Source organism: Streptomyces luteosporeus (assembly GCF_039532865.1).
GTDB lineage: Bacteria > Actinomycetota > Actinomycetes > Streptomycetales > Streptomycetaceae > Streptomyces > Streptomyces luteosporeus.
This window is the reverse complement of the sequence record NZ_BAAASL010000002.1, coordinates 226,789-283,709: the sequence shown is the minus strand read 5'-3', so window position 1 is coordinate 283,709 and position 56,921 is coordinate 226,789. Positions and strand designations below refer to the sequence as shown.

Here is a 56,921-nt window from a genome sequence, read left to right as displayed (position 1 = left end):
GCGCATCGCCGACGGTGACATCCCCTACCTGCGCGGCGTGATCCGCCACCTGAACGCCATGCTCCGCCGCCAGGCCGTCGCCCACGACGCCCTCTACGTCAACACCAACGCCACCACGGCGGACCACGACGCCTGCCGCCCCTTCGAGGACCGCTACGTGGAAGGCCTCTACACCCGCCCCGAACGCCCCGCCATCCCCGTCCACCCCAACGCCGACGGCGAACGCGCGATGGCCCTGGCAGTCGTCAAAACCCTGATCCTCGGCTCCTGACCCACCCCCGTCCCGGGCGGCTCCTGCGGCTCGGGACGCCCGGGACGGGGGCCGCCGCGGTCACTCGACAGCGACGTCCTCACACACGATCGTGACCGTCTCGATCGCGGCCTCGGTGCCGGCAGCGTCCAGTTCCGGCCCGGTCCAGCTCTTGGCCCAGGCGTTCGTCAGATTGAGGCGCCTCACAGGCTCCTTCCTCGCATCGAAGTACGTGATCGCAACGTCCTGTCGCGCGCCGTCGAGGTCGCCCTTGTCCTGCGACGCCTTCACCCAGTCGACGAACGCCTCGCTCTGGTCCATCGGCCGGGACAGCGTGATCTCCTGCGCCCGCCCGGGGCCGGGCTGCTCCTGCAAGACCGGTTTCGTCTCGACCGCATCCGCGCCCAGCACCAGACCCTCGACGCTCTGAAAGGTAGCCACCTGGAACTTGCCCAGAGCAACGGCGAAGTGGTTCACCGTAAAGGTGTCACCCAGCACGAATCCGATCCCCTCTCGTGAGCCTCCGGTCGCCGGAGCATCCCCGCGGGGCCCCGGGACCATGCCCCACCCCGCACACGGCAACACGAACGGGTCTGCGAGCGCGGGACGACTAGGGCATGTCCGGGCGCAGCACGGCACTCCGTCCGCGGGCGCGTCGTGGCTTGTCGCGCAGTTCCCCGCGCCCCTTACGGGGCGCCGTGGTGCCGGCCGGAGCGGCCTTTGCCTTGCGCTCGTTGGTCATGGCCGTGAAGACGGCCACCGCGGTCAGCACCGGCGCACTGGCGGCCAGGAGGCCGCCGGCGGCCGAGCCGCCGCAGGGCGTCACACCGGGCAGCGCAACGGTCGCAGCTCCTGCGAACAGCACGACTCCGAGAGCGCCTACGGCCTTACCGTTCCGCATGGATTCCCCTCACAGCAACTGCGTGCAGCTCACGCCGGCGGCCAGGGCCAGGGCGACCACGGCCAAGAGCCAGAAGTACCACCGTGGAAGATCGCCCCTCGACTTCCTGAGCACCATTCCGGCCACCGGTATCAGGATCGCCAGAATCGCGAGTGCGGTAACGAGGGCGCGCATCACATTCCGTTCGGAGAGGTCCGGTGCGGCAGGTACCAACGCGAAAGGGGCGCCCCGGCCGGGCGCCCCTTCTGGTTGCGGAGGCTGAGGGATTTGAACCCTCGGTGACATCGCTGCCACGACGGTTTTCAAGACCGTTCCCTTAGGCCGCTCGGGCAAGCCTCCCCGCGTCGGCCGGCCTGCGGCGACGCGGGAGTAGCCTACCGGGTGCCGGTCAGTTGTCGCCGCGGCGTTCGCCGAGGACGATCTCGGTCGTGGCCGTCTTGCCGTCGCGGACGTAGGTGACGGTGACCTTGTCGCCGGGCTTGTGGGTCCAGATCTCGCTGATCAGCGTGGGGCCGCTGTCGATCAGGGTGTCGTCCAGCTTCGTGATCACGTCGCCCGGCTTGAGGCCGGCCTTGTCGGCCGGGCCGCCCGGGGTGACGGAGGGGGCGCCGCCGCCGGCGCTGGGGGCGATGCGGGCGCCGCCGCCGGAGTCCTTCATGTTCACGGTCGCCGAGATGACCGGGTAGATCGGGGTGCGCTCCTTGATGAGCTGCTCGGCGACGCCCTTGGCCTGGTTGATCGGGATGGCGAAGCCGAGGCCGATGCTGCCGGCCTGGCCCTGGCCGCCGAAGCCGCCGGTGCCCGCGGACTGGATGGCGGAGTTGATGCCGATGACGGCGCCCTGGGCGTTGAGCAGGGGGCCGCCGGAGTTGCCGGGGTTGATGGAGGCGTCGGTCTGCAGGGCGCTCATGTACGAGGCCTGGCCGCTGCCGCCGCCGTCGCTGGAGGCCACGGGGCGCTTCTTGGCGCTGACGATGCCCGTGGTGACCGTGCCGGAGAGCCCGAAGGGGGCGCCGATGGCGACGGTGGCGTCGCCGACGGCGGTCTTGTCGGAGTCGCCGAGCGGGAGGGGGTTGAGCTTGGCGCCGGAGGGGTTCTTCAGCTTGATGACGGCGACGTCGTAGCCCTGGGCGCGGCCGAGCACCTCGGCGTCGTAGGACTTGCCGTCGGAGAAGGTCACCGACAGCTTGCCGCTGTCGGCGGCCGAGGCGACGACGTGGTTGTTGGTGAGGATGTGGCCCTGCTTGTCGTAGACGAAGCCGGTGCCGGTGCCGCCCTCGCCGTTGTTGCCCTGCGCCTCGATGGTGACGACGCTGGGCAGGGCCTTGCTCGCGATGTCGGCCACGGAGCCGGGCGTACGGCTCTCGGTCTTGGGGTCGCCGGAGGCGGAGACGGTGGTGGAGTTGTCGCCGCTGTGCTGCGCCGCCCAGTAGCCGATGCCGCCGCCGATGCCGCCCGCGACGAGGGCCGCGGCGAGCACGGCGGCCACGAGGCCGCCGGCGCGGCCGCGCCTGGGCGGCGGGACGGGGGCGCCCCAGGGGGCGGCCGCCTGGTACGGGGGCGGCGCGTCGGCACCGCCGTACCAGGCGCCGCCGGCGGCCGGGGCGCCGAGGGGGACGCCGGTGGCGGTGTGCGTGGCGGCGGCGTCCGGTTCGCCGGCGGCGCTCGGGTTCGGGGCCGGGGCCGGGGCCGGGGTCGGGGGCGTCTGCGGTACCGGCGGGAGCTCGGTCGTACCGTCGCCGGCGGGCGGGGCGGCCGGGGGCGGGGACGTCGGAGACTCCGGTCGCGGCTCGGCCGCGGGCGGAACGGCGGCGCCCTCGTTCTCGGTGCTCACAGTCGTCTCCTCCATCGGTGATCGTCGGACGGACCGCCGGATGGCCCTACCCATCAGGTGCACGTCATTACAGCGTGTCCGGTAACAGCCTTTCCCATCGCACGTCAGACCGCCGTAAGCGGAGCCTGTGACGTCCGTGGAGGTCCTTACTTGCCGACAAATGGGACCCCATGCGCGATTGTGCCAGGCAGTGGCACCATAACGCGGTGACCCCTGCGCGCCACTCCCTCGACGTCGTCGCCCACCGCGGAGCGTCCGACGACGCGCCGGAACACACGCTCGCCGCCTACCGCAAGGCCATCGAGGACGGCGCGGACGCCCTGGAGTGCGACGTACGCCTGACGGCCGACGGACACCTGGTGTGCGTGCACGACCGCCGGGTCAACCGCACCTCCAACGGCCGCGGCGCCGTCTCGACGCTGGAACTGGCCGACCTCGCCGCCCTGGACTTCGGCTCCTGGAAGGCGCCGGCCGGCGAGACCGAGGCGCCCGACCGCGACATGGAGGACGCGGCCGACCCCGACCGCACCTCCGTGCTCACCCTGGAACGGCTGCTGGAGCTGGTCGTCGACTCGGGCCGCCGCATCGAGCTGGCCATCGAGACCAAGCACCCCACGCGCTGGGCGGGCCGGGTGGAGGAGTCGCTCCTGGCCCTGCTCACCCGCTTCGGCCTGACCGAGCCGCCGCCGGACGAGCCCTCGGCGGTGCGGGTGATGAGCTTCTCGGCCCGCTCCCTGCACCGGGTGCAGGCGGCGGCACCGCTGCTGCCCACCGTCTACCTGATGCAGTTCCTCTCGCCGCGCGTGCGCGACGGGCGGCTGCCGCAGGGCGTGCGCATCGCCGGGCCGAGCATCCGGATCGTCCGCAACCACCCCGAGTACGTCGCCCGGCTGCACCGCGCGGGCAACGCGGTCCACGTGTGGACGGTCAACGAGCCCGAGGACGTCGAGCTGTGCGCGCGCCTGGGCGTGGAGGCCGTCATCACCAACCGGCCCCGCGCCGTACTGACCCAGCTGGGCCGACGCTAGGCATTACGGGGTGTGCACCGGCGCGTTCGGTGCGTAAGAAGGCCGCGCGAGTGCTCCCTTCGGCCGGAGGTTGGCCGGTTTCCGGTCCAGTCCATTGGGGCATTCATCCCCTGACGTGGGGCAAAGGAGGTCTCGGGGGTGGCGTTGGTGGTGGCACAGGAGGTGCCCACGTCGTCGATCATGGCCGTACCCCATGGTCCAGCCGGTGTGGGTCGAGCGAGACACCGGATGCGCAGCGAGCTGCGCACCAGCGGGGTACCGGAGACGGTCATCGACGACGCGGTACTGATCCTTTCCGAGCTGCTCAGCAACGCGTACCGGCACGGGCGCCCGCTGAGCCGGGTGAACGGCTCCGAGGAGGCGGACGGCGGTGTCCTCGCCGCCTGGCGCATCGACGCCCGCGGCCGGCTCACCGTCGAGGTGACCGACGGCGGCGGCCCGACCCGCCCCTTTCCGGCCACGCCCTCGGTGACCGCGCGCGGCGGCCGGGGCCTGAACATCATCAGCGCCCTCTCCCAGGACTGGGGCGTGCGCGACGCCCTCGGCGAGGTGACGGTGTGGGCCGCGCTCTCCGCACAGGCGGCACTGTCCTCGCATCCAGGTCGTGCTACGCGCGTCGACCACGCGCCACCGGTCCCTTTCGCCGACTCGCTGGCCGGCTCCCTGAGCGGCTCCCTCACCGATTCGCTCACCGACTCCCTCGTCGACGCCTACGCCGATCTGGACGAGCCGGCCTGACGCCCGGCGCCCGCTGCCCCTACCCGCCCGGCACGCCGCCCCTCCCGCGCGTGCCCGGCGGCCGTGGCCACGCCTGGCGCTAGGCTCGCGCCGCAAGGTGGAAACGCCGCGGGGCGCGACGACGCCCCGGGGCGCGACCGCACCGCGCGCCCACGCCGGACGCACCGATCGGGAGACACGCACGCATGGCCAAGAAGCGCCGCCCCCAGACCCAGGCCGCCCAGCCTCGGACCGGCAACACCCCGGTCCCCGTCGTCGGCGCCCGCGAGCCCTGCCCCTGCGGCTCGGGCCGGCGCTACAAGGCCTGCCACGGCCGCGAGGCCTCGCACGCCGCCGTCGAGCTGGTGCAGCGGCCGTTCGAGGGACTGCCGGGCGAGGCCGACTGGGTGGCCCTGCGCGAGCTGGTCCCGGCCGCGACCGTGGAGCTCCACCTGAAGGGCGGACTGCCCGAGGGCGTGCCGTCGGTGACGCTGGCCACCGTGCTGCCGATGGCCTGGCCCGCGCTGCGCCGCGACAACGGCGCCGTGCTGCTGGGCCTGCAGAACGACACCGCCACCGGTGACCTCAGCCGCGACCTCGCCGACACCCTGCAGCGGGCGCTGACGGCCGAGCCGGGCACGCCGGTCGCCGCCGGCCGGGCCGCCGCCGACGGGCCGCGCCTGCAGGACCTGCTGGATGCCGAGGCCCCGTTCGAGCCGCAGGTGCACACGGGCTTCGAGTTCTGGGTCGAGAACGCCGAGAACGCCACCGGCGAGGTCGCCGCCTCCCTGGAGCGGGCCAACGCCGCCGCGATCCCCACCGTCCGCCTCGCCGGCCTGGACGCGGCGTACTGGTGCGAGACGCCGGCGAAGAACCACCTGCGCTGGGTCATGACCGTGCCCGAGGAGAAGCTGCTGGACGCCCTGGCCCGGCTGCACGCCGCGGGCACGAGCTCGCTGGGCGAGGGCACCCGCCTGGTCGGCTCGTTCCGGGCGCACGGGCTGACCGTGCCGGTGTGGGACCTGCCGAGCTCGATGGGTGCGGCGGAGACCGAGAAGCCGGCGGCGGCCCTCGCCGAGCGGCTCGCCGCCGCGCTCGCCGACGACAGCCCGCTGACGGCCGACGAGCGCCGGGCCCGCGGTGGTCTCACGAGCCGTCAGGTCACGCTCAACTGATCATGGATCAAGATCCGCGGTGGTCGATCACCCGACCGGTGACGGACGATCAAGAGGCCGCGCCCTGACCGCCGATCATGGAATCCGGCCCTCCGGACGGCCGTGCGGGTGATCACCCGGAGGGCCGTCCGGAGGCATTCGGACACCTGCCGGCCCCCTGCCGACCCCCTGCCGACCACCGGCCGCGCCGCCGAAGACGGGCGGATGGGGCGCTTTCCGGCGCCCGGAGCAGGCAATTCCGCGGCCGGAACGCGTGACTCCTGTCACAACTCCCGCCGCTGACCGGCAAATCGGCGTCCGGAAATCCACGATCGAATTTGCGAACCGCGGATCTCTTGTTACCGTTCTAGGAGCCCGGTCGCTGGTGCATCCCCCGTCGCCAGCGACCGGGCGTTTCCATGCCCGGCGCCGGTTCGGCGCCTTCGGGCACCGGCCGGGGCGGCTCCGCCCGCCGGCCGGCCACGGTGCCGGCGCCCTGGACATCCGTTCCCCGCCCGGCCCGGCCGCCGACGGACGCGGCCTCCGCGCCCCCACCCCCACCGCCCGGCGCATCATGCCGACGAAGCCCCAGGTCATGCGCGTGGGCCCGGCTCCGGGGGCGGCGCCGCCGGCGGCGCGTACGGCCGGCCCCACGCCCCCGGCGCGGGCCCCGCGAGGGGGCGCGGACTCGCCGGAACAGCACCGACGGTGCCTCCGCGCGCCCCTCCCCACGGCCCGCCGGACCGCCCGGTGATCAACCCGCGTCGTCCTCCGGAGAGTTGCTGCCGGAGCGGAGCAGGAGCTTCCCCTCCGTCGAGGCGATCTCCGCAACCGCTGCATACGAGCCATGTCCCCGCACGGTCGCCCGGTGGGGGGTCTCGCACATGTCCGGATCATCGGTTGCGGCCAGACGGCAGTTCACCTGCATGGTCCGGCCGTCGGGGGACATCAGGCTGAGCACGCCCGTCAGCGGGGCGCCGGTGGCGTTGCGGTAGTACGTGCGTCCCCATGTCTCCCGGTCCTGCCCGAGGACGCAGGTCTGCGCCTCCACCCCCTCCGGGGAGGTGAGTTCGGGGCCGCACCGCGACACCCCGCCGGCGCCGGCCGCCGGGCCCGTGAGGCCGGGCATCGCGGACAGGCCGAGGGCCGGGCCGTCCCAGCCGTCCGCGTCGCCGGGGTGTTCCGCGCCCGCGCCCCGCGCCCCGCCCATCGGCCGCAGGGCGGCCGCGCGGGCCGCCGGGCCGGTGCCGGAGCCGGAGCGGCCCTGCGGAGCCCGCCCGGCGCGCTCCTTCGCCCGTCCCGCCGGCCCGGCCGTGGCGACTGCCAGCGGCAGCACCACGGCCAGTACGACCGCGCTCGCCAGCGCGATCATCCGGAAATTCGCCGCGCGCTGCCCGGAGGGGCCGGGAAGGCTGGAGGCACGCACCATGGGGATCACCTGCAACTCGCCGCGGGGCACGCGCTCGCGCGCCACCGCGGGGAACGGAAACGTAAGGAGGGGTGGGGGCCGAGCGGCCCCGCCGGCCCGGCGGCGCCCTCGCTGTCGCGGCGCCCGGATCCGGTCCGGAACCCCGAACATACGGGCAGGAAGGGGCGCTTCGCCGCGCCGCGCGCCCGTTTTCCGCGTTTCTCCGGGTGGCTTACACCCAAAAGAGTGAGCGCCGGTTCGCGGCCCGTCCCGGGTGGGCGTGGCAGCGCGTGCGTCTCCCGTCCGTACGCGCTCCCCGCTCCGCCCGCGCCGGGCACGCTCCGCCCGCGCCGGGCAGCGGCCCGGCGCCCGTCAGTGGGCGAGCCGGGTGCTGTCCCCGCCGGTGCCGGCGCACTGCTCGACCAGCACGTCGACGAGCGTGGCCACGTCGGGCAGCCAGGGCCGGGCCGGTTCCGCCGGGCGGCTCCGCCCGCCGCCGCGGCCCGCCCGGGCCGGGGCCGGCGCCGCCGGACGCGGGGCGCGCTCCCAGCGGACCTGGCCCGCGCCCGTCGGCGAGGGCGGCAGCACGGTGTAGCCGCCCTCGCCGTGGAAGCGCAGCGAGCCGGGCACCCAGTCCTGGCGGTGCAGCAGCTCGCCGAGCGCCTCCAGGGAGTACGGGGCGACCAGCAGCGTCCAGCGGGTGGGGGTGGCGACGACCGGGCCGACCCGTACGCCCGCCCGGTCCAGGGCGGCCAGCGCCCGGGCGCCGGCGACGGCCGGCAGGCTCACCGCGCAGGGGGCCCGGCCCCCGGTGGCCAGCACCACGGGGGCCTCGGGGCGGTTGGTCCACCACCAGCGGACCATCCGGGCGTCGGTGGTCGCCGCCAGCAGCCCGGGGTCGAAGGGGTGGGCGCCGGGGTGGGCGCACTCGGGGTCGGGGCAGCCGCACTCGCGCAGGCGGCCGGGCCGCAGCCCGACGCCGGGCACCACCGGCCACTGCCACTCCGTGGCATAGGTCAGGGCCGCGGTCAGCACCGCGGACCGGCCGGCCCGGCGCAGGGAGAGCTTGCGTCGCCTTCCGAGGATCTCGCGCATGAGCGCTCGTTCCTTTCCGTGAACGTCCGTGAACGCCGAAGGTCGGTCCGCGGCCGGGGCACGGCCGGGACCGTGGGGCACATGCACGTCCACCCGAGTGAACGACATGCACCGCAGGGACTGCAGGAATCGCAAGACTGCAAAGGCACTGCGTGAACTGCGGGGAACTGCAACAGACTGCGTGGGACTGCAACAACTTCCTGGGACTGCTATAGCCCCCTGGAGCCCATGGGGACTACATATGGCACTACGGGCACTGCTCGGCGCGGTACTCAACGCGCCGCGACCCCTCGGCCGGCACACCACGTGGATCACGGGTCACTGCGTACAACGCAGCGCATCACGCCGCGGGCCAAGCGGGAAACCTGGCGGGGGGTGGCGCGCGCATGGCGCTTCGTGCTGAGCCGGTGCGCCCCTCGCCCTCGGCGCGGGTCGCCCCGTGCCGCCCGGGGACGGGCGTGGCCGTCGACCGATAAGACGCTCGGGCCCGCCACCGGGTTGCGGGGCGGTCCCGACTGCCGCTTGCCCTTCTTTCGAGTACGTACCCACCGGGGTGGGTGCGACGCGCCGTCGGAGCGGGATCAGTCGACAGCAATGGGCGGGCCCCGGCCACATTTTCCGGCCAAACTCGCTGTGTCCCCGACCGGCCGCGAAACCTCATCAGACACCACCAATCCCACTGGTCCAATGCTGGACATGCCCTTGCCCGGGCGTGTACATGTGGAGCACCCACAGCGCGCGACACGTCAGGGGGTGTGCGGTGCCGTTGCCCCGAAAGCACAGGCCAACCCGCTGGTCGAGCGGGGTCGCCGGGGTGCCCGCGAGCCCCGCGCGGGCCGGGGGCCGAGCGGGCCCCCGGCGGCCGGGCCGAGGCGGGCCGCCATGACCACGCCCCACCCGCCGAAAGTGGCCGGAATCAATCCACCGGCCCCTGCCCCCGCGCACACTTCGTCCCCCGCGGTGCCCGGTCCCCCCGCCTCCCCCGAGCCGGGCGCGCCGCCCGCCCAGGGGCCTGCGGCGGACGCCCCCGCCACCCCTTCGCCCGCCCGCGCGGTCCAGGACCGCCTCGCCGGCTGGGTCTCCGACCTGACCACGCTGCAGGAGCTGACCGAACGCCTGAGCCGCACGGCCGGCGTCGAGGACGCCCTCGGCGAACTGCTGCGCGCGGGCGCCTCGCTCGTCGGCGCCGGCCGCGGCCTGGTCACCCTCCACCCCGCCGCCGCCCACGGCCGTCCGGTCACCGTCGGTCTCGGGCTCGGCCACGCCGACCTCGGCCACATCGAGACCCTCCCCGCCGGCGGACCGCTGGGCTCCGGCGGACCGTACGCCGGCCTCCTCGACGACCTGCCGCCCGCCGGCGACCGGAGCGGCACCGCCCACCCCGACATCCCGCACGACAGCGGGCTCGACCCCCGCCACCGCGAGGTCGCGGCCCGGCTCGGCTACGCCGCCAGCTACGCCCTGCCGCTGGAGTCCGCCGCGAGCCGTACCGGGCCCGCGGCCCCCGCCGCCGGCCGCATCGGCGGCGCCGTGTGGCTGTACGACGAGCCGGCCGAGCCCGACGAGCGCCAGCGGCACCTGGCCGGTCTGTACTGCGGCTACGCCACCGAGCACCTGGCCCGGCTCATCGAGCTCGACCACGCCCGGCGGACCCTGGCCACCCTGCGCGAGGAGCTGCTCCCGCGCCGGCTGCCGCGGGTGCCCGGCGTCCGGCTCGCCGTCCGGCACCACCCCGGGGCCGACGGCGGCGGCGCCTGGTACGACGCGCTGCCGCTGCCCGAGGGCGCGCTGGGCCTGGCCATCGGCGCGGTCACCGACTCCGGGCCCGGCGCGATCGCCGCGATGGGCCGGCTGCGGGCCTCCCTGCGCGCGTACGCCGTCATGGAGGGCGAGGACCCGGTCGCCGTGCTCTCCGACCTCGAACTGCTGCTGCGGCTGACCGAGCCGCACCGCACGGCCACGGCCCTGTTCGCGTACTGCGAGCCCGCCGAGCGCAAGGTCGTGGTCGCCGGGGCCGGGCACTGCGCCCCGCTGGTCGTCGGCGACGGGCGGGTGGAGTACGTGGACACCACGCTGTCGGCGCCGCTGGGCATGCTCGCCTGCTGGGAGGCGCCCAGCGTGGAGATCGAACCGGCGCCCGGAGAAACGCTCCTCTTCTACAGCGACGGACTGCTGCGCCGCGCCGGCGGCAGCGCCGACCGGGCCTTCGCCCGGCTGCACCGGGCGGCCGCGAGCGTGCCCCGCGCGGCCCGGCACGACCCGGAGGCCGTGGCCGACCACGTGCTGCGGGCGGTGCTGCCGAAGGACGCGGCCGGCCCTGCGGACGGCGCCGTGGCCGACGACACGGTCCTGCTGGTGGCCCACTTCGACTGAGCGGAGCCGGACGGCAGCGCTGCGTACCGGGCCGTCGGTCCCTTCTCCGGCACATTCCTGCGCACATACGATGTGAACGGTCGAGGTGAGCGCCCCGCCGAGGAGGAATTGCAGTGACCGAGCAGCCCGCGCCCGAGAACCCCGAGGGCGATGAGCAGCCCATCAAGCAGCGGAAGAACGGCCTCTACCCGGCCGTCTCCGACGAGCTTGCCGCCAACATGACGTCCGGCTGGGCCGACACCGAGCTGCACGACCTGCAGCCGGTCCCCCAGGCCGCCGAGACCGCCCGCCGCCGCGCGGAGCTGTCGGCCCGCTTCCCGGGCGAGCGCCTGGTGATCCCGGCCGGCAACCTGCGGACCCGCTCGAACGACACCGAGTACCCGTTCCGCGCCGCGACGGAGTACGTGTACCTCACCGGTGACCAGACCCACGACGGCGTCCTCGTCCTGGAGCCGGCCGGTGAGCAGGGCCACACCGCCACCGTCTACCTGCTGCCCCGCTCCGACCGCGGCAACGGCGAGTTCTGGCTGGACGGCCGCGACGGCGAGCTGTGGGTCGGCCGCCGCCACAGCCTCACCGAGGCCGAGCGGCTGCTGGGCCTGCCCGCCGCCGACGTGCGCGAGCTGCCCGACGCCCTGCGCGCCGGCAGCGGCCCGGTCCGCGTCGTGCGCGGCCACGACGCCGGCATCGAGGCGGCCCTCGACGGCCTGGCCGACGCCGGGCGCGACGAGGAGCTGCGCGTCTTCATCAGCGAGCAGCGCCTGGTGAAGGACGCCTTCGAGATCGGCGAGCTGCAGAAGGCCGTCGACTCCACCGTCCGCGGCTTCGAGGACGTCGTGAAGGTGCTCGACAAGGCCGAGGCGACCAGCGAGCGCTACATCGAGGGAACGTTCTTCCTGCGCGCCCGCGTCGAGGGCAACGACGTCGGCTACGGCTCCATATGCGCCGCCGGCCCGCACGCGACCACCCTGCACTGGGTGCGCAACGACGGCCCCGTCCGCTCCGGCGACCTGCTCCTGCTCGACGCCGGCGTGGAGACCCACACCCTCTACACCGCCGACGTCACCCGCACGCTCCCGATCAGCGGCACCTACACCGAGCTGCAGCGGAAGATCTACGACGCGGTGTACGAGGCCCAGGAGGCCGGCATCGCGGCGGTCAAGCCCGGCGCGAAGTACCGCGACTTCCACGACACCGCCCAGCACGTCCTCGCGACGAAGCTCGTCGAGTGGGGCCTGGTCGAGGGCCCGGTCGAGCGCGTCCTGGAGCTCGGCCTGCAGCGCCGCTGGACCCTGCACGGCACCGGCCACATGCTCGGCCTGGACGTCCACGACTGCGCGGTCGCCCGCACCGAGACCTACGTCGACGGCGTGCTGGAGCCCGGCATGGTGCTCACCGTCGAGCCCGGCCTGTACTTCCAGGCCGACGACCTGAGCGTGCCCGAGGAGTACCGCGGCATCGGCGTGCGCATCGAGGACGACATCCTGGTCACCGAGGATGGGAACCGGAACCTCTCCGCCGCCCTGCCGCGCACCTCCGCCGACATCGAGGCGTGGATGGCCGCCCTCAAGGGCTGACCCGGCACACGGCCGCGACCTGCGGCGAGAACCCGGCGGACCAGGGGACCCACCGAGCGGTGGCCCCTGGTCCGCGGCGTTCGGCGGATGCTGCAATTCCGAAGGAATCGTTGCATGTTGATTGCCAAGCAAATCGCACGACCGTACCGTTAATCGAAAGCTCGGGGGGAATGGGGGCTGTCATTCTGCGCGGATCCACGGCACAGTTCGCCCCACTCACTCGCTTCCTCCCTCGAAGCACCGCACGGCCACGCCCCGCGTGACCGGCGCGGCGGGCCCGGTCGAACCCGCCCCTTCTCCCGCGCGTTCAACCCGTACGGCACGACTGCGACTTCCGCTCCTAGGGGGGACGATGCCGATCCATCGGAATGGGACGACAGCCACCACCAACCGCCACCGGCCCGGCGGAACCGGAACCTTCGGGGAGCAGCTGCGCTGGTACCGGGGGCGCGCCGGGCTCACCCAGCGCGAACTCGCCGAGAAGTCCGGCCTGAGCGTGCGGGCCCTGCGCGACATCGAACAGGGCCGGGTGCAGCAACCGCAGACCAGGACCCTGCAGCGCCTGATGGAATGCCTCGGCCTCGACCCGGAGGAGGCCCGGCGGGCGGGCACGGGCACCGCCCCCGAGGCGGACGCGGACCCCGACGCCCACCCGCCGGACGACCGGCTCCGCATCGGCATCCTCGGCCCGCTCAGCATCCGCCTCGGCGGCACCGAACTGGACGTCCGCGCCGCCAAACCCCGGCGATTACTCGCACTGCTGGCCCTGCACCACCCGCAACCGGTCGGCCTCGGCGAGATCACCCGGGCCCTGTGGCCCACCGACCCGCCCCCCTCCTACCACGGCCTGATCCACACCTACGTCGGCCAGGTGCGCCGGCTCCTGTCGCCGCCCGGCGCCGGGCCCGCCGCCCCGGCCGCCTCGTACCTGGCGCGCACCCACACCGGCTACGTGCTGTGCGTCGAGCGGGACCAGGTCGACCTCAGCCGCTTCGAGGACCTCTCCGCCAGGGCCCGGCAGGCCCGCGCCGCCGGCGACACCGCGGCCGCCCACGACCTGGCCGGCCGCGCCTACCGCTGCTGGCGCGGACCACTGCTGTCGGACGAGCCCCTGCTGACCCAGGACCCGGCCGCCACGGCCGCCGCCAAGCGGCGCATCGACAGCCTCCTGCTGTACGCCGACCTCGCCATGGAACTGCGGCGCCCCGAACAGGTGGTGCACCCGCTGCGCCTCGTCGCCGAGCAGGAACCCCTGCACGAAGGGCTGCAGGCCCGCCTCATGGTGGCCCTGGCCAGCTGCGGCGAGCAGTCCGCCGCGCTGAAGGTCTTCACCGAGGTCACCCACCGGCTCGACCGGGAGCTCGGCATCGCCCCCGGCGACGAGATCCGCCGCGCCCACCTGCAAGTGCTGCGCCAGGAACTGCCCTGGCCGCGCGGCGAGTGGCTGGCACGCCTGTCCGGGCGCGGCGAGCGGCCCGCCCCGCCGCAGCCGCGCCACCCTCCCTCGGCCCTGCCGTCCTGCAAACCCTCCCAACTGCCGGGCGAGGCCCGCATCCACGTGGGCCGCGCTGCGGAGACCCGGCAGCTGGACCGGCTGCTGCTCTCCCCCGGCGAGTGGCACGGGCAGGTGCCGGTCGCGCTGCTCACCGGGCTGCCCGGGGTGGGCAAGACGGCGCTGGCCCTGCGCTGGGCCCACCGCGTCCGCGAGCGCTTCCCGGACGGCCAGCTGTACGTCGACCTGCACGGCCACTCCGTCCGGCCCCCGCTGCCGGCCGCCGCGGCCCTGACCCTGTTCCTGCGGGCCCTCGGTGTCGCGGACCACCGCCTGCCCGGCGCCCCCGACGAGGCGGCGAACACCTACCGCACCCTGCTCTCCGGCCGGCGGGTGCTGATCGTCCTCGACAACGCCGGCACGGCCGAGCAGGTACGGCCCCTGATCCCCGGCAACGCCGAGTGCGCCGTCCTCGTCACGAGCCGCAACACCCTCTCCGGGCTCGTGGCCCGCGAGGGGATCCGCCGCATCGGCCTGGACGCGCTCGGCCCGGACGAGGCCCAGGTGCTCCTCACCCGGCTGCTGGGGCGGGCGCGCACCGAGGCCGAGCCTCAGGCCGCCGCGGCGCTCGTGCGGTACTGCGGGGGGCTGCCGCTGGCCCTGCGCATCGTCGCCGCCCACCTCGCCGAGAACCCCGGCGTCGGCCTCGCCGAGTACTGCTCGGAGCTCGGGGACGACGGCCTGGTGCGGGGCCTGCGGGTCGAGGGGGACCGGCTCTCCTCGGTCGAGGCGACCTTCGAACTGTCGTACGCGGCGCTGCCGGAGCCGGTGCGGCGCTTCTTCCGCCTGGTGGGCACGACCGACAGCGGAAACGTCACTGCATACACGATGGCCGAACGGGCGCGGATGACGCCGTGCGAGGCGATCCGCATGCTGCGCGCCCTCGTCGACGCGAGCCTGGTGCAGGAGTACGCCCACGGCCACTTCCGCATGCCCGACCTGCTGCGGCGCTATGCGCGGGCGCTGGCGAAGAGCGACGATGCCGGTCACCTCCGGGTGGTGCGGTCCTCGACCATGTGATCCCGGCAGTACATGTGATCCAGGCAGTAAGGAGATCCCTGGAGTCAGCCGCCGAGCGCCAGGCGCACGGCGAACGTCCCGAAGACGGCGGCGGTGAGCCCATGCGTGAACCGGGTCGCCCGCGGGGAGTGCAGGAAGCGGGCCATCCGGTGCACCAGCCGCATCCACACCAGGAGCCAGCCCAGGCCCATGGCCAGATAGCAGGCGGCCAGCACCGCCACCCCGGCCGCCGGGTCGGCCCCCGCCGGCACGAACTGCGGAAGGAAGGCCATCAGGAAGATGCCCACCTTGGGGTTGGAGCCCGTGCACAACAGCCCCTGCACGAAGGCGACCCGCACCCCCGGGCCCCGCTCGGCGGCCGGCCTGGGCGCCGCCGCCGGCGCGGGCGGGCGCAGCGCCGACCGCAGGGCGAGGACGGCCCAGGCGACCAGCACGAGCGCCCCCGCCCAGCGGAACGCCGTGAACAGCTGCGGCCGCGTGGTCAGCAGCGCGGCCAGGCCGGCCGCGCCCAGGGCCGCCTGGGCGGCCCCCGCCGCGATCATGCCGATCGCGGCGGCGGCCGCCGCCCGGCGGGTGCCGCCCAGCACCAGGCGGGTGATCAGCGCGAGGTCGGGACCCGGCGTCATGATCACCAACAGGGAGCTGGTCACGAAGGCGACCGCGTCGACGGCTCCTCCTCGATGACCAGGCGCTCCTCGAGCGCACGGACGGTGGCGTAGTCCTCCAGCAGCTGCTCCTCCTCGGGGTGGGAGAGGATCACGAAGCCGAAGTTCAGGCTGTCGACAAGATCCTTGGTGAGGGAAACCCGGTCGCCGTCGGAGACGTTGAGCACCGAGAAGTGGTGGCTGGGCAGGGTGCGTATCGCCTCCAGCGGAGCCGTGCTGCGCACCGTTCCGGCCCGGCGGGCCATGTGGAAGACGCACATCTGGTGGGCGCGCAGGGCGTACCCCCGGGGCGGCTCGTCACCGGCCAGCCAGCGCACCGTCCGGTCGATCTGGCTGTCGCCGGTGGCGTTGCGGTTGAACCGGGGCTGACCGCCGCCGTGCGGACGGGCCCCGAGCTCGATGAGCACCGGCCCCTCCGCCGTGCCCATGACCTCCACGTGGGCCGCGCCGACGCGCATGCCCACGGCGTCCAGGACGCCGAAGACGTACTCCGTGAGGCCCGCGACCGCCGCGTCGTCCGGGGGCAGCCAGCGCATCGTGTCGTAGACGGCCATGTGCGGGCCGTTGTCGACTTTGCGATAGGCGCACACGTCGACAAGGGAATGCCGGCCGTCGTGGCTGAAGGTGTCCACGACGTACTCGGTGCCCGTGACGAACTTCTGCACGATCAAACGGTCGTCGACCTCGCCGAACTGATTGACGCGGCCGAGCTGCCGCTCGAAGACCACCCGCCAGTCGGCACCGCCCGGCAGCTTGATCACACCGTCCGTGCTGGCGCTCTTCGGCGGCTTGAGCACCAGATCCGCCCCTTGGAGGCGCTCCTTCTCCAGCCATTCCTGCACCTCGCGGGCGTCGGCGGTGCAGATCTGCGGGATGACCGGCAGCCCGGCCGCGGCGACGGCCTCGGCCATGCGGCTCTTGTCGCGGCGGGCCTCGGCCAGGTGCGGCACGTTGCAGCGGCCCGGCACCAGGAGCGGGGCCAGCCGCTCGGCCAGCTCCACGCCCGATTCGCAGCCCGCGACGACGGCCCGCGGCGCGCGGCCCGCCAACTGCGCGACGACGGCCTCGAGATCGCCCTCGTAGACGACGGTGTCGGGGAAGTCCTGCGGGCGGAAGGAGGAGGCGTAGGCCTCCGGGGGACGCGGGCCGGTGAGCACGGCCACGGCGGGGATCCCGTGCCGGGCGAGGGCCTCGGCGAACAGCGCACCCGAGGAGTAGGGGTCGACGACGACGCAGGGGCCCTGCCCCCACCCCGCGTGGTGATCAGGCGCGGTCACGGCCGGCACCTCCCGCCGCCAGGGCGGCCACGGCCGCGCAGTAGCGGGCGAAGAACTCCCCCGCGGGCCGGCTGACCCGGCGGGCGCGCACCGGGGCGTGCACCATGCCCTCCTCCATCACGTACTCCACGGGCGTGCCGTGCTCGCGCAGCAGGACGGCGTACTTCTCGGCGTCCACGCGCAGCGAATCCATCTCGCAGCCCACGACGTAGGCCGGGGGCAGATCGTGGAACGCGCCGCCCAGCAGCGGGGAGACGTACGGATCCTCGGCCTGGCCGGGCCGCGGGCAGTAGCAGCCGGTGTAGAACTCCATCTCGCCCCCGGACAGCAGCGGCGCGTCCTCGCCGCCCTGCCGCCAGCGGGTGAAGTCGAGCACCGGGCTGATCACCGCCTGGCCGCGCAGGCGCGGGCCGCCGCGGTCGCGGGTCATCATCGACAGCACCACCGCCATGTTCGCCCCGGAGCTCTCCCCGCAGATCACCGCCGCCGTGGGGTCGAGCCCGCCGAGGCCGAGCGCGGGCAGAGCGGCGAGGGTGCCGCACAGCCCCGCGTAGCAGTCCTCGACGGGGCCCGGGAAGGGGTGCTCGGGCGCCGTGCCGAAGTCGAGGGCGACGGTCACCAGGCCGGTGCGGGCGGCCAGTTCGGCGACGAGGCTGTGGTGGCTGTGCAGCGAGCCGATGACGAAGCCGCCGCCGCGTACGTAGAACAGCACGGCGCTGCCCGTGCGTTCGGCCGGCTCGTAGATCCGGATCCGGGCCGTGCGCCCCTCGTGTCCGACGGTCGCATCGCGGTGCCGGACGCCCTCGGGGACGGGGACGGGCAGCACCTCGGTGAGCCCGTCGTACAGCGCCCGCTGCCGCTCCACGGGATAGGTGTAGAAGTCGGGAGGCAGCGCGCGGTCGACCGTCGCCACGAACTCCTCGATGCCCTCTGCGTAGGCCATGCGCCTAGCTCGCTTTCGCGTCGTGACGGCCCGGCTCGGCGCCGGCGTCGGTCTTCTCGTCCGCGCCGGCGCGCGGCCCGGTCATGCCGGTCAGGGTGGCGGCCACGGCCACCGCCGTCAGCGCGCCGCACATCCACCAGGTGGCCGCGGGCGACGCCGACCACACCGCGACGCCCGCCACCGGGCCGATCGCGTAGCCGATCTGGAACGGGAAGGCCGCGGCCGCTATGTACCGGCCGCGCAGGTGCGGCGGGGCGACGTGACCCGGGTAGGCGGAGGCGCTCGGGGTGCCGATCATCTCGCCCACCGTCCACACCACGGTGGCCACGACGAACATCGCCATGCCGGTGCCCGCCACGTAGAGGTTCATCCCGGCGCCGACCAGCCCGATGCCCAGCGCCACCGCGATCCTGGCGGGCAGGTGCTGTACGTACTTGGTGATGAGCAGCTCCAGCGCGATGACCATGATCGCGTTGAGCGACAGCAGCGTCGAGTAGAAGGTCGTGCCGTACCCGTCGGCCTTCAGCTGCAGCGGCAGCGCGGAGGTGTGCTGGATGTACACCAGGGCGTTGAGGAAGAGGGCCAGCAGGAAGAGCATGTACCGCCGGTCGCGCACCACCGCCGCGTACGACCGGACGGGGGCTTCCTCCTCGGCCGTGACGGCCCCGGTGCGGTCACCGGAGCGGGTGAGCACCAGGGCGCACAGGGCGAAGCCGATCTGTGCCGCCGCCTCGATGTAGAAGATGAGGTCGTAGGAGTAGCTGATCAGGAGCGCACCGAGCAACGGACCTATGGTGGTGCCCAGGTTGAACGCCATGCGGTAGATGGCGAACACCATGACGTGGTGCTCCTTGGGCGTGCGCTCCACCAGCAGCGCCGAGGAGGCCGGGCGGTAGGCCTGCGCCACCACGCCGATCAGTGCCGCCACCACGACGATCACCGGCAGGCTGGTGAGGTAGACCAGGCTGAGCGTGAGCGCTCCGGCGAGTGCCATCGAGCTCGCGATCGTCCGGGCGTAGCCGAGCCGGTCGGAGAGCGAGCCGCCCAGCAGGACGCCCACCACCGTGCCGACGCCGTAGGCGCCGAGCGCGAAGGCCGCGTCGGTGGCGGAGATGCCCTTGTCGGTGAGGTAGAGCACCAGGTAGATCTGCAGGAAGTTGCCCAGCCGGTTGATGAGCATGCCGCTGAGCACGAGCCAGATGGGCCCGGGAATGCCCCGCAGCGTCTGCATGACCGAGGGCTTGGCGGCCTTCGGCGCGGGGGCGGGTGGCTGTCCGGTCGTCGTCATCTGGCCGGGCCCTCCAGTGGCCGGCCCGTGAGCTCGACGATCCGCGGCGCGTCGGCGAGCGCGGCCCGCGCCTGCTCCACCGAGTCGGCGAGCGCGACGACGCGGCCGTAGCGGGAGATGTAGCCGCGGGGCGGCAGGCGCAGCACCGCGCCGGCGTCCGCCATTTCTATGGCGCTGTGGATCGACGGGGTGAACCGCTCCTCGTGGACGGTCACCGCCTCCACCTCCACGTCCTGCTCGGGGTAGAGGAAGCGGACGGCCGCCGCCCTGCGGTGCCGGACCGTGGTGTCGGGACGGCGGCCGGCCGCCGTGTCCGCCGCCGCGAGGGCGACGTCGACGCCGGTGGCCAGGTGCCCGAGGTAGGGGATCATGTCGCCGCCGAGGCGGGCATTGACCTCCATCAGCTTCGGCCCGTCGGGCGTCAGGCGGAACTCGGTGTGGCTGACGCCGGTGGTGAGGCCCAGCGCGGCATGGCTGCGCCGCAGGGCGTCGAGGAGCACCGGGTCGGACAGCAGCGGATCGGCGCCGTCCACCTCGTGGCCGATCTCCTCGAAGTAGGGCGCCATGCCGACCTCCTTGTGCGCGACGACGAGCGGGGTGCACTCGCCCTCGAAGCAGACGGAGTCGACGCTGATCTCCGGCCCGTCGACGAACTCCTCGACGAGCACGGAGACGTCGAAGACGGGAACGCCGGGGTAGGAGGCGCCCGCGGCGGCCGCGTAGGCGTCGGCCAGCTCCCCGGCGGTGGCGGCCTTGCGCACGCCCAGGCTTCCCGCGAGGCCGCGCGGCTTGAGCACGACGGGGTAGCCGATCTTCTCCGCGGCGGCCCCGGCCTCGGCCAGGGACCGCACGCCGATCGAGGCCGGCTGGGCCACACCGGCGCGCTCCAGCGCCGTTCTCCCGGCGAGCTTGTCCCGGCAGGCGGTGACGGCCTCGGGGGTGTTGCCGGGCAGCCCCAGCGCCCGCACGATGTGCGCGGCCGGGGCGATCAGGCCCTCGTCGTAGCAGAACATGCCCGCCACCGGGTGCTCGGCGGCCACGCGGCGGGCGGCTTCGACGAGCGGCTCCGGGCGCGTGTTGTCGACGATCGTGCTGCCGACCACGTACGGCCGCTCCCACGTCACCTCCGCGGGCTGCAGGAGCCACAGCGCGTACCGCCGGGCGACCGTCTGCAGAATGAACTCCCTGCTGCGCCGGCCGCTGCTGCCCACCAGCAGCAACAGCGGCTTCTCGCCGTCCCACCCCATGTTGCGCTCCCTCACGTCTCGAATCGCTCCTGCGGCCGGCGCGACCGGAGGAGGTGCCCCCACCCCGCGCATTTCGCGGTCACCGGTTGAAACACCGGACCGGCCGCCGCCGTTGCACGGGCCCCGTCCCGCGGTGCAGCGGGGGTCAAAGGGGGCACCGGGCCGCCAGTTCCGGTGCCAGGGTCCGGTGTTCCCGTCGCACCCCGGCCTCTCCCTCCGCCGCCGGGTCCGTGCCCCGGGCGGCGGGCCGGTCGGGGAAGACGGCGGTCACCGTGCCGCCCACCCGGACGGCGGGGATCTCCGCGCGCAGCCGCGCGACCGACGTCTTCATCTCGTGCCACGGGCACACCAGCCGCACGGCGTCCGCGGTGGGGGCGGCCAGGTGCAGGGGGCCGCCGCGGTGCGGGCACCGGGCCCGCATCACGAACCCCCGGCCCGCCACCGTGGCGTAGACGTACGGGATGCCGGCGACGACGACGCAGTTGTCCCGTCCGGCGACGGGGAAGGTCACGACAGGCACGCGCGGTAGTCCCCCACGGAGTGGATCTCGTAGACGCATTCGTCGGAGATGATGTCGGCGCCGTGCAGCCGGTTGCGCCTGATCACGACGCCCTCGCCCGCCTGCAGGATCAGCGACGAGCCGAGCCCGCTCTCGAAGCGCATGGTGCCGGAGACGATGTGGCACAGCTCGTCGCCGTCGTGGCAGTGGGTGTTGGACAACTCGCCGCGCGGCTCGACCAGATGGGCGACCGGCGCCTCGACCCGGCCCTTCTCGATGCCTTCGAAGACCGGGCCGTGGAGCTTCTTGAGCTCCGGCTGGTCGTCCATCCACCGGATCTGCTCGGCGAAGTCGTGGTCGCCGATCTCCAGCAGCGTGCGGTACTCCTCGATGCCGCGGACGAGCTCCGGGATGATCCCCTCGCCGTGCGCCTCCAGCAGCGGCTTGATGATCTTCTCGCGGGCCATGCGGCCGTGGTGCTGGTCGATGTGGACGTGCTCGGTGAAGTATTCGGTGTCCACCGCGTCGCCGAACACGCCGCGCAGCAGCCGGTCGGCCCGGCGGCAGAAGTCGACCAGCGAGCTCTCCGTGTAGTAGAGGGCGCCCACGTAACGGAAGAAGAGTTCGTGGTTCTTGCCCAGGTAATGGAAGTAATTGTTCAGCAGGAGGCTGCTGTTGAGGTAGTACTGCCAGTACCGGTGGACGTCCGACTCCAGGCCGACCGACTCCAGGGTCCTCTCGTACAGGGTGCTGTGCTTCGTCTCGTGCACCCCGTAGCCGTACTCGTCGATGACGACCTTGAACCACTCCGACTGGGCCCTGCCGTAGTAGCCGAGCACGTTGCGCATCATCGGGGACGCCTCGGAGAGGAAGTCCGGCGCGAACTGCACCAGCCACATCCGCGCGGCGCGCTCCGGGTCGCTGGAGCCGGTGATGGTGCGCTCGAACGGCGACTGCTCCTCCTCGCTCTCCATGACCAGCGAGTCCAGGTAGCTGTCGAGGCTCTCCGTCGTCCAGGTGCCGGAGGTCTCCACCTCGTCGTCGAGGAAGCCGAAGGCGTAGCGCTCCAGGGCGGGGCGGATCCGCTCGCCCAGCGCCCGGTTGCTCGGGCTGTAGAAGGCGCGGAAGTCCTCCTCCTTGCCCTTGAGGCCGGACTTGGGGAAGAAGACGAGATCGGCCTCGTAGATGCTGGTCAGCAGGCGGTTCACGGCCAGGCTGGTGTAGTCGAGGACGTTCGCCCGGCCGGGCACCGCGTCGAAGTCGAGGTGCGGCAGCACCTGCGGGCGCAGCTGGCGGCGGTAGGGGTTGTCGTGGTTCAGCCAGTCCTCGTTGTCGAGGTAGATGGGGTTGGTGGCGTACTGCACCACGGCGTCGCGCAGTTCCTTGCCACTGAGTTCGAACGGTATGTGCTGCGGGACGTGACTCAATTCTCGCTCCCTTGTCCTCGTGTCCTCGGACGTCCTCAGAGGTGCACGCTCAGCTGGAAGTCGCTCCACCGCAGGCGGAAGGGGACCTGCTCCCCCGCCTTGACCGGCACCGGCTTCTCGAACGGGACCCATCCCTGCATCCAGTGCGACGTGGTGTTGCGGGGGGAATTGCTCAGCGTGATGCCGTCGTCCAGGTCGAGCTCGAACCACACCACCAGGGCGTGGACCTCGCCGTCGTCCGTCGCGGTCAGGGACACCGGGCGCTCGCCCGGCTCCAGCGCGTCGCGCACGAGGTCGAACTCCAGGACGCGGCCGGCGTGCGACATCAGCCGGTGCGGCCAGGTGCCCAGCCGTACGGGGAAGTGCCCGCGGGTGGCCAGCGCGTTCATCAGCGAGACGTCGAAGGCGTCGGCCATGGCCACCTGGTTGAGCTTCACGGCCGCCTCGCTGTGCACCAGCTGCCCGATCAGCCGCGCGCTCGTGGGCAGCATGACGGCGCCCGGCGCCATCAGGTGCTCGCGGGCGTGCCGCACGGAGGGCAGCAGGCCCTCGCCGATCAGGCCGCAGTCGACGATCTCGGAGACCAGGACGTCCACCGGGGCGTCGAGGTCCTTGCCGACCTCCAGCTCGTGCGACGGCTTGCCGATCACCGTGATCGTCTCGGAGAGGTCGTGCGCGTCGACGACCTGCCGGGCGACCTCGGCCAGCAGCGGGTTCATCTCGCACGTGACGACCTTGCGGGCGCCGGCCCGGGCCGCGGCCATGGCGAGCAGCCCGCTGCCGGAACCGATGTCCAGCACGCTCGCCCCCGGTGGGATCACCCGCTCCAGGGCGGTGACCAGGGCGTCGTTGCGCTCGGCGTCGTTGAGCATGGGGAAGTGCCAGCGCGGCACCGTCCTGCGGGCGATGCGCGCGAAGGCGTCCGAATCGGTGGACAGCCCGCCGGCCGGGGCCCGCAGGAGCGAGGACGCCTGTTCCGCGATCTCGCTCATCTCCTGGGCCAGCGACTGCAGCGAGGCCACGAGCAGGCGGTGCTGCGGGCTGTTCGGCGAGGCGTTCGCGCCGCCGCCGCCCGGTCCGGCGCCCGCCGCCGTCCAGGACGCCGCGATCTCGCCGATCCCTTCGACCTCTTCGATCTCTCCGACATGTGCCTGTCGCATGTGCACCACTGCTCCTCACGCCTTCTCGCCGGGTCGACCGTGGTGCGAGGCCGGCCTTGTCGACCTTCAAGATCTCGCTTCAAGATCTCGGCGCCCCCGCACTGCGACCGTACGGAGGAAAGGGGGAAGCCGATCTGCAGCGCGCCTTCACCGCAAACGGCAGTTCCCGCCGGGCGGTTGACATGGACACAGTGCGCTGACCTGTGCGGACGCGGGCATGGCGTACCGGCGGTCACAAGGCGGCAGATTCCGCCGCGTCGCGCCGGTTGATTCCGGCGCCGGCGACCGCCGCGCACGGCGCGGCCGGCGGTGTGACGTCGGCCACGTGGGCCTGCGGCCGGCGTGCGGGCCCGGGGTCCGGGCGCAGCACGGCAGTCGCCTGCGGGCGCGTCGTGGCTTGTCGCGCAGTTCCCCGCGCCCCTTACGGGGCGCTACCTGATCGGCACAGTGCCCCATAGGGGCGCGGGGAACTGCGCGATCGGCCACCTACGGCCCGCAGCCGACGTGCCGCCCAGGGCCCGGGCGCAGCACGGCAGTCCACCTGCGGGCGCATCGTGGCTTGGCGCGCAGTTCCTCGCGCCCCTCCGGGGCGCGGGCCTAGGAAGCCTGCAGGAGGGCGGCTGCCGGCGGGGCGCCGTCGCGCCACTTGAGGATCTTGTCGAAGCTCACCACCGCACCGGCTCTGCCGGGCCGGTTGCGCACCCGCACGTGATCCGTGAGGGAGGCGATCAAATAGAGACCCCGGCCGTGTTCCTCGTGAACCCCGGCCGGGGCCTTGGTGTACGCGGCGCGGGCCGTCCGCGCGGCGCGCCTGCGGGGATCGGTGAACCCTGGTCCCGAGTCGGTCACCTCGATGCGACAGGTGTCGCCGTCGATCACAGCGGTGACGCGGTAGCCGGACGACGCGTCACCCCCGTGCTCGACGGCATTCGCACATGCCTCGCTCAGGGCGATGGCCAGGTCGTACGAGGTCTCGGGGTCGACGCCGGCCGTCTCCATGGCACCGATCAGCAGCCGCCTGGCGAGCGGAACGCTCGCGGCCTCGCGCCGCAAGTGGAGTGACCACCAAATGCTCATGCTCAGCCTCCTGGCTGCGGCTCGACATACCGATACCTATAGCCGCACCACGCGCCCGGTAAGCCTGTCGGCCCTGTGAGTCCCCTCATTCGGCCGACGCGCCGAGTGGGTGAAGTCGTGTAAGGGAGTGGTCGTGGAAGCGCGCGGGGCCCGTGCGCGGGCCGGGCACCCTGCTTCTAGATCGCCTGCCGGCGGTGGGATGATGGCGCAGCCATGCCTCAACCCGTCGCGCGCGCCGGCGCCGATCTGCGACTGATCCGGGCCGCGGTGTTCACCGCGGTCTGTGTCGTGCTGTCCGCGGGCGGGCACGTGCTGGCGTCCTGCGCCGGGGTGCCGCTGTGGACCCTGGCCGCGGGATGCGCGCTGGTCTTCGCGGTGGCCGCGCCGCTGGCCGGGCGGGAACGCTCGCTGCCGGGCATCGCGGCCGCACTGGCCGTCGGCCAGCTCGCGCTGCACGCCCTCTTCGGGCTCGGCCAGGCCCGCGCGGGCGCGATGCCGGTCTCCCGGCGGGACGGCCCCGAGGGCCGTCTCATCGACTTCGCCGGCCAGCTGCTGTGCGACCAGCGACCGCTGTCCGCGGCCGAGGCACGGCGCGTCGTGACCGACGCCGGTCTCGACCCCGCGGTGCACCCGGCGATGGCCGCACCCGCCACCGGCGCGGCCGCGCCCGGCGCCGGCCACACCTCGCTCGCGCACGCCCTGCTGCCCTCGCTGCCGATGGTCCTGGGCCACCTGCTGGCCGCCGTCGTCCTGGGCTGGCTGCTGCGGCGCGGCGAAGCGGCTCTGTGGCGCCTGGTGCGCCTGTCCGCCGGCCCCGCCCGCCAGCTGGCCGGGGCCGCGCTGCTCGGTGCCCTGCGCGCCGCCCTCGCGCTGGTGCGCGTACGGCTGCGCGCCCTGCGGGCCCCCGTCGTCGTACGCCGCCGGAGCGCGGCCGACGACGAGCGCCCGGCCCGGGAGCCGGAGCTCCAGCACTTCGTGATCAGGCGGGGACCGCCGGCCTGCGCCCTCGCGGCCTGACCGACGCGACGCACCGCCGCCCGCAGGGCGGGAAAGGGGCCGTTCGCGCCGTCGCCGCACGCGCGCCACCCCTACTTTTCCCTCCTGCCATCGATCGGAGTCCTCCCATGACCGCGTCCCGTCGTCTGCTCGCCACCCGCACCTCCCTCGTCGCCGGCCTGGCCGCCGGCAGCCTGCTGCTGCTCTCCGGCCCCGCCTTCGCCCACGTCAGCGTGCAGCCGGGCACCGCCGAGAAGGGCGGCTACAGCACCATCAACATCAAGGTGCCCAACGAGAAGGACAACGCCTCCACGGTCAAGCTCGAACTCAGCCTCGACCCCAAGCACCCGCTGGCCTCCGTGATGCCGCAGGCCGTGCCGGGCTGGGAGGTGAAGGTGGAGAAGACCAAGCTCGACAAGCCGCTGCAGATGCACGGCAAGACCATCGACGAGGCCGTCAGCAAGGTCACCTGGACCGGCGGCAAGATCGAGCCGGGGCAGTTCCAGCAGTTCCCGCTGTCGGTCGGCCAGCTTCCCACCGACGCCGACGAGCTGGTCTTCAAGGCGCTGCAGACCTACTCCGACGACGACGTCGTGCGCTGGATCGACCCGTCCAAGCCGGGCGGCGAGGAGCCCGAGCACCCGGCCCCCGTCCTCAAGCTCGTGGCCAAGGGCACGGCCGGCGCGGCAGCCGGCCACTCGCACGACGACGACAAGGCCGACAAGAAGGACGACAAGAAGGGCGGCGTCACCGCCGAGGCCGCCGGCAGCGACAAGAGCGACAAGGACGCCAGTGACGGCACCGCCCGCGCCCTGGGCATCGCCGGCATCGTCGTCGGCGCGGCCGGCGTGGCCTTCGGCGTGCTGGCCGGGCGCCGTCGCACCGCCGCCTGACCGAGCAGCACCGACTCCTGGAGAAGCACACCCCATGCGCACCAAGCTCCTGGGCGCGGCCCTCGCCGTGGCGGCCACGCTCACCCTCACCGCCTGCGGCGGCGGATCCGGCGACGGCGGCGACAAGCCCGCCGCGGACGTCTCCGCCGAGCCGCAGAAGACCGGGGCGATCACCCTGGACACGCCGAAGGCCAAGCCCGACCTCGTGCTGACCGACACCTCCGGCAAGAAGTACGAGCTGGTCAAGGAGACCAAGGGCCGCCCGGTCCTGCTCTACTTCGGCTACACCTACTGCCCCGACGTCTGCTCGACGGTGATCTCCGACGTGGCCGCCGCCGAGAAGAAGCTGCCCAAGGCCGAGCAGGACCGGCTGCAGGTCGTCTTCGTCACCACCGATCCCGAGCGCGACACCCCCGAGCGGATGCGCACGTGGCTCGACGCCCAGGGCGGGCAGGACATCGTGGGCCTGACCGGCGACTTCGACACCATCCAGGCGGCGGCCAAGCCGCTGGGCATCCTCGTGGAGAAGCCGAAGAAGGAGAAGGACGGCTCGGTGACCGTCAGCCACGGCGCCGAGGTCGTCGGCTTCTCGCCGAAGGACGACGCCGGCCACTGGATCTACACCACGTCCACCACGTCCGACCAGTACGCCAAGGATCTCCCGAAGATCGTCAAGGGGGAGAACCCGTGATGCGCAAGAGCACCGTCCTGACCGCCGCCGCCCTGCCGCTCGTCGTCGCCGGCGCCCTGCTGATGGTCACCGGCTGCCAGTCGGAGAAGGACGCGCTGTCCTCGGCCAAGCCGGAGCTGTCCGTCAGCGGCGCCTACATGCCGCAACCGGCGATGGACGACATGGCCGCCGCCTACTTCACCGTCGAGAACGACGGCGGCAAGGCCGACACGCTGACCAAGGTCACCAGCCCGCTCTCCTCCGACGTCACCCTGCACACCACCGAGGGCTCGCAGATGAAGCACGCCCAGGAACTGCAGGTGCCCGCCAAGGGCAAGCTCGCGCTCTCGCGCGGCGGCACCCACCTGATGCTCGGCAAGCTCGGCCACAAGCCGCAGGTGGGCGAGAAGGTGGAGTTCACGCTGCACTTCGCGGACTCCGCACCGATCACCGTCAAGGTGCCGGTGCAGAGCGCGTCGTACCGTCCGGCGGGCTGACGCGACGATGAGCAGGACGGGTACGGCCCGGCGGGCCGGGGCGCTGCTCGGCGCCCTGCTCGCCGCGCTGCTGTGCACCCTGACGCTCGGCGCCGGCACCGCCTCGGCGCACGCCGCGCTGACCGCCACCGACCCGGCCGACGGGTCGGTGGCGGCCACCGCGCCGCGCCAGGTCACGCTCACCTTCTCGGAGGGCGTGCTGCTGGGCGCGGACTCGGTACGGGTCCTCGACCCGCGGGGCGGGCGCGTCGACGAAGGAGCGCCCCACCACGCGGACGGCCGCTCCGAGACGGCGGTCGTCGCCCTGCGCGGGCAGCTCGCCGACGGCACGTACACCGTGGCGTGGCAGGCCGTTTCGGCGGACAGCCACCCGGTGGCCGGCGCCTTCACCTTCTCGGTCGGCGCGCCGTCGGCGACCACGGTGTCCGTGGACTCGGTGGCGCAGCACACCGATGCGGCGGTCTCCGCCTTCTACGGCATCGGCCGGTACGCGGCGTACGGCGGCTTCGTCCTGCTCGTGGGCGGCTGCGTGTTCGCGGGACTGTGCGGTGCCTCGCGGGCCGTGCAGCGCGTCGCGGTCGGCGGCTGGGTCGCGCTGTTCGCCTCGACGACGGCGCTGTTGCTGCTGCGGGGCGCGTACACCGGCGGCAAGGGGCTGGGATCGGTCGCCGACCTGTCGCTGCTGACCGGCGTCCTGGCGACGAAACCGGGCGTGGCGCTGCTGTCGCGCCTGCTGCTGCTGAGCGCTGCGGCGGTCTTTCTTGCCGTGCTGTTCGGCAGCTTCGCGCGCGAGGACGGCCCCGTCGAGCGCGGCCGGGCCGTCGCGTACGCGCTGGGCGCCGGCGGTGCCGTCGTGGCCTCGGGTCTCGCGGCGACGTGGGCGCTTGCCGAGCACGCCTCCGCGGGCGTGCAGGCGTGGCTGGCCATGCCGGTCGACGTGGTGCACCTGCTGGGCGTGGCCGTGTGGCTGGGCGGGCTCGCCGCCCTGCTGGCCGCGCTGTGGTCGGGCGCGGCGGTCGGGCGGGCGGCGGTGCTGCGCTTCTCCCGCGCGGCCTTCGTCTCGGTGTGCGTGCTCGTGGCGACCGGCGTCTACCAGTCGTGGCGGCAGCTCGGCTCCTTCGCTGCGCTGACCGGCACCTCCTACGGACGCACACTGCTGGTCAAGGTTGGACTAGTGGTCGTCATGGTGGCCCTGGCCGCCGTGTCGCGCCGCTGGACCGGGCGCCTGACGGACGGCGGCACCAGCGCACGGCGGACGCCGGCGCGAACGGCCGCGGCGGCACCGGCCGCCGATCCGGTACGGGCCGCCGATCCCGTACGGGCCGCCCAGCTCGCCCGGCAGCGGGCGGCGCAGGAGAAGGCCGCCGGGCGGCGGGTGCGCGACGCCGACGCGACGCGCACCGGGCTGCGGCGCGCGGTGCTGGCGGAGGCCGCCGTGGCCGCCGTCCTGCTGGCCGTCACCACGCTCCTGACGAGCACTCAGCCCGGGCGGGCGGAGGCCGAGGCCCGGCAGGTCACGGGCCGGCCGGCACCCGGGCAGGCGGCCGCCGGACCGGCCGAGGTGCGCATCCCCTACGACACCGGCGGCAAGGGCGGCCGGGGCACGGCCGTGGTCACCGTGGACCCGGCCCGCGCCGGGGCCACCACCGTGACCGTCACCCTGACGGACGACTCCGGCCGCCGTGTCGACGTCCCCGAGCTGACACTGTCCTTGACCGAGAAGGCGAAACGGATCGGTCCCCTGCGTGCCACGCTCGAACGTCAGTCCACCGGACAGTGGAGGGCCACCGGATTCCGGGTGCCCATGGCCGGCGACTGGCAGCTGTCCCTGACCGTACGGACCTCGGACATCGACCAGGTCACCGAGATCGAGAACGTGAAGATCACCTGATGGCTGACACGACTGGTACCAAGACCGCCGGCTCCCCCTCCGGTCCGTCCTCCGAGCCCTCCGCCGCCGCACCCGCCGGGGTCTCCCGGCGCCGGCTGCTGGGCACCGCCGGAGCCGTCGGCGCCGGCGCCCTCGTCGTGGGCGCCGGAGCCGGCGCCGCCGGCGCCCAGGCGGTCGGGGGCAGACCCGACCCCCTCACCTCGATCGGGTCGACCAAGTACCCCTTCCACGGCCCCCGCCAGGCCGGCATCGTCCAGCCGGCCCAGGCCCACGCCCACCTGGTCGCCTTCGACCTCGCCCCCGGCAGCGGCCGCAAGGCCGCCGCGGCCCTGCTGCGCCGCTGGTCGGCCACGGCCGCCGACCTGATGTCCGGCGAGACCCCGCGCGACGACGACCTGGGCATCGCCCTGGACGCCGGCCCCTCGGCCCTCACCGTCACCTTCGGCTTCGGCCACAGCTTCTTCGACCGCACCGGGCTGACCGACCGCCGCCCCGCGGCGCTCGAACCGCTGCCGTCCTTCAGCGCCGACGCGCTCGACCCCAAGCGCAGCGACGGCGACCTGTGGATCCAGATCGGCTCCGACGACGCCCTCGTCGCCTTCCACGCACTGCGGCTCCTGCAGCGCAAGGCCGGCGAGACCGCGCGCCTGCGCTGGCAGATGAACGGCTTCAACCGCACACCGGGCGCCACGTCCCACCCCGCCACCGGGCGCAACCTCATGGGACAGATCGACGGCACCAACAACCCCAAGCCGTCGGACGCCGCCTTCGACAAGCACGTCTTCGTGCCGGACGGCCGCGACGCGGCCGCCGGCCCGGCGGAGGCATGGATGGCCGGCGGCTCCTACGCGGTCGTCCGGCGCATCCGGATGCTGCTCGACAGCTGGGACCACCTCTCCCTGGAGCGGCAGGAACGGATCATCGGCCGCCGCAAGTCCGACGGCGCGCCCCTGTCGGGCGGCTCCGAGACGACACCGGTCGACCTCCAGAAGGTCGGACCCGACGGGGCCCTCGCCATCGCCGGCGACGCGCACATCCGCGTGGCCTCGCCCGCCTCGAACCGCGGCGCGGCGATGCTGCGGCGGCCCTTCTCCTACCACGACGGCTTCCGCGACGACGGGGCGCCGGACGCGGGGCTGCTGTTCGTCTGCTGGCAGGCGGACCCGATGAAGGGGTTCGTGCCGGTGCAGCGGAAGCTGGACCGCGGGGACGGGCTGTCCCGCTTCCTCAGCCACGAGGCGAGCGCGCTGTTCGCGGTGCCGGGTGGGTGTGCGGAGGGGGAGTACGTGGGGCAACGGCTGCTGGAGGGCTGAGGCGGGGGCGCGAGCGCCTGCGGCGGGCTTCCCCCACGGGGGCTCCGCCCCGGACCCCCGCACGGGTGCTGCCCGGTGGGCCGGTTTGTGCCCACCCGTGCCGCCCTGCGGCACGATTGCCCACAAACCGGCGGGGCCGGTCCCGGATATCGTGGGCACCCCGAAATTGGGCGCACCCCTCCGGAGGAGAACCGCGTGATGCCGGCCACTCGTTATACGTACCTCGGGCCCGAGGGGACCTTCACCGAGGCCGCTCTGCGCACGCTGCCCGAGGCCGCGACCCGTGAGCTCGTGCCCATGGTCTCCGTACCCGCCGCGCTCGACGCCGTCCGCGGCGGGGACGCGGCCGCCGCGCTCGTGCCGATCGAGAACTCCGTCGAGGGCGGCGTCACCGCCACCCTCGACGAACTCGCCACCGGCGAACCGCTGATGATCTACCGCGAGGTGCTGCTGGAGATCGCCTTCGCGCTGCTGGTGCGCCCCGGCACCCGCATGGAGGACATCAAGACGGTCACCGGTCACCCGGTCGCGCAGCCGCAGGTGCGCAAGTGGCTTGCGGCGCACCTGCCGGACGCGGTGTGGGAGTCCTCCGCGTCCAACGCGGACGGTGCGCGGCTGGTGCGCGAGGGCCGCTACGACGCCGCGTTCGCAGGGGAGTTCGCGGCGGCGACGTACGCGCTGCAGCCGCTGGTCACCGGCATCCACGACGCGCAGAACGCGCAGACCCGCTTCGTGCTGGTGGGCCGCCCGGCGCGGCCGGCGGCGCGGACAGGGGCGGACCGCACGTCGCTGGTGATGTGGCAGCGCGACGACCATCCGGGCGCCCTGCTGGAGTACTTGCAGGAGTTCGCGGTGCGCGGGGTGAACCTCATGCGGATCGAGTCGCGTCCGACGGGCGAGGGCATGGGCCGCTACTGCTTCTCCGTCGACTGCGAGGGCCACATCACCGACCGCCGGGTGGCGGAGGCCCTGATGGGGCTGAAGCGGACGTGCGCGAAGGTACGCTTCCTGGGTTCGTACCCGCGTGCGGGTGTCGACCCGGACGAGCTGTCGGGTGCCGTGGTGCCGCCCCGGGCGGGCACGTCGGACGGTGACTTCGTGGCGGCGGCCGAGTGGCTGGCGCGCTGCCAGGACGGCCGTACCTGAGCCGCCGGGCCCGCCCGGCCCGGACCACGGGCGCGGTTACCCACAGAGTTATCCACAGGCACTTCTCGACCTGGGGATAAGTCGACAGATCGAGAGCCCGGGAAATCCGTACGAAACGGTCACCGCTCGACAAATCACCGCGAGGGGTCACGCCGTCCGTCCACAGCCCCTCTTTCCGGTGATCCCCGGCTCCCGGTCCACCGAAATGCCTCGAACAACCCTTTAGAGGGAGGGAACGCCACCCCAAAGAGTGGCGCACAGAGGTTTACACGAGGAAACCCTGATGAATGACGGAAGAGCCGGAAGGCTTGATTCCGACATCCACAGATTTCCCGCACACCCTGTGGACAATGAAGTGGAGTCACTCGTTCCTGTGGACAACGCCGTGGGCGGCCCACAGCGGGCGCCTTTCCGGGAATTCCGGCGTGTACCGTCACCATGCCGCACACAAGCCACAGGGGTTTTTCCGCCTCCCCCGAATACCGTTCATTCACGTAACGCGATTCGGGCAAATCGCCATCAAAAGGAATATCGCGTCGAGCGGCGGCGGCCCCCGACGGTAGCCTGGAGGGGTGATTGACCTTCGCCTGCTCCGTGAGGACCCCGACCGAGTGCGCGCGTCCCAGCGCGCCCGTGGAGAAGACGTCGACCTCGTCGACGCACTGCTCTCCGCCGACGAGCGGCGCAGGTCGTCCGGCGTCCGCTTCGACGAGCTGCGTTCCGAGCAGAAGGCGCTCGGCAAGCAGATCCCCAAGGCCACCGGCGACGAGAAGGCCGCCCTGCTGCAGAAGGCCGCCGAGCTGTCCGCCGCCGTCAAGGCCGCCGACGCCGAGCAGGACGAGGCCGCGGCCGAGGCCCAGCGCCTGCTGCTGCAGATCGGCAACCTCGTCCACCCCGACGTGCCGCGCGGCGGCGAGGACGACTTCGTCGTCCTCGAGACCGTCGGCACCCCGCGCGACTTCGCCGCCGAGGGCTTCGAGCCCAAGGACCACCTGGAGCTCGGCCAGGCGCTGGGCGCCATCGACGTCGAGCGCGGCGCCAAGGTCTCCGGCTCGCGCTTCTACTACCTGACCGGCGTCGGCGCGCTCCTGGAGCTCGCCCTCGTCAACGCCGCCATCGCGCAGGCCACCGCCGCCGGCTTCACCCCGATGCTCACCCCGGCGCTGGTCAAGCCGCGCGCCATGGAGGGCACGGGCTTCCTGGGCCAGGCCGCGCAGGACGTCTACCACCTGGAGAAGGACGACTTCTACCTGGTCGGCACGTCCGAGGTCCCGCTCGCCGCGTACCACATGGACGAGATCATCGAGGCCGACAAGCTGCCGCTGCGCTACGCGGGCTTCTCGCCCTGCTTCCGCCGCGAGGCCGGCACGTACGGCAAGGACACCCGCGGCATCTTCCGCGTCCACCAGTTCGACAAGGTCGAGATGTTCTCGTACATCGCGCCGGAGGACGCCGAGGCGGAGCACGCGCGCCTGCTGGAGTGGGAGAAGCAGTGGCTGACGAGCCTGGAGCTGCCGTTCCAGGTCATCGACACCGCCACCGGCGACCTGGGCGCCTCCGCCTCGCGCAAGTTCGACTGCGAGGCGTGGATCCCGACCCAGGGCAAGTACCGCGAGCTGACCTCGACCTCCAACTGCGACGAGTTCCAGGCGCGCCGCCTGTCCGTCCGCATGCGCGAGGGCAAGAACGTCCGCCCGCTGGCCACGCTCAACGGCACGCTGTGCGCCGTGCCGCGCACCATCGTGGCGATCCTGGAGAACCACCAGCAGGCCGACGGCTCGGTGCGCGTGCCCGAGGTCCTGCGCCCGTACCTGGGCGGCCGTGAGCTCCTGGAGCCGGTCGGTAAGTGAGCCAAGAGCTTCCGTACCGACTTGTTGCGACCGACCTCGACGGGACGCTGCTGCGCTCCGACGAGACCGTCTCGGAGCGCACCCGCGCCGCCCTGGCGCGGGCCACGGCGGCCGGTGCGGCGCACCTCGTCGTCACCGGCCGGTCCGTCGCCTGGACCCGGCACATCCTCGACGCGCTGGACTACCGGGGCCTGGCCGTCTGCGGCCAGGGCGCGCAGGTCTACCACGCCGGTGAGCACCGGCTGCTGACGTCGGTGACCCTCGACCGGCAGCTGGCTGCGCTGGCCGTCGCCAAGATCGAGGCCGAGACCGGTCCGCTGTACCTGGCGGCCAGCCGGGAGGGCCTGGACGGCGACGTCCTGGTCGGTCCCGGCTACCGCATCCAGGAGGGCCCGCTGCCGACCGTGCCGATCACCGACGCGGCCGAGCTGTGGGCGGCGCCGCTGAACAAGCTCTACCTCCAGCACCCCGACCTGGACGACGACGCCCTCGCCGAGGCCGCCCGCTGCGCCGCGGGCGGCCTGGTGGGCGTGACGATGGCGGGCTCCGGCATCGTCGAGTTGCTGCCGCTGGGCCTGAGCAAGGCCACCGGCCTGTCCCTGGCCGCGCGCCGCCTGGGCGTGCCGGCCGCGGCGACGATCGCCTTCGGCGACATGCCCAACGACGTGCCGATGTTCGGCTGGGCCGCGCACGGCGTGGCCATGGCCAATGCCCACCCGGAGCTGCTGGCCGTGGCCGACGAGGTCACCGCCGCGAACGACGAGGACGGGATCGCCCTCGTCCTGGAGCGCCTGTTCGGCTGAGCTGCGTCCGTACGGCCGCCGTGGCCCCGTCCCAGGACCACGGCGGGCGTCCGCGCGTCAGCGGCCGGCACCCCAGCCCGATGGCCAGCGCGATCGCGTGCCCGACGTCCGTGAACGTCCCGCCGGTCAGCAGGGGTACGCCGAAGAACGCCACCGCCCCCACGAGGTAGGCCCAGCGCCAGGGCCGCGGGATGCGGTAGGCGAGGACGCCCACGGCACCGGCAAGGCCGTACGAGACGCCTATGTCGACAACGTGCTTCATCGAGCGCGGCGCCGAATGGCTCTGGATCGCCAGCAGCAGCACCTCCTGGCTGATCAGCGTCGCCGCGATGTGCGCGGCGGCGACCGTGACCAGCCAGCGCAGGCTGCCGATCCAGCGCTCGACGTTGGCGTGGACGATCTCGAACAGGGCGGCGTAGAGCAGGAACGACGACGGGCTCTCGATCCAGAAGCCGCTGATCAGCAGGGACTGCAGCGGGTGCTTGTTCAGCTCGTGGATGTTGCTGCTGGTGCGGTGCAGCAGGAACGCCTCCAGACCCTCGCTGGCCGATGCGACGACCAGGCTGGTGATGCCGATGATCAGCAGCCAGATGTGGGTGCCCGGCGAGGTGCGGATCCACGTGCGGATCCCGGCGCGGATCGCGTCGGGGTTCGCGGGGAGGTTCACCCTTCGACGGTAGCGGTGTCACCTGTGAGGCGCAGTTGTAGGATGACTGGGCAACCGGTTGAATGCTCCCCTCCTTCGGAAGGACACCGATGGCCCTGCGAGCGGCGGGACGCCAGTCCCTCGTGGACACCGTCGTGGAACAGCTGCGCGCCCAGGTCGCCGCCGGCGAATGGCGCGTCGGCGAGCGGATCCCCACCGAGCACGCCCTCGCCGAACAGCTGCAGGTCGGGCGCAACACCGTCCGCGAGGCCGTACGCGTGCTCGTCCACGCCGGCATGCTCCGCTCGCGCCAGGGCGAAGGAACCTTCGTGGTCTCCACCGCCGACCCCGCCGACATCGTCCGCGGCCTGCAGCGCGCCGGCATCCGCGACGTCCTCGAACTGCGCATCGCCCTGGAGACCGAGGCCGCCCGCCTCGCCGCACTGCGGCACGAGAGCAGCGACATCGACCGGATGCGCGCCGCCCTCGACGCCCAGACCGCCTACGAGGACCCCGAGGGCCAGCCCGACTCCGGCAACCTGGAGCTGTACGCCGACCACGACGTCGCCTTCCACCGGGCCGTGGTCGAAGCCGCCCACAACCCCGCGCTGACCGCGACGTACGCCTGGTTCAGCAGCTCGGTGCGCGAAGCGCTCGTCACCGCCCTCGGCGACCGCGACATGCCGCGCATCGTCCACGGCGACCACCACGCCCTGATGGAGGCCATCGCCTCCGGCGACCCCGAGGCCGCCGGGCACGCCGCCCGCACGCTCCTCGAACGCCCCAAACAGGCCGTCGAAAACCTGCTCGCCGAGGACTGACCCGGCGGAAAGACCCCTGCTTTCGCACCACCCCTGGAGGCACCCCCATGCCCGAGCCGAGGCCCGGCACCCCCCTGATCGACGCCGAGGACCAGCCGACCCCCACGCCCCCCGTGGCCGCCGCGCGGCGCCGGCTGCTCGCCCACCCCGCGTTCGTCCTCACCGGCATCGTCCTGGCCTCGCTGAACATGCGCGCCGCCCTCGCCGGCGTCTCCCCGCTCATGAGCGAGATCGGCGACCACTTCCACCTCACCGCCGCCACCTCCAGCCTGGTCACCACCATCCCGCTGGTCTTCATGGGCCTCGGCTCCATCGCCGCCCCCCGCCTCGCCCGGCGCTGGGGCACCGAGACCGTCCTGTGCGCGGCACTCGCCCTGCTGTGCGGCGGCATCCTGCTGCGCGTCACCCCGCCGGTCGTCGCGCTCTTCGCCGGCTGCGCCCTCGTCGGCACCGCCATCGCCCTGCTCAACGTCCTGATGCCCGGCCTGGTCAAGCGCGACTTCCCCGACCGCGCGGCAAGCATGACCGCCCTGTACTCCACCACGCTGATCCTCGGCGCCACCGGAGCGGCCGCCTCCGCCGTACCGCTGGAGGACGCCCTCGGCGGCTGGCAGGGCTCCCTCGCCTCATGGGCCGTCCTCGCCGCCGTGGCCGCCGTCCTGTGGCTGCCGCAGGCCGTGCTCATACGCCGCGCCGGCCGCGGGAACGGGCCGGACGCACCGGCCCCGGCCCCCGTCGCGGCGGGCCCGCGCCTGAGCCGCTCCCCGCTGGCCTGGCAGGTCACGCTGATGATGGGCACCCAGTCGCTGGTGGCCTACGTGTGCATCGCCTGGATGCCGACGATCTTCACCGACCACGGCATGAGCAAGAGCCAGGCCGGCATCGTCTACGCCTTCTACACCCTCACGCAGATGGCCGGCTCCTTCTTCGTGCCCCTGCTGGCCGGACGCATGCGCGACCAGCGACTGCTCGCCGTCGGCGTCGTCGCGCTGCTCGCCGCGGGGCTGACGGGCCTGCTGACCGCCCCGGTCGCCGGGGCCTGGGCATGGGCCACGCTCATGGGCGTCGCCCAGGGCGGACTGCTCGGGCTCGCCCTCACCTTCATGGTGCTGCGCACGCGCGACGCGCACACGGCGGCACGGCTGTCCGGCATGGCCCAGACGTGGGGCTACCTGCTGGCGTCGGTGGGGCCGTTCGCGATCGGGTGGGTGTACGGGGCGACCGGCAGCTGGGCGCTGCCGATCGCACTTTTGCTTGGCGCTTGCTGTGCCCTGGTCTTCCTTGGCCTGGGGGCCGGGCGGAACCGGAAGATCTGACGCGCGCCTGCGGCGCCCCTGACTGGGCGCAGCCCCGCCCGGGCTACTCCTCGCCCGCCAGGGTCAGGGACTTCATGCGGCGGACCGCGTACGCCGTCGCGGCCACCGTCACGACCGCGAGCAGGGTCACCGCCACCGGCAGGCGGACGTCCGAGGTGATGACGCCGTCCGCCGCCAGGTGCTGGGCGAGGGACAGGGCCCACTGCTGGACGCTGAGCGTGCGCGCCCCGGGGATGAGGTTGCCGAACAGCGACTCCCACACCAGCGCGTACACCAGCCCGGCGACGACCGCGTGCCGGGTCACGACGCCCAGCAGCAGGAACAGGGCGCTGTAGGCCACCGACGCGGCCGCGGCGGCGGCCGCGTAGGCCACGGCGATCTGCTGGCTGTTGCCGTTGAGCAGGAAGCCGGCCAGCAGCGTGGGCAGCGCCGTGAAGGCGACGCTCACGCCGATCGCCACGACGAGTTTGGTCAGGACGACGGTCGTGCGCGGCACCGGCTTGGCCAGGAGGTAGACGACGGAGCCGTCGTCGATCTCCGGGCCGATCGCGCCGGTGCCGGCGACGACGCCGACGAGCGGCACCATCGTGGCGAGCGCGAAGCCCCCGAGGACGTTGACGGCCGTGTCGTCGTCGGCTCCGGTGAAGGCGCGGACGGCGGCGGAGAGCACGAGCAGCAGGGCGGGCAGGGCGAAGAGCACGACCGCCCGGCGGCGGCCCAGGAGACCCCGGTAGGTGAGCCGGGCGACGGTCGGGTGGTAGAGCGACACGGTGGACATCGAGGCGCCTCCTTTCAGGCCGCGACGAGGTAGGAGAAGACCGATTCCAACGACTCGTCGGAGGGCGTGACGGTCAGGAGCCGGATGCCGTGGGCCCGGGCGAGCTGCGGCAGGATCTCGGTGAACCGGCCGAAGTCGGCGGCCTGGACGCGCAGGGCGCCCTCCTGGACGTCGACGTCGATGCCGGAGGTGGAGGGGTCGGCGATGAGCGCCGCGGCCAGGGCCCGGTCGTCGCTGGAGCGCACGAGGTAGCGGTGAGGGCGGTCGGTCATCAGGCGGCGGATCTTGCGGAAGTCGCCGGAGGCGGCGTGCCGGCCGGCGACGACGACCTCGATGTGCGCGGCCAGTTGCTCGACCTCCTCCAGGATGTGGGAGGAGAACAGCACGGTGCGGCCCTCGGCGCCCATGGCGCGCAGCAGGTCCATCAGCTGCATGCGCTGGCGCGGGTCCATACCGTTGAACGGCTCGTCCAGCAGCAGCACGGAGGGCTCGTGCACGAGGGCGGAGGCCATCTTCACGCGCTGGCGCATGCCCTTGCTGTACGTGGCGATCTTGCGGTCCTGGGCGTACTCCATCTCCACCGTGGCCAGGGCCCGCTGGGCCTCCTTGGCGCCCAGGCCGTGCAGCTCGGCGTTGGCCAGGACGAATTCGCGCCCGGTGAGGAAGTCGTACATCGCCTCGCGCTCGGGGACGACCCCGATGTGGCGGTAGACCTGCTCGTTGCGCCAGATGACGTCGCCGTCGAGGGTGACGGTGCCGGTGGAAGGGGCGAGGAAGCCGCCCATCATGTTGATGAGGGTGGACTTGCCGGCGCCGTTGGGGCCCAGCAGGCCGGTGACGCCGGGGCCGACGGTCATGGTGATGTCGTTGACGGCCACCACGTTGCCGAACCAGCGGGAGACGTTGTCGAGGCGGATCGTGGTCACAGCCCTGCCCTCCGGTAACGGCGCATCAGGAGTGCGTAGCAGCCGGCGACGACGGCCAGCAGGACGCCCAGGTAGACGACGCCGGCCGCGGTGCCCGGCCCGTGGCCGCCGGGGAAGGTGCTGGTGGCCGACAGGAACGCCGTCTGGACGCCGTCGACCAGGGTGATCGGCGAGAGCAGCCCGAGCCAGGGGATCACGTCGGTGTGGTCGGTGGTGAGCGCGATGCCCTGGACGGTGCTGACCGCGCCGTAGGAGATCGTCAGGACGGCGATGACGGCGGCCACTCCGAACCCGCGGCGGGGCGTGAGCGCGGCGACCACCAGGCCGATGCCGGCGAAGAGGATCGAGAGCAGAGCCACGGAGACCAGTCCTTGTGCGAAGCCCTTCGTCTGGTCGGCGAAGTCCATCTTGGCCAGCAGGGCGCCGACGTAGAGGATCACCAGGGGCACCGCGGTGAGGACGAACAGCGCCGACGCCATCGCCGCGAACTTCGCGACGACGTAGTCCACGCGCTCGATCGGGCGGGAGAAGTACAGCGGAACGGTCTTGAAGCGCAGGTCGCGGGAGACCGCCTGGGGCGCCTGCGCGGCCAGGTACAGCCCGATGACGGCCTGCACGTAGAGCGCGTAGCGCGTGTACTGCATGGGCAGGCTGTGCATCTTGGTGCTGACGGCCACGGCCACCACGATGGCGGCGGGCAGGCACATCACACCGAAGAGGATCATCGGCAGCACCTTGGAGCGCGCCGAGCGGCCCAGGCCGTAGGCGCCGCGCAGGCTCTGCGAGAACAGCGAGCGGCGGGCGTAGGCCCGGCCGAGGCGGGCGCCCTCGTAGGGGCGGTAGCCGATGTTGTGGATGACGTCCGGGTGGGCGCCGCGCGCGGGCCCGCCGGTGGTCGGGGCGTCATGCGGCATGGCCGGCGCCTCCCTTGTGCGGCTCGTGCGGTTGCTCGTCGCGGAAGACCTCCGCGATGCGGTGGCGGCGCTGCTCCATGCGGACCAGGCCCACACCCAGCCCGGCGACGGCATCGCGCACTACGTCGTACGTCTCCTCGCCCGCCACGTCGACCAGCAGCACCCGGCCGGACGCCGGGGAGCCGTCGGCCGCCCGGCCGGCGGGCCGGGCCGTCAGGCCCGCGCCGGTCAGCGCCGCGAGCAGGGCCGCGGTGCCGTCGGGGCAGGCGTCGGTGTCGGTGACCTCGACGGCGAGGGAGCCGGTGTCCTGGGTGAAGTCCTCGGTGGAGGAGGAGCGCAGCAGCCGGCCGCCGTCGATGACGACGACGTGGTCGCAGGTGCGCTCCAGCTCGCCGAGCAGGTGCGAGGTGACCAGCACCGAGATGCCGAAGTCGGTGTGGACGCGGCGGATCAGGGCCAGCATCTCGTCGCGGCCGACCGGGTCGAGGCCGTTGGTGGGCTCGTCGAGCAGCACCAGGCGCGGGTCGTGCACGAGCGCCTGGGCCAGCTTGACCCGCTGCTTCATGCCCGTGGAGTAGCCGCCCATGGGGCGGTAGCGCTCCTCGTACAGGCCGACGTGGCGCAGGGTGTCCGCGGTGCGCTCGCGCGCGGCGGTGGGCGGCAGCCCGGACATCCGCGCCATGTGCACGACGAACTCGGTGGCCGAGACGTCGGGCGGCAGGCAGTCGTGCTCGGGCATGTACCCGACGCGCTCGCGGATGCTCCCGCCCTGGGTGGCGACGTCCAGGCCCAGCACCTCGGCCCGGCCCTCGGTGGCCGGCATCAGTCCGAGCAGGATCTTGATGAGCGTGGACTTGCCGGCTCCGTTGGCACCCACCAGACCGGTGACACCGGAGGTGATGTCGAGGGAGAGCCGGTCCAGGGCGGTCACCCGTGGGTACCGCATGGTGAGGCTTTCGGTGGCGATCACAGTCACACCTTCGACGGTAGTGCCGCGCCCGCCGCCGGGCGTCAGACCAGACGGCTGGATCCGCCTACTCCTCCGGTCTGACACTCCCGTACGGGTGACGGGGGTGGGCGCGGGCGACCGGTCGGTGCACGACCCTTGACGCGGCCGCCGGTCATTGTCACATTCATCGGTGTCAACGTGCGTGCACGGCTTCGGTCTTGGGCGGAGGACGACGGCATGACGGATGCGGTGGGCACGGCGGAGCTGGAGGGCTTCCGCCGGGTGCAGCGCCTGGCGTACGAGTGCGCGGAGGCGGTGGCCGCCCGGCTGAGGCCCGGGGTGACCGAGCGCGAGGCCGCCCGGATGCAGCGGGAGTGGCTGTACGGGCGCGGGGTGCGGGACTGGTTCCACCTGCCCTTCGCGTGGTTCGGCGACCGGACGGCCTTCACCGGCTTCCGGGTGCCGCTGCAGTTCTTCCCCACGGGCCGCCGGCTGGAGCCGGGGATGCCGTTCATCCTCGACATGGCGCCGGTGCTGGACGGCTTCACCGCGGACATCGGCTACTCGGGCTGCCTGGGCGCCAACGCCCTGCACGACCGGCTCCTGGACGACCTGGCCGAGCACCGGGAGCTGATCCTGCGCGAGGTGCGCGAACGCCGGCCGCTGCGGGAGATCTACGAGGACGTCGAGCGGCTCATGGTCCGCCAGGGCCACGTCAACCGGCACCGCGCCTACCCCTTCGGCGTGATCGCCCACAAGGTGGGCCGGGTGCCGCAGCGCCGCTTCTCGCCGCAGGTCCTCGGCTTCGGCACGCAGGCGCTCAAGGGACTGGCGGCGGACGCCCTGCGCGGCCACCGGGAGGGCTGGTCGCCGCTGTGGAGCCCGCGCCGCTCCTCCGACCACCCGCCGCGGCCGGGCCTGTGGGCGGTGGAACCTCATCTCGGCTTCCGGGGCACGGGCGCGAAGTTCGAGGAGCTCCTGGTGGTCACCGACTCCCGGGATCCCGAGGAGAGCGCCTTCTGGCTGGACGACGACCTGCCGCACGTGCGGCGGGGGAAGAGGGAGGGAGCAGCCGCATGAGCGGGGACGGCACAGGGGACGGCACAGAGGTCGGCAGGGGAATCGAGGGCGCGCGCGAGCGCACCGTGCGCACGGGCGGGATCGAGCTGTGCGTCGCCGAGCTCGGCGAGGCGGACCGCCCCACGGTGGTGCTGCTGCATGGCTACCCCGACTCCAAGGAGATCTGGGCCGAGGTGGCCGCCCGGCTGCGGGACCGCTTCCACGTCGTGCTGTACGACGTGCGCGGCCACGGCCGCTCCAGTGCCCCCGCCCCGCTGCGCGGCGGCTTCACCCTGGAGAAGCTCACCGACGACTTCCTGGCCGTCGCCGACGCGGTCAGCCCCGGCCGGCCGGTGCACCTGGTCGGGCACGACTGGGGGTCGGTGCAGGGCTGGGAGTTCGCCACCGTGGCGGCGACCGAGGGCCGCCTGGCCTCCTTCACCTCGATCTCGGGCCCGTCCCTGGACCACTTCGGGCACTGGATCAAGGAACGGCTCGCCCGGCCCACCCCGCGCCGCCTCGCCCACCTCCTCGGCCAGAGCACCCGCTCCTGGTACGTGGGGGCGCTGCACCTGCCCGGGCTGCCGGAAGCCGCCTGGCGCGGGCCGCTGGGCCAGCGCTGGCCGCGGATGCTGGGCCGGCTGGAGACGCTGCCGCCGGACGCCGGCTCCGGCTACCCCACGGCCTCCGTGCGCGGCGACGGCGCCCACGGCGCCTGGCTGTACCGGGACAACGTACGGGCCCGGATGCTGCGCCCCCGGCCGGACGCCCACGCCCACGTGCCCGTCCAGCTGATCGTGCCCACCGGCGACATCTACCTCTCCGAACGGCTCTACGACGACCTGGAGCGGTGGGCGCCCCGCCTGGTGCGCCGCACGGTGGCGGCCCGGCACTGGGTGCCGCGCACCCGGCCCGACCTGCTGGCCTCCTGGATCACCGACTTCGTCACCGCCCAGGAGGACGCGCCGGCCGAGGGCGTGCCCGCCCGGATGCCGGCGGGCACCGGCCCGTACGCCGACCGGTTCGGCGGGCAGCTGGTGCTGGTCACGGGCGCGGCGAGCGGCATCGGGCGGGCCACCGCGCTGGCCTTCGCCGAGGCCGGCGCCCGCGTGATCGCGGTCGACCGGGACGCCGCCGGGGCCGCCCGCACCGCCGAGCTGGCGCGGCTGACCGGGGCACGCGGCGCCTGGGCCGAATGCTGCGACGTCTCCGACGAGCAGGCCATGGAGAAACTGGCGGCCAAGGTCGCGGGCGAGCACGGCGTGGTGGACGTGCTGGTCAACAACGCCGGCATCGGCCTGGCCGGCACCTTCCTGGACACCACCGCCGAGGAGTGGCGCAGGATCTGGGACGTCAACGTGGGGGGCGTCGTCCACGGGTGCCGCGTCTTCGGCCGGCAGATGGCCGAGCGGGGCCAGGGCGGGCACATCGTCAACACCGCGTCGGCGGCGGCCTTCCAGCCCTCGCGCGGCCTGCCGGCCTACAGCACTACCAAGGCCGCCGTGCTGATGCTCAGCGAATGCCTGCGCGCCGAGCTGGCCGGCAAGGGCATCGGGGTCACCGCCGTGTGCCCCGGCGTCATCAACACGCCGATCACCGGCAGCACTTCCTTCGTGGGCGTGGGCGAGGAGGAACAGCGCCGCCGCAGGGAGCGGACCGCGCGGCTGTACGCCCGGCGCAACTACCCGCCCGAGAAGGTGGCCGCCGCGATCCTGCGGGCGGTGGCCGGCAACGCCGCCGTGGTGCCGGTGGCACCCGAGGCCCACGTCCTGCGGATGCTCTCCCGCTTCACCCCGCGGCTGCGGCGAGCCCTCGCGCGGATCGATCCCCCGCTGTAGCCGGACCGGAAGAGGACCTGGAGGAACCCCCGCATGAAGCACGGCCACCGCATCGCCCCGCGCCGCGTGTCCTTCGACTGGCGCGAGACGCCGCTGCACTGGATACCGGACGAACCCACGGCCACCCACGTGGTCAACGTGCTGCACCTGCTGCTGCCCGCCGGCGAGCGGTGGTTCGTCAAGGTCTTCAAGGAAGCCCTGCCCCTGGTCACCGACGAGGCGCTGCGCAAGGACGTCAAGGGCTTCATGGGCCAGGAGTCCACCCATAGCGTCCAGCACTCCTACGTGCTGCAGCACCTCGCCGAACAGGGCCTGGACACCACGCCGTACACCCGGCACGTGGACTTCCTCTTCGACGTGCTGCTCGGCGAGAAGCCCCCCTTCGGCCTGCCCGTCACCGCACGCGAATGGCTGCGCTTCCGGCTTGCGGTGATCGCGGCGATCGAGCAGTTCACGGCGGTGCTGGGCGACTGGGTGCTGCGCGCGGAAGACGTGGACGCGGCCGAGCCGGACCCGGTGATGCTGGACCTGCTGCGCTGGCACGGCGCGGAGGAGGTCGAACACCGCTCCGTGGCCTTCGACATGTACGAGCACTGCGGCGGCGAGGACCCCGGCCGCTACGCCCGGCGGGTGCTCGGCATGGCGGTCACCGCACCCACGCTGTTCTACCTGTGGGGCCGGGGCGCGGCCTACCTTATCCGCAACGACCCCTGGCTCACCGGCCGGCTGCGCTACACCCTCCGCCAGCACAACCGGGCCGTCGCCAAGGGTCTGCTGCCCTCCTGGCGCGAACTGGGCTCGGCCGTGCCCCGCTACCTGCGGCGCTCCTACCACCCCTCCCAGGAGGGCTCGATGCAACGGGCCGTCGCCTACCTCGCCACCTCGCCCGCCGCCCGGGCCGCCGCGGGCGCGGTGGGCCGCGCCGCCGTCTCGTAGGGAGTCGCCGTGCCGGAAGCGGAGTACCGCATCGAGGACCTGGCCCACCGCAGCGGCACCACGGTCCGCACGATCCGCGCCTACCAGGACCGCGGCCTGCTGCCCAGGCCGCGGCGGGACGGCCGCGCCAACGTCTACGGCGAGGCCCACCTGGCCCGGCTGCACCAGATCGCGGAGCTGCTGGAGCGCGGCTACACCCTGGCCAGCATCAAGGAACTGCTGGACGCCTGGGACACCGGGCGGGGCCTGGGCGGGGTGCTGGGCCTGGTCACCGAGACCGAGGGGCCCTGGAGCGACGAGGAGCCGGGCCGCATCGGCCGCGCCGAGCTCGCCGCGGCCTTCGGCGGGGAACAGGACGACGCCGCCGTCCGGGAGGCGGTGGACCTCGGCGTCCTCGTCCGGCTGCCGCCCTCGGGCGACGAGCCCGGTGAGGAGCCCTGCGAGGAGTTCCTTGTGCCCAGCCCCCGGCAGCTCGCCGTCGCCGTCGAGCTGCACGCCGCCGGGGTGCCCCTTGCCGCGATCTCCGGCCACCTGCGCGAACTGCGGACCCAGGTCGAACACATCGCCTCCCGCTTCCTGGAGTTCACCACCGAACACGTCTTCCGCCCCTACCTCGACCAGCCGCTCGCCGACGAGAAGGCCGCCGAGGCCGCCGACCTGGTGCGCCGGCTGCGCCCGCTGGCCCAGCAGACCGTGGACGCCGAACTGGCCCGCGCCATGCGGGAACTGGCCGTCAGCCACCTGCGCCGCCACCTGGCGCCGGCGCCGTGCGCGCCCGCCGCGGACGATCCCCCGGAGCCGGTGCCGCTGCCGGCCGCGACCGTGCGGGCCGTGCGGGCCCTGGCAGGGCCCGCGAACACGGCCGCCTTCATCGCCGCCGCGGCCGAGCGGGAGGTGCAGGCCCGCACGCTGGACGCGCTCGTCCCGGCCCCGCCGCCGCCCCCGTGAGGGGGCGCCATGGTGGGCGTGTCCGGCGGATCGTGCAGCGCCCCGTCAGGGGCGCGGGGAACTGCGCGACAAGCCACGACGCACCCGCAGATGAAGTGCGTCCTTCGCCCGGGCCCCGCGGTGGCGTGTCGGCTGCGGGCCGTCGGTGGCCGATCGCGCAGTTCCCCGCGCCCCTTCGGGGCGCCGTGGTGCAGCGGCCGAGCCGCCCTAGGCGGCCTGTTCCAAGCGGGCCTTGGCCCGCTCCGGGTAGCGGGCCGTGAACACGGCCGGTGCCACGAACCCGGCCACCTGCACCGGTATCGAGACGGCGCTGCCGAGCCCCGCGGCGGCGACCCCCGCCAGCGCCGCCGCGGTCACGGTGAACGAGGCCGCCCAGGCCGCCGTGAGCACCACGTTGATCCGGCGGAAGCCGGGGTGGTCCCACACCTCGGGCGGCGCCTGGCGCTTGGCTATGCCGGTGGTGAACGGCCGGCCCACCAGGAGCGTCGCCCAGGCGGTGACGGCGAGCCAGCCGAGCGACAGGCCCCCGCCGTAGTGCCGCAGCCCGCTGTCCGGCAGGGCGAAGGCCAGGGCCGTCAGGGCCGCGAAGAAGACGGCGGTGCTGCCCTCCAGCACCAGCGCCTCCCGCTCCGTGCCCGAACGGCGCTCCGAGGCCAGCAGCGCCAGCGCCGCCACCAGACCGGTGACCGCACCCCACTGCCAGCCGGCCGACGAGACGACCGCGAAGGCGATCCAGGGAATGAAGCCGCGCAGGTAGTTCACCGGATCTCCTCGATCCCTCACTGACATTCCAATGTTGACATGTCGAAGTTAGAAGATTCAGCGCCCACATGTCAACAGTGGAAGGTAGGCTGGGGAGCATGAGCCTGAGACACGCCATGCTCGGCCTCCTGGCCGAGAAACCTGCCAGCGGGTACGACCTGATGAAGCGGTTCGAGACCTCGCTCGGCAACGCCTGGCCGGCCACGCAGAGCCAGGTCTACGGCGAGCTCGGCAAGCTCGCCAAGGCCGACCTGCTCGAAGTGGTCGCCGAGGGCCCGCGCGGCCGCAAGGAGTACGCCATCACCGAGGCCGGCCGCGCCGAGCTCCGCCGCTGGCTGACCGAGACGGCCCCCGAGCGGACCCGCCGCAGCGAGGCGATGCTGCGGGTCTTCTTCCTCGACCTCCTCACCCCCCTGGAGGCCGTCGCCTACCTCTCCGGCGAGGCCGAGCGCGTCGCCCGGCAGCACGCGGGCATGCGGGAGCTGGAACGTTCCGTCGACTGGAGCGACGGACCGCTGGCCGTCAACGGCCGCCTGGCCCTGGAGTACGGCCTGCGCTTCACCGCGATGTACGAGGAGTGGGCCCGCTGGGCGGCCGCGCAGGTCGAGGAGCGCATCCGGCAGGAGAGATCCGAAGAGGAGGGGGCAGAGGGCTCCTGACGGAAAGCGAAAGCCCGCTGCTCACAGCCCCGGTGCCCCCCACACCGGGAACCAGCGCCCCAGATCCTTCTCGATCCGCAGATCGTCCGCCAGCAGCGCCCTGACCTGCAGCTCCAGGGCGTTGTCCCGCTTGTCGTGGGCTGCGGGCAGCGGCGCGAACGGGTAGAACGTACCGCGCTTGTAGAGGTAGACGAGGGCGAGCGGCCGCCGGTCGCCGTCCGCGAACGCCATGAGCGAGCACAGCAGTTGGGGTCCGAATCCGCCGTCCTGGAGCAGGGTGTTCACCGCGTGCAGGTCGCTCACGAGGGCGGCGGTGTCCTCGGGGGGCTGCCGGGCGAGCAGCCAGGTGTAGCCGTAGGCGTCCCGGCTGAACTCCACGGGCACGCCGCCGCGTGCCACGTCGGTGTCCAGCAGCTCCCCCACCTCGCGCCGGATCCGGTCGAACGCCCCGCCCTCGACGCTGGCGAAGCACACCGACGCCAGCCCGGTCGGCGCGAACCCGGCCCCCGCCTGCAGGGTGACGGCGGCGGAGGGCAGGGCGAACAGCCGGTCGAGATCCGGCCCCACCTGCCGGCTGCGGCCCAGGATCGCGTCCCACCAGCCCATCAAGCGCCTCCCAGCCGTGCCGCGATGCGTCCGAGCTGCTCCAGCCGCTGTTCCAGGGAGGGGTGGGAGTCCAGCAACTGCGTCAGGCTCTCCTTGGAGAAGGCGGGGACGAAGTAGAAGGCGTTGAAGGGCTCCGCCTGGCGCAGGTCGCGGGTGGGGATGCGGGCCATCTGCCCGGTCACCTTGGTCAGCGCGGACGCCAGTGCCGAGGGCCGGCCGGTGAGCAGGGCGGCGGCGCGGTCGGCGGACAGCTCGCGGTAGCGGGAGAGCATGCGGGTCAGCAGGAAGCTGATGACGTAGACGACCGCGCTGATCAGCGGGATGAGCACCAGGAGCACGGCGGTGTTCTGGTCGCGGCCGCCGGCCCGGCGCAGCCCGCCCCACAGCCCGATGCGGGTGACGATCCCCGCCAGGACGCCGAGGAAGGAGGCGACGGTCATGACCGCCACGTCGCGGTGGGCGACGTGGGAGAGCTCGTGCGCGAGCACGCCTTCGAGCTCCTCGGGTTCCAGCCGGCGCAGCAGCCCGGTCGTCGCGCAGACGACGGCGTTGCGCTGGTTGCGGCCGGTGGCGAAGGCGTTGGGCACGTCGCTGTCGGCGATCGCCACGCGGGGTTTGGGCATGTCGGCGAGCGCGCACAGCCGGTCGACGGCCCCGTGCAGCTCGGGCGCCTGTTCGCGAGTGACCTCGCGGGCGCCCATGCCGAAGGCCGCGATCCGGTCGCTGAACCAGAACTGGGCGACGAAAACGGCGCCCGCGAGCACCAGGACCACCGGCCAGGACCCGCGCAACAGCGCCACCAGCACGCCGACGAAGACGACGTACAGCAGGCCGATGAGGAACATCGTGCCGACCATGCGAGTGGTCAGCCCCCGGTCGGGGGCGAATCGGGATCCGCGCACCGCGCACCTCCAGGGCCCGAGGGGCCCGACGGAGCCTTCGTCCCGATTCTCCCTCTCCGGGGCCCGCGGGTCAGCCCAGCTGGGCGAGCGCGTCCGTCGCGATCTTCTCGAAGACCGCGACGTCCGCCGCGAAGACCGAGTCGGCGATCGGGAAGTGCACCACGATCTCGTCGATCCCCAGCTCGGCGTGGGCGCCCGCGAAGTCGACGAACGCGTCGAAGGACTCCAGCGGCCGGTCCGGCGTGAAGCCGGTGAGCAGCACCTTCGGCAGCTCGGCGACGTCGCGCCCGGCCTTGGCGCAGATCTCCCCGAGCCGCTCGATCTGCCCGGCGATGGCCGCCCGGGACTGCTCCGGCGTGCCCGTCTCGTACAGCTTCGGGTCGCCCGTGGTCACCCATGCCTGGCCGTGCCGGGCCGCCAGCCGCATCCCGCGCGGGCCGGTGGCCGCGACGGCGAAGGGCAGCCGGGGCCGCTGCACGCAGCCGGGGATGTTGCGCACCTCGTGGGCCGCGTAGTGCTCGCCCTCGTGGCTGACGACGGGCTCGGTGAGCAGCCGGTCCAGCAGGGGCACGAACTCGGCGAAGCGGTCGGCGCGCTCGCGCGGCGACCACGGCTCCCGGCCCGGCCCGAGCAGGGCGGTGGCGTCGAAGCCCGAGCCGCCGGCGCCGATGCCGAGCGTGATGCGGCCGCCGGAGATGTCGTCCAGCGAGATGAGCTCCTTGGCGAGCGTCACCGGGTGGCGGAAGTTCGGGGAGGTCACCAGGGTGCCCAGGCGCATCCGGGACGTCACGCCCGCGGCCGCCGTCAGGGTCGGCACCGCGCCGAACCACGGGCCGTCGCGGAAGGTGCGCCACGAGAGGTGGTCGTAGGTGTACGCGGTGTGGAAGCCCAGCGCCTCGGCGCGCTCCCAGGACGCCCGGCCGCCCTCGTGCCAGCGGCGGTCGGGAAGGATCACGGTGCTCAGTCGCATGCCCCGAGCGTAACCGCCGCCCCGGACAACCGTACGCACGTTTGTGCGCACGCGCCTGCGCGGTGGCGGAGAATGGGCCCGTGACTTCCGCTACCGAGCAGCCCGGTCCGCCGCCACCCCGCCGGAGCCCCGCCGTGCCCCGGCTGATCGCCACCGACCTGGACGGCACCCTGCTGCGGGACGACAAAACCGTCTCCACCCGGACCGTGGCCGCCCTCGCGGCCGCCGAGGCCGCCGGCATCGAGGTCTTCTTCGTCACCGGCCGCCCGGCCCGCTGGATGGACGTCGTGGCCGACCACGTGCACGGGCACGGCCTGGCCATCTGCGCCAACGGCGCCGTCGTGGCCGACCTGCGCGACGGCGCCCGCTTCGTGAAGGTGCGCCCGCTGCGGGCGGCCGCCGCCCTGCAGATCGTCCACGCGGTGCGCGCCGCGGCCCCGGGCGCCTCCTTCGCCGTCGAGCGCACCGGAGGAGTGCGCTACGAGCCGCAGTACCCGCCCTTCCCGCTCGACCCGACCATGGAGACCGCCCCGGCCGAGGAGCTGCTGGGCGACGGCGAACGGGCCGGCGACCCGGTCGTCAAGCTGCTCGCGTACCACCCGGAGCTGGAGCCGGACGCGTTCTTGCACCTGGCCCGGGCCGCCGCCGGCGAGCACGGCGTCTTCACCCGGTCCAGCCCCACCGCGCTGCTGGAGATCAGCGGCCCCGGCGTGAGCAAGGCCAGCACGCTCGCCGAGTGCTGCGCCGAGCGCGGCATCTCCCCGGACCAGGTGGTCGCCTTCGGTGACATGCCGAACGATTTGGAGATGCTCGACTGGGCGGGTACGGCGTACGCGATGGCGAACGCCCATCCGGAGGTGCTGGCCGCGACTGTGTTGCACACGGCTGCCAACACGGAGGACGGCGTGGCCGCCGTCATCGAGGAGATCCTGCAGGGTCTCTGACGCCTGTCCGGCACCGCCCCCGCCAGGGGCGCGGGGAACTGCGCGATCGGCCAAGGACGGCCCGCAGCCGACGGGCCACCGGCAGGCCCGGGCGAAGCAAGGTACTTCGTCTGCGGGTGCATCGTGGCTTGTCGCGCAGTTCCCCGCGCCCCTACGGGGCGCCGTGGTGCCGCTACAGCGCCACTCCGGGGCGGCTGCGGGCGCATCGTGGCTTGTCGCGCCCGCGCGGCGGAGCCGCAGATCGGACACTGCCCCGCGCCCCTACGGGGCGCCGGGGCGCCGCTACAGCGCCACTCCGGGGCGGCTGCGGGCGCATCGTGGCTTGTCGCGCCCGCGCGGCGGAGCCGCAGATCGGACACTGCCCCGCGCCCCTGACGGGGCGCCGGGGCGCCGCTAAAGCACCACGCCGCGGGCGCGTAGCCAGGGGACGGGGTCCACGGCGCTGCCGAAGTCGGCGGTCGTGCGGACCTCGAAGTGCAGGTGCGGGCCGGTGGAGTTGCCTGTGGTGCCCGACAGGGCGATCCACTCGCCCGGTCGCACGCGGTGGCCCGGTGCCAGCAGCGGTGCCGCCAGGTGGGCGTACTGCGAGTACCAGCCGCCCTGGTGGCGGACGACCATGCTGATGCCGAACGGCCCGCCGCAGCCGATGGACACCACCGTCCCCGCGCCCACCGAGCGCACCGGCGTGCCGGTGGGCACCGCGAAGTCCTGTCCGCTGTGGCCGCTCGCCCAGTGCGCGCCGGTGCCGCCGAAGCCGGCGCTCAGCTCGTAGCTCAGCAGCGGCCGGGTCCAGCCGGAGCGGGAGACGCCGGCGCCCCGGTTGGCGTCGTCCTGTGCCTGCGCGCCGCTCTGCAGCTCCTCCTGCAGCCCGTCGAGGTCCACCGGTGTGCAGCGGCCGTCGCGGACGGTCAGCTCGGCCAGGGCGTTCAGTTCGCTGCGCGAGGTCGCCAGGCGCTCCTCCAGGGCGGCCTTCTCCGCCCGCAGCCGCGCGGTGTCGGCGGCCAGGGCCTGGGCCGTGACGGAGGCCGACAGCCGGCCGGCGGCCAGCGTCCGGCTTCTGTTGTCGTTCTCGATCAGCATCCGGGCCAGCCGCTCGCGCCGGTCGAACTCCAGCATCTGCATCGAGATCAGCTCCAGGGGCTCCTCCGCCGCGTCCGGGGAGCCCGCCGCGGTGAACCCGCCGGTGCGGTACTGCTCGCGCGCCGCGGCCCCCGCGTCCCGGCGCAGCAGGGACGCCGCCGACCGCTGCCCCTGCAGCTGGTGCGCCAGGCGCGCGGCCCGCGTGCGCTCCTCGTTGGCGGCCCGCACGCCCCGCTCGTACCGCAGGGCGACCCGGCCGGCCTCGTGGGCCAGGCGCAGGACCTCCGAGCCGACGCGCACCAGACGCTGCGGCGGCCGCCCCGCGGACGACGGTTCCGCAGCCGAGACGGGCACCAGCAGGATGCCCAGCGCGCACAGCGCGGCGGCACCGCGCAGGTGCCTGCGGTGGGGAGCTGGAGCGTACGGATGCAGTCGCCGCTTCGATCGCCGCATGCCGCGATCCTGCGCGGGCACCCGGCGGACCGCGCCCGCGGGCGACCGTTCGGAGGAAGGAATGCGGCCGGAAGGAGCCGCCCGTACGCCCACCGGGCCCACGGGCGGCGCGCTACAGGGGCGCCTCCCACACCACCGTCGTACCGCCGCCGTCCTCGCCGATGCCGGGGCCGTACGCGCTGGAGCCGCCGAGGGACTCGGCACGCTTGGCGAGGTTGCGCAGCCCGCTGCGCCGGCCGCCCTGGGGGATGCCCACCCCGTCGTCGGCGACCGTCAGCCGTACCGCCTCCCGGCCGTCCGGCAGGGTGGCGGTGGCGTCGACGGCGACCTCGATGCGGGAGGCCTGCGCGTGCCGGTAGGCGTTGGAGAGCGCCTCCCGCAAGGCGGCGATCAAGTTCTTGCCGGTGAGTTCGCCGACCTTGGCGTCCACCGGGCCGGTGAACGTCGCCGACGGCCTGAAGCCCAGCGGCACCGCGGCCGTGCCCAGCTCCCGCAGCACCCGGGTGCGCAGCCCGGCGGGGCTCTCCGTGGGCTCCTGCTGCAGGGCGAAGATGGCGGTGCGGATCTCCTGGATCGTCACGTCCAGCTCGTCGACGGCCTGCCCCACCCTCTCGCGCACCTCGGGCAGGTCGGCCATCCGGTGGGCGCTCTCCAGCAGCAGCCCGGTGGCGAAGAGCCGCTGGATGACGAGGTCGTGCAGGTCGCGGGCGATGCGGTCGCGGTCCTCGAAGACCGCGAGGCGCTCGCGGTCGCGCCGGGCCTGGGCCAGGACGAGCGCGAGGGCGGCCTGCGCGGCGAACTGGACGGCGAGGGTCCGCTCGGTGTCGCTGTACGGTCTCGCCCCGCGCCGCCGCGGGATGGCGAGCGTGCCCAGCACGCGCTCGCCGCTCTTGAGCGGCAGCAGCATGCTCGGGCCGAAGCGCGGCGCCACCTCGGTGATCATGCGGGGGTCGGTGGCCGAGTCGTCGACGAACACCGGCTCGCCGGCCATCAGCTGCGAGACCACCGGGCTGTGCGGCGGCATCACCGTGCCCAGCAGCGCCTCCGGCTCGTCGGCCGCCACCGCCACCATCTCCAGGCCGCCCTCGCCGTCCGGCACCAGCACGATGCCGGCATCGGCCCCGGCGAGCCGGCGCGCCTGCTCGGCGACGACGGTCAGCGCGTCCTCGCCCTCCCCGCCCGAGAGCAGGGCGGTGGTGACCGCCACCGAACCGTCGATCCAGCGCATGCGCTGCCCCCGCTCCTCGTGCACCCGCGCATTGCCGATCGCGATGCCCGCCTCGGTCGCGAGGATCTTCACCATGTGCAGGTCCGCGATGCCGAACTCACCGCCGTCCCGCTTCTCCGTCAGGTACAGGTGGCCGAAGATCTCGCCGCCGACCCGGATCGGCACCCCGAGCGCGTGCCGCCCGTCGGGGAAGGCCGCGGTCCCGCCGCCGCCCTCCTCCGCCGCGCCGTAGGTGACGAAGTCCGACAGCTCCACACCGCCGGCCTCGCCCACCACCCCGATCGCGGCGTACCGGGCGCCGGCCAGCTCGGCGGCCGTGCGGCAGATGCGGTCCAAGGTGGTGTGCAGCTCCAGGCCGGTGCCGACCGAGCGCATGGCCTCCAGCAGCTGCGGCACCCGTCCGGTGAGCTCCGTGGACAGCCCCCGCAGGCTGCGTGTGGCCTCGGTGGCCGCATCAAGGGGGTCCAAAGGGTCCAAGGGGTCCATGCGCCGGGCCGGGGGCTCGTCCGGGGGGTCCGCGGGCCCGGTGGGCTCCGCCGTGGCTGCCATGCCGCCGAGCCTAATGAGCCCCATTTGCCAGGGAAAGCGCCTTTCGGTGGGTGTCCGGCGCGTCGTTGCCCGCTTCCCGGTCGAGCATGCGGCGGAACGGCCCCGGCCCGCCCGCGAGCTCCTCGTACGTCCCGCGCTGCACCACGCGCCCGTGCTCCAGGACGACGACCTCGTCGACCGCCGCCAGCCGCGCGAGCCGGTGCGTGACGATCACCGTGGTACGGCCCTGCGTCGCCGCCAGCAGATCCGCCGTCAGCGCGTCCGCGGTGGCCAGGTCCAGGTGCTCGGCCGGCTCGTCCAGCACCAGGACGGGAAAGCCCGCCAGCAGCGCCCGCGCCAGCGCCAGGCGCTGCCGCTGCCCGCCCGAGAGCCGGGCGCCGTGCTCGCCGACCATCGTCTCCAGCCCCTGCGGCAGGCCGTCCACCCACTCCAGCAGCCGCGCCCCCGCCAGCGCCGAACGCAGCTCCTCCTCGCCGGCATCCGGCCGCGCCAGCCGCAGGTTCTCCCGCAGCGAGCTGTCGAAGACGTGCGCGTCCTGGGCGCACAGCCCCACCAGGCGGCGCACCGCGTCGCCGTCCATCGCCGCGGCCTCGCGGCCCGCCAGCGTGTACGAGCCGGCCTCGGCGTCCAGGAAGCGCAGCAGCACCTGGGCCAGCGTCGTCTTGCCCGCCCCCGACGCGCCCACCACCGCGATGCGGCGGCCGGCCGTCAGCTCCATCCCGAAGTCCTGCAGCGCCGGCGCGTCCTGCCCCGGGTGCCGTGCCGTCAGGCCCGCCACCCGCAGCGGGAAGGGGGACTGCGGCGCCGGCTCCGTCCCCTCCCGTACGGGCTCGGGCGCGTCCAGCACCTCGTACACCCGCTCGGCCGATCGCCGCACGCGCTGCCGGTGCTGCACGGCGAGGGGCAGGCCGGTCACCGCCTCGAAGGCGGCCAGCGGCAGGAGCACCACCACCGCCAGCCACACCCCGCCCAGCCGGCCGTCGTGCACGGCCGCCGCCCCCGCCCACGCCGCACCCGCCACGGTCAGACCGCAGGCCAGCGCCGACAGCCCGGCCCCCAGCGCGGTGGCCGCCGACGCGCGGCGGGCAATGCGCGTGAGCGCGGCGTCGGTCGCCCGCAGCCGCGCCAGCCGGGCCGGCACCGCACCGGCGACGGTCAGTTCGGCGAGCCCCGTCATCAGCTCGACCACCTGCTGCGACAGCTCCCCCCGCGCCGGCGCCAGCAGCCGCTCCGCCCGCCGGGCCACGGCACCGGACAGCACCGGCACGACGACCCCGGCCAGCAGCAGCCCGGCCGCCAGCACGGCACCGGCCTCCGGCAGCAGCCACGCGGCGAAGGCCACCGAGGCGGTGCCCACGAGCACGGCCGAGACCAGGGGCAGCAGCCAGCGCAGGAAGTAGTCCTGCAGCGCGTCGACGTCGGCGACGAGGCGGGAGAGCAGGTCGCCCCGGCGGCTCTCCCGCAGGCCCGCCGGCGCCAGCCGCTCCAGCCGCCGGTAGACCGCGACCCGCAGGTCCGCCAGCACGCGCAGGGCCGCGTCGTGGGACACCAGCCGCTCGGCGTACCGGAAGACGGAACGGCCGATGCCGGACGCCCTGGTCGCCGTGACCGCCACCATCAGGTACAGCACGGGCGGTTGCTGGGAGGCCCGGGAGATCAGCCAGCCGGACGTCGCCATCAGGGTCAGGGTGCTGGCGAGGGCCAGCGTGCCGAGCACTGCCGCGAGGGCGAGCCTTTTGCGTACGGGGTGGGCCGTCGCCCGCACCCGGGCGAGGGCCCCCGCGCTGCGCGCGGAGGAGCCCCCGCCCGCCCGGTCACCCGGCATCGTGTCCGGGCCGGTGGGGGCTTCCCGCTCGGCCTGCACCGGCCGGGCGGTGGGTGCTGCCCCCGGCCCCGGGAGCGGGGCAGGCTCCAGGTGCACGACCCGGTCGGCCACCGCCAGGAGGGCCGGGCGGTGCACGACCAGGATCACCGTGCGGCCCGCCGCCAGCCTGCGGACCGCCTCGACGACGGCCGCCTCCGTCGTCCCGTCCAGGGCCGCCGTCGGCTCGTCCAGCAGCAGCACCGGGCGGTCGGCGAGGAACGCGCGGGCCAGGGCGAGGCGTTGGCGCTGCCCGGCGGACAGCCCGGCGCCGTCCTCGCCGAGGCGGGTGTCAGTGCCCTGCGGCAGCATGGAGACGAACTCGAGCGCACCGGCGTCGCGCAGGGCGGCGCGCAGCTGTGCGTCCGTGGCACCGGGCCGGGCCAGCTTCACGTTCTCGGCGACGGTGCCGGCGAAGAAGTGGGGGCGCTGCGGGACCCAGGCCACCTGGTCCCGCCAGCCGGAGGGGGTCAGCGATGCCAGGTCCGTGTCACCGATCAGCACGCGTCCGCTCGTGGGGCGCTGCAGCCCGAGCAGGACGTTCAGCAGGGTGGTCTTGCCCGATCCGCTGGGGCCGGTCAGGGCGAGCGTCTCGCCCGGGGAGACGGTCAAGGTGGTGGCGGCCAGGGCCGGTTCGGTGCGGCCCGGGTGGCGCACCTCGACGTCCTGCAGGCGCAGCGCCGCGCCGCGCGCGTCCGGGGCCGGCAGCGTGCCGGCCGGGGCGGGCGGGGTCTCCAGGAGGGTGAGCGCCTCGTCGGCGGCCGCCAGGCCCTCGGCCGCGGCGTGGTACTGCGCGCCGACCTGGCGCAGCGGGAGGTACGCCTCGGGGGCGAGGACGAGCACCATCAGCCCGGTGTACAGGTCGAGTTCGCCGCCGACGAGCCGCATGCCGATGCCGACGGCGACCAGGGCCACCGACACGGTGGACAGCAGTTCCAGGGCGAAGGAGGACAGGAAGGCCAGCCGCAGCGTGCGCAGGGTGGCCCGCCGGTAGTCGGCGGTGATCGTGCGGATGGAGGCGGCCTGGGCCTTGGCGCGGCCGAAGACCTTGAGCGTGGGCAGGCCCGCGACGACGTCGAGGAAGTGGCCCGACAGACGGGAGAGCAGCCGCCACTGCCGGTCCATCCGGCTCTGCGTGGCCCAGCCGATGAGGGCCATGAACAGGGGGACGAGGGGAAGGGTGAGGACGATGATCAGGGCCGAGAGCCAGTCGGCGGTGCCGATG

At 73.8% G+C, this 56,921-nt stretch carries 50 protein-coding genes and 1 tRNA gene (2 of these 51 only partly in view); 24 read left to right on the top strand and 27 right to left on the bottom strand.

Going from position 1 to position 56,921, the window contains the following annotated elements; translation table 11 throughout:
* On the top strand, positions 1 to 271 hold the final stretch of the coding sequence (locus ABD361_RS03385) for an SGNH/GDSL hydrolase family protein (protein ID WP_344433130.1). The gene continues 641 nt to the left of window position 1, outside the view; the window shows 271 of its 912 coding nt (coding positions 642-912); the start codon falls outside the window, past its left edge; its stop codon occupies positions 269 to 271.
* Positions 272 to 331: 60 nt separating this feature from the next.
* Here the strand turns inward: ABD361_RS03385 and ABD361_RS03380 are convergent, their stop codons facing one another.
* The 4 genes from ABD361_RS03380 to ABD361_RS03365 form a co-directional block, all read right to left on the bottom strand.
* Complete coding sequence (locus tag ABD361_RS03380; protein WP_344433129.1) at positions 332 to 748, bottom strand: phage tail protein; 417 nt, start codon at positions 746 to 748, stop codon at positions 332 to 334.
* A 112-nt stretch (positions 749 to 860) separates the two neighbouring features.
* Positions 861 to 1,115, bottom strand: a complete 255-nt coding sequence (locus tag ABD361_RS03375) for a hypothetical protein (RefSeq protein WP_344433128.1) — start codon at positions 1,113 to 1,115, stop codon at positions 861 to 863.
* Positions 1,116 to 1,403: 288 nt separating this feature from the next.
* Positions 1,404 to 1,490 (bottom strand) — tRNA-Ser (locus ABD361_RS03370).
* Between the two features lie 49 nt (positions 1,491 to 1,539).
* Positions 1,540 to 2,985 (bottom strand): S1C family serine protease, encoded by a 1,446-nt coding sequence (locus ABD361_RS03365; protein WP_344433126.1) that lies wholly within the window; start codon positions 2,983 to 2,985, stop codon positions 1,540 to 1,542.
* A gap of 206 nt (positions 2,986 to 3,191) precedes the next feature.
* Between ABD361_RS03365 and ABD361_RS03360 the strand changes: the two genes are divergently transcribed.
* From ABD361_RS03360 to ABD361_RS03350, 3 genes are all read left to right on the top strand, one after another.
* On the top strand, positions 3,192 to 4,013 hold the full coding sequence (locus tag ABD361_RS03360) for a glycerophosphodiester phosphodiesterase (RefSeq protein ID WP_344433125.1): 822 nt from the start codon (positions 3,192 to 3,194) through the stop codon (positions 4,011 to 4,013).
* 180 nt (positions 4,014 to 4,193) lie between these two features.
* On the top strand, positions 4,194 to 4,751 hold the full coding sequence (locus tag ABD361_RS03355; protein WP_344433280.1) for an ATP-binding protein: 558 nt from the start codon (positions 4,194 to 4,196) through the stop codon (positions 4,749 to 4,751).
* A 185-nt stretch (positions 4,752 to 4,936) separates the two neighbouring features.
* Entirely contained in the window at positions 4,937 to 5,905 is a 969-nt protein-coding gene (locus ABD361_RS03350) for a DUF5926 family protein (protein WP_344433124.1), read from the top strand.
* A gap of 733 nt (positions 5,906 to 6,638) precedes the next feature.
* Here the strand turns inward: ABD361_RS03350 and ABD361_RS03345 are convergent.
* Together ABD361_RS03345 and ABD361_RS03340 are read right to left on the bottom strand one after the other, a co-directional pair.
* The gene (locus ABD361_RS03345) at positions 6,639 to 7,313 is read right to left on the bottom strand and encodes a hypothetical protein (protein WP_344433123.1); all 675 of its coding nucleotides are present in this window, start codon (positions 7,311 to 7,313) and stop codon (positions 6,639 to 6,641) included.
* Positions 7,314 to 7,664: 351 nt separating this feature from the next.
* Positions 7,665 to 8,387 (bottom strand): bifunctional DNA primase/polymerase, encoded by a 723-nt coding sequence (locus ABD361_RS03340; protein WP_344433122.1) that lies wholly within the window; start codon positions 8,385 to 8,387, stop codon positions 7,665 to 7,667.
* 882 nt (positions 8,388 to 9,269) lie between these two features.
* Here ABD361_RS03340 and ABD361_RS03335 point away from each other — a divergent pair.
* From ABD361_RS03335 to ABD361_RS03325, 3 genes are all read left to right on the top strand, one after another.
* On the top strand, positions 9,270 to 10,760 hold the full coding sequence (locus tag ABD361_RS03335; RefSeq protein WP_344433121.1) for a PP2C family protein-serine/threonine phosphatase: 1,491 nt from the start codon (positions 9,270 to 9,272) through the stop codon (positions 10,758 to 10,760).
* Positions 10,761 to 10,873: 113 nt separating this feature from the next.
* Positions 10,874 to 12,337, top strand: coding sequence for an aminopeptidase P family protein (locus tag ABD361_RS03330; protein ID WP_425583129.1), 1,464 nt, complete (start codon positions 10,874 to 10,876; stop codon positions 12,335 to 12,337).
* A 352-nt stretch (positions 12,338 to 12,689) separates the two neighbouring features.
* Positions 12,690 to 14,909 carry a BTAD domain-containing putative transcriptional regulator gene (locus ABD361_RS03325; protein WP_344433120.1) on the top strand — a complete coding sequence of 740 codons (2,220 nt, stop codon included), beginning with the start codon at positions 12,690 to 12,692 and terminating at the stop codon, positions 14,907 to 14,909.
* A 44-nt stretch (positions 14,910 to 14,953) separates the two neighbouring features.
* On the opposite strand, the gene ABD361_RS03320 is transcribed toward ABD361_RS03325, so the two are convergent.
* From ABD361_RS03320 to ABD361_RS03280, 9 genes are all read right to left on the bottom strand, one after another.
* Positions 14,954 to 15,559 (bottom strand): LysE family translocator, encoded by a 606-nt coding sequence (locus ABD361_RS03320; protein ID WP_344433119.1) that lies wholly within the window; start codon positions 15,557 to 15,559, stop codon positions 14,954 to 14,956.
* Positions 15,556 to 16,851: an ATP-grasp domain-containing protein gene (locus tag ABD361_RS03315; RefSeq protein ID WP_344433118.1), complete on the bottom strand. Its 1,296-nt coding sequence runs from the start codon at positions 16,849 to 16,851 to the stop codon at positions 15,556 to 15,558. Before ABD361_RS03315 ends, ABD361_RS03320 begins: the two co-directional genes overlap by 4 nt.
* The gene (locus ABD361_RS03310; protein WP_344433117.1) at positions 16,838 to 17,794 is read right to left on the bottom strand and encodes an alpha/beta hydrolase; all 957 of its coding nucleotides are present in this window, start codon (positions 17,792 to 17,794) and stop codon (positions 16,838 to 16,840) included. Before ABD361_RS03310 ends, ABD361_RS03315 begins: the two co-directional genes overlap by 14 nt.
* Positions 17,795 to 17,798: 4 nt before the next feature.
* Positions 17,799 to 19,082 carry an MDR family MFS transporter gene (locus ABD361_RS03305; protein WP_344433116.1) on the bottom strand — a complete coding sequence of 428 codons (1,284 nt, stop codon included), beginning with the start codon at positions 19,080 to 19,082 and terminating at the stop codon, positions 17,799 to 17,801.
* Positions 19,079 to 20,344, bottom strand: coding sequence for an ATP-grasp domain-containing protein (locus ABD361_RS03300; RefSeq protein WP_344433115.1), 1,266 nt, complete (start codon positions 20,342 to 20,344; stop codon positions 19,079 to 19,081). The genes ABD361_RS03305 and ABD361_RS03300 overlap by 4 nt, the downstream gene beginning before the upstream one ends.
* Positions 20,345 to 20,474: 130 nt before the next feature.
* Entirely contained in the window at positions 20,475 to 20,849 is a 375-nt protein-coding gene (locus ABD361_RS03295; protein ID WP_344433114.1) for a Rieske 2Fe-2S domain-containing protein, read from the bottom strand.
* A complete protein-coding gene (locus ABD361_RS03290) occupies positions 20,837 to 22,255 on the bottom strand; it encodes an iron-containing redox enzyme family protein (protein WP_344433113.1) in 1,419 nt (472 codons plus the stop codon). The genes ABD361_RS03295 and ABD361_RS03290 overlap by 13 nt, the downstream gene beginning before the upstream one ends.
* A gap of 35 nt (positions 22,256 to 22,290) precedes the next feature.
* A complete protein-coding gene (locus ABD361_RS03285) occupies positions 22,291 to 23,415 on the bottom strand; it encodes a 50S ribosomal protein L11 methyltransferase (protein ID WP_344433112.1) in 1,125 nt (374 codons plus the stop codon).
* Between the two features lie 597 nt (positions 23,416 to 24,012).
* Positions 24,013 to 24,492 (bottom strand): ATP-binding protein, encoded by a 480-nt coding sequence (locus ABD361_RS03280; RefSeq protein ID WP_344433110.1) that lies wholly within the window; start codon positions 24,490 to 24,492, stop codon positions 24,013 to 24,015.
* A 213-nt stretch (positions 24,493 to 24,705) separates the two neighbouring features.
* Here ABD361_RS03280 and ABD361_RS03275 point away from each other — a divergent pair, with 213 nt between their 5' ends.
* From ABD361_RS03275 to ABD361_RS03235, 9 genes are all read left to right on the top strand, one after another.
* Positions 24,706 to 25,509, top strand: coding sequence for a hypothetical protein (locus ABD361_RS03275; RefSeq protein WP_344433109.1), 804 nt, complete (start codon positions 24,706 to 24,708; stop codon positions 25,507 to 25,509).
* 107 nt (positions 25,510 to 25,616) lie between these two features.
* The gene (locus ABD361_RS03270) at positions 25,617 to 26,381 is read left to right on the top strand and encodes a YcnI family copper-binding membrane protein (RefSeq protein WP_344433108.1); all 765 of its coding nucleotides are present in this window, start codon (positions 25,617 to 25,619) and stop codon (positions 26,379 to 26,381) included.
* 34 nt (positions 26,382 to 26,415) lie between these two features.
* The gene (locus ABD361_RS03265; RefSeq protein WP_344433106.1) at positions 26,416 to 27,072 is read left to right on the top strand and encodes an SCO family protein; all 657 of its coding nucleotides are present in this window, start codon (positions 26,416 to 26,418) and stop codon (positions 27,070 to 27,072) included.
* Entirely contained in the window at positions 27,072 to 27,548 is a 477-nt protein-coding gene (locus ABD361_RS03260; protein WP_344433105.1) for a copper chaperone PCu(A)C, read from the top strand. Before ABD361_RS03265 ends, ABD361_RS03260 begins: the two co-directional genes overlap by 1 nt.
* A 7-nt stretch (positions 27,549 to 27,555) precedes the next feature.
* Positions 27,556 to 29,439 carry a copper resistance CopC/CopD family protein gene (locus ABD361_RS03255; protein WP_344433103.1) on the top strand — a complete coding sequence of 628 codons (1,884 nt, stop codon included), beginning with the start codon at positions 27,556 to 27,558 and terminating at the stop codon, positions 29,437 to 29,439.
* Entirely contained in the window at positions 29,439 to 30,752 is a 1,314-nt protein-coding gene (efeB, locus tag ABD361_RS03250) for an iron uptake transporter deferrochelatase/peroxidase subunit (protein WP_344433102.1), read from the top strand. Before ABD361_RS03255 ends, efeB begins: the two co-directional genes overlap by 1 nt.
* A gap of 198 nt (positions 30,753 to 30,950) precedes the next feature.
* Positions 30,951 to 31,898, top strand: coding sequence for a prephenate dehydratase (pheA, locus tag ABD361_RS03245; protein WP_344433101.1), 948 nt, complete (start codon positions 30,951 to 30,953; stop codon positions 31,896 to 31,898).
* A 572-nt stretch (positions 31,899 to 32,470) separates the two neighbouring features.
* Entirely contained in the window at positions 32,471 to 33,748 is a 1,278-nt protein-coding gene (gene serS / locus ABD361_RS03240; RefSeq protein ID WP_344433100.1) for a serine--tRNA ligase, read from the top strand.
* Complete coding sequence (locus ABD361_RS03235; protein WP_344433099.1) at positions 33,745 to 34,551, top strand: HAD family hydrolase; 807 nt, start codon at positions 33,745 to 33,747, stop codon at positions 34,549 to 34,551. Before serS ends, ABD361_RS03235 begins: the two co-directional genes overlap by 4 nt.
* On the opposite strand, the gene ABD361_RS03230 is transcribed toward ABD361_RS03235, so the two are convergent.
* Entirely contained in the window at positions 34,493 to 35,218 is a 726-nt protein-coding gene (locus ABD361_RS03230) for a rhomboid-like protein (protein WP_344433098.1), read from the bottom strand. The two genes, ABD361_RS03235 and ABD361_RS03230, sit on opposite strands and share 59 nt — an antisense overlap.
* Before the next feature lie 89 nt (positions 35,219 to 35,307).
* On the opposite strand from ABD361_RS03230, the gene ABD361_RS03225 reads away from it, so the two are divergent.
* Both ABD361_RS03225 and ABD361_RS03220 read left to right on the top strand, forming a co-directional pair.
* The gene (locus ABD361_RS03225) at positions 35,308 to 36,018 is read left to right on the top strand and encodes a FadR/GntR family transcriptional regulator (RefSeq protein ID WP_344433097.1); all 711 of its coding nucleotides are present in this window, start codon (positions 35,308 to 35,310) and stop codon (positions 36,016 to 36,018) included.
* Positions 36,019 to 36,065: 47 nt separating this feature from the next.
* A complete protein-coding gene (locus ABD361_RS03220; protein WP_344433096.1) occupies positions 36,066 to 37,334 on the top strand; it encodes a CynX/NimT family MFS transporter in 1,269 nt (422 codons plus the stop codon).
* A 43-nt stretch (positions 37,335 to 37,377) separates the two neighbouring features.
* Here ABD361_RS03220 and ABD361_RS03215 read toward each other — a convergent pair whose 3' ends face one another.
* The 4 genes from ABD361_RS03215 to ABD361_RS03200 are packed head-to-tail and all read right to left on the bottom strand — an operon-like array spanning position 37,378 to position 40,898.
* Positions 37,378 to 38,112 (bottom strand): ABC transporter permease, encoded by a 735-nt coding sequence (locus ABD361_RS03215; protein ID WP_344433095.1) that lies wholly within the window; start codon positions 38,110 to 38,112, stop codon positions 37,378 to 37,380.
* A 14-nt stretch (positions 38,113 to 38,126) separates the two neighbouring features.
* Positions 38,127 to 39,038 (bottom strand): ABC transporter ATP-binding protein, encoded by a 912-nt coding sequence (locus ABD361_RS03210; RefSeq protein ID WP_344433094.1) that lies wholly within the window; start codon positions 39,036 to 39,038, stop codon positions 38,127 to 38,129.
* Complete coding sequence (locus ABD361_RS03205; protein ID WP_344433093.1) at positions 39,035 to 39,952, bottom strand: ABC transporter permease; 918 nt, start codon at positions 39,950 to 39,952, stop codon at positions 39,035 to 39,037. Before ABD361_RS03205 ends, ABD361_RS03210 begins: the two co-directional genes overlap by 4 nt.
* Entirely contained in the window at positions 39,942 to 40,898 is a 957-nt protein-coding gene (locus ABD361_RS03200; protein ID WP_344433276.1) for an ABC transporter ATP-binding protein, read from the bottom strand. The genes ABD361_RS03205 and ABD361_RS03200 overlap by 11 nt, the downstream gene beginning before the upstream one ends.
* 240 nt (positions 40,899 to 41,138) lie before the next feature.
* Here ABD361_RS03200 and ABD361_RS03195 point away from each other — a divergent pair, with 240 nt between their 5' ends.
* From ABD361_RS03195 to ABD361_RS03180, 4 genes are read left to right on the top strand one after another with little or no spacing between them, the layout of a single operon-like run.
* A complete protein-coding gene (locus tag ABD361_RS03195) occupies positions 41,139 to 41,981 on the top strand; it encodes a M24 family metallopeptidase (protein ID WP_344433092.1) in 843 nt (280 codons plus the stop codon).
* Positions 41,978 to 43,798, top strand: a complete 1,821-nt coding sequence (locus ABD361_RS03190) for an SDR family oxidoreductase (protein ID WP_344433091.1) — start codon at positions 41,978 to 41,980, stop codon at positions 43,796 to 43,798. The genes ABD361_RS03195 and ABD361_RS03190 overlap by 4 nt, the downstream gene beginning before the upstream one ends.
* A gap of 33 nt (positions 43,799 to 43,831) precedes the next feature.
* Positions 43,832 to 44,734 carry a metal-dependent hydrolase gene (locus ABD361_RS03185; RefSeq protein WP_344433090.1) on the top strand — a complete coding sequence of 301 codons (903 nt, stop codon included), beginning with the start codon at positions 43,832 to 43,834 and terminating at the stop codon, positions 44,732 to 44,734.
* A 9-nt stretch (positions 44,735 to 44,743) separates the two neighbouring features.
* Positions 44,744 to 45,682, top strand: a complete 939-nt coding sequence (locus ABD361_RS03180) for a MerR family transcriptional regulator (RefSeq protein ID WP_344433089.1) — start codon at positions 44,744 to 44,746, stop codon at positions 45,680 to 45,682.
* 207 nt (positions 45,683 to 45,889) lie between these two features.
* Here ABD361_RS03180 and ABD361_RS03175 read toward each other — a convergent pair whose 3' ends face one another.
* Positions 45,890 to 46,444 (bottom strand): hypothetical protein, encoded by a 555-nt coding sequence (locus tag ABD361_RS03175; protein WP_344433088.1) that lies wholly within the window; start codon positions 46,442 to 46,444, stop codon positions 45,890 to 45,892.
* A 98-nt stretch (positions 46,445 to 46,542) separates the two neighbouring features.
* Between ABD361_RS03175 and ABD361_RS03170 the strand changes: the two genes are divergently transcribed.
* Positions 46,543 to 47,103, top strand: coding sequence for a PadR family transcriptional regulator (locus tag ABD361_RS03170; protein WP_344433087.1), 561 nt, complete (start codon positions 46,543 to 46,545; stop codon positions 47,101 to 47,103).
* A 21-nt stretch (positions 47,104 to 47,124) separates the two neighbouring features.
* Here ABD361_RS03170 and pspAB read toward each other — a convergent pair whose 3' ends face one another.
* From pspAB to ABD361_RS03155, 3 genes are all read right to left on the bottom strand, one after another.
* Entirely contained in the window at positions 47,125 to 47,709 is a 585-nt protein-coding gene (pspAB, locus tag ABD361_RS03165; protein ID WP_344433086.1) for a PspA-associated protein PspAB, read from the bottom strand.
* Entirely contained in the window at positions 47,709 to 48,611 is a 903-nt protein-coding gene (gene htpX / locus ABD361_RS03160; RefSeq protein WP_344433085.1) for a zinc metalloprotease HtpX, read from the bottom strand. Before htpX ends, pspAB begins: the two co-directional genes overlap by 1 nt.
* 70 nt (positions 48,612 to 48,681) lie before the next feature.
* Positions 48,682 to 49,581, bottom strand: coding sequence for an LLM class flavin-dependent oxidoreductase (locus tag ABD361_RS03155; RefSeq protein WP_344433084.1), 900 nt, complete (start codon positions 49,579 to 49,581; stop codon positions 48,682 to 48,684).
* Positions 49,582 to 49,661: 80 nt separating this feature from the next.
* Between ABD361_RS03155 and ABD361_RS03150 the strand changes: the two genes are divergently transcribed.
* Positions 49,662 to 50,525 carry a Cof-type HAD-IIB family hydrolase gene (locus ABD361_RS03150; protein ID WP_344433083.1) on the top strand — a complete coding sequence of 288 codons (864 nt, stop codon included), beginning with the start codon at positions 49,662 to 49,664 and terminating at the stop codon, positions 50,523 to 50,525.
* A gap of 393 nt (positions 50,526 to 50,918) precedes the next feature.
* Here the strand turns inward: ABD361_RS03150 and ABD361_RS03145 are convergent, their stop codons facing one another.
* The 3 genes from ABD361_RS03145 to cydD form a co-directional block, all read right to left on the bottom strand.
* Positions 50,919 to 52,058: a M23 family metallopeptidase gene (locus tag ABD361_RS03145; protein WP_344433082.1), complete on the bottom strand. Its 1,140-nt coding sequence runs from the start codon at positions 52,056 to 52,058 to the stop codon at positions 50,919 to 50,921.
* A 112-nt stretch (positions 52,059 to 52,170) separates the two neighbouring features.
* Entirely contained in the window at positions 52,171 to 53,772 is a 1,602-nt protein-coding gene (locus tag ABD361_RS03140) for a GAF domain-containing protein (RefSeq protein ID WP_344433275.1), read from the bottom strand.
* A 73-nt stretch (positions 53,773 to 53,845) separates the two neighbouring features.
* On the bottom strand, positions 53,846 to 56,921 hold the 3' portion of the coding sequence (cydD, locus tag ABD361_RS03135) for a thiol reductant ABC exporter subunit CydD (RefSeq protein WP_344433081.1). The gene runs 446 nt beyond the window's last position; the window shows 3,076 of its 3,522 coding nt (coding positions 447-3,522); the start codon falls outside the window, past its right edge; the stop codon is at positions 53,846 to 53,848.

Excerpts from the sequence above, each read along its gene's own strand:
- ABD361_RS03220 (WP_344433096.1), top strand. The coding sequence starts at position 36,066 with ATGCCCGAGCCGAGGCCCGGCACCCCCCTGATCGACGCCGAGGACCAG.
- ABD361_RS03155 (WP_344433084.1), bottom strand. The coding sequence starts at position 49,581 with ATGCGACTGAGCACCGTGATCCTTCCCGACCGCCGCTGGCACGAGGGC.
- ABD361_RS03255 (WP_344433103.1), top strand. The coding sequence starts at position 27,556 with ATGAGCAGGACGGGTACGGCCCGGCGGGCCGGGGCGCTGCTCGGCGCC.
- ABD361_RS03200 (WP_344433276.1), bottom strand. The coding sequence starts at position 40,898 with ATGCGGTACCCACGGGTGACCGCCCTGGACCGGCTCTCCCTCGACATC.
- efeB (WP_344433102.1), top strand. The coding sequence starts at position 29,439 with ATGGCTGACACGACTGGTACCAAGACCGCCGGCTCCCCCTCCGGTCCG.
- ABD361_RS03280 (WP_344433110.1), bottom strand. The coding sequence starts at position 24,492 with ATGAGCATTTGGTGGTCACTCCACTTGCGGCGCGAGGCCGCGAGCGTT.
- ABD361_RS03345 (WP_344433123.1), bottom strand. The coding sequence starts at position 7,313 with ATGGTGCGTGCCTCCAGCCTTCCCGGCCCCTCCGGGCAGCGCGCGGCG.
- ABD361_RS03140 (WP_344433275.1), bottom strand. The coding sequence starts at position 53,772 with ATGGACCCCTTGGACCCTTTGGACCCCCTTGATGCGGCCACCGAGGCC.
- ABD361_RS03270 (WP_344433108.1), top strand. The coding sequence starts at position 25,617 with ATGACCGCGTCCCGTCGTCTGCTCGCCACCCGCACCTCCCTCGTCGCC.
- ABD361_RS03145 (WP_344433082.1), bottom strand. The coding sequence starts at position 52,058 with ATGCGGCGATCGAAGCGGCGACTGCATCCGTACGCTCCAGCTCCCCAC.
- ABD361_RS03225 (WP_344433097.1), top strand. The coding sequence starts at position 35,308 with ATGGCCCTGCGAGCGGCGGGACGCCAGTCCCTCGTGGACACCGTCGTG.
- ABD361_RS03260 (WP_344433105.1), top strand. The coding sequence starts at position 27,072 with ATGCGCAAGAGCACCGTCCTGACCGCCGCCGCCCTGCCGCTCGTCGTC.
- ABD361_RS03285 (WP_344433112.1), bottom strand. The coding sequence starts at position 23,415 with ATGCGACAGGCACATGTCGGAGAGATCGAAGAGGTCGAAGGGATCGGC.
- ABD361_RS03350 (WP_344433124.1), top strand. The coding sequence starts at position 4,937 with ATGGCCAAGAAGCGCCGCCCCCAGACCCAGGCCGCCCAGCCTCGGACC.
- ABD361_RS03205 (WP_344433093.1), bottom strand. The coding sequence starts at position 39,952 with ATGCCGCATGACGCCCCGACCACCGGCGGGCCCGCGCGCGGCGCCCAC.
- ABD361_RS03275 (WP_344433109.1), top strand. The coding sequence starts at position 24,706 with ATGCCTCAACCCGTCGCGCGCGCCGGCGCCGATCTGCGACTGATCCGG.
- ABD361_RS03170 (WP_344433087.1), top strand. The coding sequence starts at position 46,543 with ATGAGCCTGAGACACGCCATGCTCGGCCTCCTGGCCGAGAAACCTGCC.
- ABD361_RS03335 (WP_344433121.1), top strand. The coding sequence starts at position 9,270 with ATGACCACGCCCCACCCGCCGAAAGTGGCCGGAATCAATCCACCGGCC.
- ABD361_RS03340 (WP_344433122.1), bottom strand. The coding sequence starts at position 8,387 with ATGCGCGAGATCCTCGGAAGGCGACGCAAGCTCTCCCTGCGCCGGGCC.
- ABD361_RS03190 (WP_344433091.1), top strand. The coding sequence starts at position 41,978 with ATGAGCGGGGACGGCACAGGGGACGGCACAGAGGTCGGCAGGGGAATC.
- ABD361_RS03265 (WP_344433106.1), top strand. The coding sequence starts at position 26,416 with ATGCGCACCAAGCTCCTGGGCGCGGCCCTCGCCGTGGCGGCCACGCTC.
- ABD361_RS03305 (WP_344433116.1), bottom strand. The coding sequence starts at position 19,082 with ATGACGACGACCGGACAGCCACCCGCCCCCGCGCCGAAGGCCGCCAAG.
- ABD361_RS03195 (WP_344433092.1), top strand. The coding sequence starts at position 41,139 with ATGACGGATGCGGTGGGCACGGCGGAGCTGGAGGGCTTCCGCCGGGTG.
- pspAB (WP_344433086.1), bottom strand. The coding sequence starts at position 47,709 with ATGGGCTGGTGGGACGCGATCCTGGGCCGCAGCCGGCAGGTGGGGCCG.
- ABD361_RS03325 (WP_344433120.1), top strand. The coding sequence starts at position 12,690 with ATGCCGATCCATCGGAATGGGACGACAGCCACCACCAACCGCCACCGG.
- ABD361_RS03215 (WP_344433095.1), bottom strand. The coding sequence starts at position 38,112 with ATGTCCACCGTGTCGCTCTACCACCCGACCGTCGCCCGGCTCACCTAC.
- ABD361_RS03310 (WP_344433117.1), bottom strand. The coding sequence starts at position 17,794 with ATGGCCTACGCAGAGGGCATCGAGGAGTTCGTGGCGACGGTCGACCGC.
- ABD361_RS03185 (WP_344433090.1), top strand. The coding sequence starts at position 43,832 with ATGAAGCACGGCCACCGCATCGCCCCGCGCCGCGTGTCCTTCGACTGG.
- pheA (WP_344433101.1), top strand. The coding sequence starts at position 30,951 with ATGCCGGCCACTCGTTATACGTACCTCGGGCCCGAGGGGACCTTCACC.
- ABD361_RS03355 (WP_344433280.1), top strand. The coding sequence starts at position 4,194 with ATGGCCGTACCCCATGGTCCAGCCGGTGTGGGTCGAGCGAGACACCGG.